Source organism: Vibrio sp. D417a (assembly GCF_030248595.1).
Lineage (GTDB): Bacteria > Pseudomonadota > Gammaproteobacteria > Enterobacterales > Vibrionaceae > Vibrio > Vibrio alginolyticus.
The window spans coordinates 57,672-105,584 of the sequence record NZ_JAHGAM010000006.1; the positions used below are offsets into that span (position 1 = coordinate 57,672).

Consider the following 47,913-nt stretch of genomic DNA (forward strand, 5'->3'; position numbering starts at 1 on the left):
TTGATTCTGAATTGCTAGAAAAGCTTATTCACCCGCCACTTTCATGGTATCCAGTAGGATAGAGCCCGTTTGGATTTGTGAGCGCGTTTCAATATCACTACCAACCGCCACAATCTTGGTGAACATGTCTTTTAGATTACCTGCGATGGTAATTTCTGATACTGGGTATTGGATCTCGCCATTCTCAACCCAGAAGCCTGCGGCACCGCGAGAGTAATCACCCGTTACCACGTTCACACCTTGTCCCATGACTTCTGTCACTAGAAGACCAGTACCGAGCTCTTTAAGCATTTGTTCGAAGTTTTGGCCTGTCGACTTCACGTACCAGTTATGAATCCCACCAGCGTGACCTGTCGGCGTCATCTTCATTTTACGTGCGGCATAACTGGTTAACAGATAAGTTGCTAGCACACCGTCGGTAATGATCTCACGGTCTTGAGTGTACACACCTTCACTATCGAATGGACTTGATGCCAAACCACGCAATACATGCGGACGTTCTGAGATATTGAACCATTCAGGAAGCACTTGTTTGCCTAGATGGTCAAGTAAGAAAGAAGATTTTCGGTACAAGTTACCACCGCTGATCGCCATAACGAGATGGCCAATCAAGCCTGTCGCAACATCAGCCGCAAACATGATTGGGTATTGACCTGTTTTTAGACGCTGCGCATCTAAGCGGTTAACCGTATTCTCTGCCGCCTTACGACCCACCGTTTCTGGGGTCCATAAGTCATCACGATGACGTGCCACGGTGTAGCTGTAATCACGTTCCATCTCGCCGTTTTGACCAACGCCAATTACACAACAGCTAGTACTATGGCGGCTAGACGCATAACTAGCTAATAAGCCATGGCTATTGCCATACACTTTCACGCCGTAATGACTATCATAACTCGCGCCATCACTTTGCTTGATTGCATTGTTATAACTTAGCGCCTCTTTTTCTGCTGCAATCGCCACATTGGCAGCATAGTCTGGATCGGGTGCGTCTGGGTGGAAAAGATCAAGCTCAGGAATCTCTTGCACCATGTATTCTTTTGCTGCAGGGCCTGCAAATGGGTCTTCAGATGTGTAATGTGCAATATCTAGCGCCGCTATAACGGTTTGCTCGATTGCAGCTTCACTTAAATCAGACGTGGAAGCACTGCCTTTGCGTTGACCTCGGTAAACGGTAATGCCCAGCGCACCATCGCTGTTGAACTCGACATTTTCTACTTCACCCATACGAGTTGAAACACTTAAACCAGTGCTTTTAGTAATTGCGACTTCGGCGGCGTCAGATTTTGCCGATGCAAGCTTTAAAGCTCTTGCGACGGCTTGCTCTAGCTCGGTTCGTTGCTCAGCAACCTGCTGTTTAATATCCATTGTCTTTCACATCTTGTCTTTGATGAACAATAGGATAACAAGAATTTCGCTTTCTCCCCATGATTCTTGTTAAAATAGTCATAATATTAATCAAAACACAGGCAACTGAAATGGCACGTAAGAATCAAAAAGCGCCATGGGAACCAGAAGAAGAGATCATCTGGGTAAGTAAATCCGAGATGAAGCGAGACATGGAAGAACTGCAAAAGCTAGGTGAGGAGCTTGTCGGCCTCAAACCTTCAGTTCTAGAAAAGTTTCCATTGAGCGAAGATTTGCGAGAAGCAATTGCTGACGCGCAACGCTTTAAAAATGAAGCGCGTCGTCGCCAATTACAACGTATTGGTAAATTGATGCGTTACGAAGATCCAGAGCCAATCCAAGCCGCACTGGATAAAATTCGTAATAAGCACTCTCAATTAACGGCGGTATTCCACAAACTCGAAGCGTTGCGTGATCGCGTAGTGGAAGAAGGTGACAAAGCCATTGATGACGTAATGGAAATGTACCCAGAAGCGGATCGTCAGCGTCTACGCCAACTTGCTCGCCAAGCAGCGAAAGAGAAAAAAGCTGGGAAACCAGCAAAAGCGTACCGCGAAATCTTTCAGATCCTTAAAGGTCTAAACGAAGAAGAGTTTTAATTCGACGGCTCAAGCAATGAGCATTCGATTTAAACGCAAAAAGCAGACGTCAATGTCTGCTTTTTTATCTTTGGTTTTACAGTCAGCGCTACACTAAGCGATTAACGCGGTCTCCGCGCTCGAAAGCGTTAATGTTCTCAATCAGGATTTCCGCTAAACGTTGGATAGATGAGTCGCTGCCCCATGCAACATGCGGTGTCAGTAACAAATTAGGTAAACTCATATTGGCAATCAGCGGATTGCTCTCATCAGCTGGTTCTTGTGTAAAAACATCAAAACCAGCCGCTGCAATTTCTTGCTGTTTTAAGGCATCCACCAGCGCGCTCTCATCCACCAAACCTCCACGCCCTGTATTAATCAAAATGGCGTTGGACTTCATTTGTTGCAACTCAGCTTGACCAATTAAATTCTGAGTATGATCGTTAAGCGGGCAATGCAAAGTCAGCGCATCGGAGCGTTTTAATACTTCCTCAAACGACACATAACCAGGCCGACATTCTGCCGCCCCTTTACGCTCAGAAAACAAGACGGTCATTCCTAACGCTTTAGCCAGATTCGCCGTCGCTTGCCCTAGCGCCCCACTACCAACAACACCTAACGTGCTACCACCAATATCCCCGATTGGGTGAGTAAAAAAACAAAACTGCTGGTTACGCTGCCACTCACCTGCGGCAATATCTTGGTGGTACCCAAATAAATTCCGTCTTAAAGCGAATAACATTGCCATCACGTGCTCGGGCACCGAACGCGTCGCGTAACCACGTACATTAGCAACCGCAATATCATGATTAGCACAGTAGTTCACATCGACGTTGTTAAATCCAGTTGCGGCAACCGCGATCATCCGTAATTTTGGTAGCTGCTCTAATACATGTTGGTCAAGCAGGACTTTATTGCTAATCACGATATCGGCATCTGCTAACCTTTCTATTACCTGCCCAGGCGCAGTTAGGTCGTACTCACGCCAGTGGTGCGGAAAGCCAGGTCGTGGGATCTCAATATGTTCTGGGATGGTCGCTCGGTCTAAAAATACGATGCTTGGCAAAGACATAACAACTCCTTGTTCACGGCTGAAAGACAGGATACATCAACCACAGTAACGAAATAGCCAAAAATAGAGAACTAGAAAGAACCGCTGTTGAGTGCAATTGGCATTAAGGGTGTGGCAACGTTTTATAATCAGGCAATGTACGCTCTGGCGAAAAATAGTTAAAGATCATCGCCTCGGCTTCAGGATAAAAGTCACAGGGTACAAAAATACTGCTCAACTGTTCTGTGACTGGGTGATAAAAACTTAACTCCGCAGCGTGCAACTCTAAACGCTCTGAAAACTGATACGCCTCTTCAGTTGCATAAAACTCATCACCAATAATCGCATGACCAATCGCCATCAAATGCACGCGTAACTGATGCGATCGACCAGTAATGGGCAGTAGTCGCACAACGGTCGTATGGGTGCCATCAGGGTGAACTTCACGCTTCACTACTTGGAATAAAGTTTGAGATGGTTTGCCGTCGTCAAAACATACTTTTTGTCGTGGACGATTTGGCCAATCACAAATTAATGGAAGATCAATATTCCCTTCTTGCGGCTCAACATGCCCCCAAACACGTGCGTAATACACCTTGTGAGTGAGGCGATATTGGAACTGCTTTTTTAATGCTCGCTCCGCGGGTTTGTTTTTCGCCAGCAACATCAACCCTGATGTCGACATATCCAAGCGATGCACAACTTGAATTTCTGGATGCAACTCTTTGAGGCGGATCCACATGCTGTCGTAATGCTCTGCAAGGCGACCAGGGACAGACAGCAGCCCTGATGGCTTATTCACTGCCAGAATGTCGTCATCCTCAAAAACGATATCAACCCAAGGGTCGGTGGGAGGGGTATATTCAAGCATTGCCATGGGAGATCTCTACAAAATAAAAACGCCGCGATTATATACCCAAATAGCACCCAGATGCAGGATTCTGAAGAAAAGTTCAACCCAATAAAACAAAGTCAATCCTTTAGCATAAAAACTAAAAATAGCACGTTGTAAATTTAGTTTGACAACAAGACGCATAACTGAATAGAGTGCTAGATGCACACAGCATGATATTCGCAAAGAATACTTAAAATAAATACACCAAAACACAGCATTTAAAAGACATTACCGTTGCGCAGTATAGGGCGATCGCTCAGCTTGTCATGTACTGCGGTATGTATCTCTTTAGAAAGATACATAAGATAAAAAGGACAATAAGCAATGGACTCCGCCGTTATAGATAAACCCCAATCCAAACTTTCCTTATTTTTTCGTTCGCTAGGCCCCGGCATATTAATGGCATCTGCTGCGGTCGGTGGTTCTCACCTCGTGGCATCAACCAAGGCTGGTGCGATTTATGGTTGGCAATTGGCTGCACTGATTCTGCTCGTAAACCTGTTTAAATACCCTTTTTTCCGAGCGGGCGTACAGTACACCATGGGGACAGGGCTCACCTTGGTTGAGGGCTACGCGAAATTAGGTCGGCCTTATCTATGGCTATTTCTATTTCTGAGCGTGGTATCGGCCGTCATCAATACCGCCGCTTTGTTGATGTTTAGCGCTAGCTTGCTGGGCTACTTCATTCCGTTTTCACTATCAATGGCATCACTCAGCATCATTGTGATTGTCACCTGCCTGATCATATTATTTGCTGGCCATTACAAAGCGCTCGATACGCTATCTAAAGTGATAATGTCGGTGTTAACCATCGCGACTTTACTCGCTGTTTCTATCGCCGTTGGTAACCCTGTTGAGCAAGTAGCCAACTTCGAGCCGCCATCACCTTGGTCTATTGCGGCTATTGGTTTTATCGTCGTGACAATGGGGTGGATGCCTGCACCGATAGAGATCTCCTGTTTAACCTCAGCGTGGCTAAAACGCCAATCAAGCCAGCAAGAAGTAACATACCGCTCTGCTCTATTTGACTTTAATGTCGGTTATATTGGCACGGCGTTTCTTGCCATTATCTTTGTATCGCTAGGCTCTTTGATGCTTTATGGTTCTGGCGTTGCGCTTGAAAGCTCTGGCGTTGGCTTCTCCCACCAATTGGTTGGCTTATATGCGGCAACGATTGGCGAATGGTCTCGTTACTTGATCGCGGTAATTGCGTTTTTCTGTATCTTTGGCAGCACGATTACCGTTATTGATGGCTATTCGCGCGTTATTTCGGATTCTCAACGCTTACTGCGCTCGCAACCAGACACTAACCCTAAAACCACTTCAGCGATCATGCTGGTAGTCTCCTTACTTGCATTGGGTATTGTGGTTTTCTGGGCTTCTGCGTTATTGCCTATGCTGAACTTTGCGATGATCCTCGCCTTTATGACCACGCCATTCTTTGCTCTGCTAAATTACACATTAGTGAGCAAAACCAAGTTACCTGAGCCTTTGGCTGTTGGACCTAAACTAAAGTGGTTGTCGATTGCAGGCCTGATTTACTTGTTTGGCTTCTTGGCTGTGTTTATTTGGTGGAAGTGGTTGATGTAAATGAGATAGCTATCAGTGATTAATGCATTCCGCATAAAGAAACTAAACCGTAAATAAAGAAAAAGGTCTTCAACTGAAGACCTTTTTTAATGAGCAATAAATACTTACTTAGTTGTGGCTCACCACAATCAAACGCAGCGAGTCGAGCTGAACCTGAGCTTGGTTGATGTAACCAGTGAGCTCTTTAATTTGTGCGTCGATAGCTTCAATTTCTTCGTCACGAATATTTGGGTTCACCGCTTTCAGTGCTTGCAAACGCTCAAGCTCTGCATTCAAACTGTGCTGCATATCTTGATGAGCTTGCTTGCGTACTTCTTCGACCTTCTCTTCAATAAGAACATCACCAGCTTCAATTAAGCGGTGTACGTCTTTCTGTACCGACGTAACCAACTTGCTACCTAAGTGACGGTTTACAGGGCTGAGCTGGCGGTTAAAGCTTTCAAACTCCACTTGAGCAGACAAATCATTACCACGCGAGTCCATCATTAAACGGATTGGCGTTTTCGGTAAGAAGCGCGCGATACCACTGCGTTTTGGAGCTTGCGCATCTACCGCGTAAATCAACTCAAGAAGAATAGTCCCGACTGGTAACGCTTTGTTTTTCAATAGAGATACCGCAGACGTCCCCACCCCTTCACTCATAAGAAGATCGATACCACCCTGGATCATTGGGTGTTCCCAACTGATAAAGTGCATATCTTCACGAGATAACGCTGTATCACGATCAAACGTGATCGTCGCTCCTTCGTATGGCAGACCTGGGTAGCTTGGCACCATCATGTGCTCAGATGGGGTCACAATCAGGGCGTTTTCACCTTTATCGTCTTGATTCAAGCCAATCGTGTCAAAAAGAGAAAGTGCGAAGGTGACCAGATTGGTATCGCCGTCGGTTGATTCAATTTTCTCAACGATTTGTTGTGCTTTTTCCCCGCCATTTGAATGCATTTCTAATAGGCGATCACGGCCTTGCTCCAATTGGGATTTCAGCTCTTTATTCATTTTTGCTGACGCTTCAATGATCTCATCTAGCGTGCTGGTATCACCAGAGGCAAGAATTTCAATCAGATCATCGGAGTACTTATCGTAAACAGCACGGCCTGTTGGGCAGGTTTCCGCAAAAGCGTTCAGGCCTTCATCGAACCAACGTGCTAAGATCGCTTGCGATGTGCCTTTCAGGTAAGGAACATGAATGTCGATATCGCGATTTTGACCGATACGGTCCAAACGACCAATACGTTGCTCAAGCAAGTCTGGGTTGAATGGCAAGTCGAACATGACAAGTTGGTTGGCAAACTGGAAGTTACGACCTTCAGAGCCGATTTCGCTACAGATAAGAACTTGTGCTCCACCTTCTTCTTGCGCAAAGTAAGCCGCCGCTTTGTCACGTTCAAGAATCGACATACCTTCGTGGAAAACGGTGGCGCGGATACCTTCACGCTCACGCAGTGCTTGCTCCAATTGCAGTGCGGTACTCGCACGAGAAGCAATCACGAGGATTTTCTCGCTACGCTTCTCTTTTACTTTTTCAAGCAACCAATTCACACGCGAGTCAAACTGCCACCAGCTCGCGTCATCGCCTTCAAATTCTTGGAAAATTTCTTCCGGGTAAAGGTTCTTCATCGCACGTGCTTCAGAACTCATCTTACCGCCAATCATCCCAGCAACACGCATTGATGTAGTGTATTGCGGTGGAATATCCATTGGCATCAGATGCACGTTACGCGTAGGGAAGCCTTTGATGGCCGCGCGCGTGTTACGGAACAGAACACGCCCTGTACCATGACGATCCATCAAGTTATCGATCAGCTCTTGGCGTGCCGACGCTTTAGCTTCTTCGTCCGCTTCACTTTCGATAATGCGGAAAAGTGGTTCTACGTCTTGTTCAGACAACAACTCAGTGATCTGGTTTTTTGCTTCATTAGGTAGCTTTTCACCGGAAAAGAGTGAAGTAATCGCATCTGCTACGGGCGCGTATTGCTCTTCTTCCTCAACGAATGCTTCGTAATCATAGAAGCGGTCTGGATCCAACAAACGCAGACGAGCAAAGTGACTCTCACGACCAAGCTGCTCTGGCGTTGCAGTCAGTAGCAACACACCTGGAGTACGTTCAGCCAAGCCTTCTACCACTTGGTATTCACGGCTCGGTTTATCTTGGCTCCATTCAAGGTGATGCGCTTCATCGACAACCAGTAGGTCCCATTCACCTTCCAGTGCTTGTTCAAAACGCTTGCGGCTCTTGCGTAGGAAATCCAAAGAACACAGCACATATTGCTGAGTATCAAATGGGTTTTCTGCATCCGCAAAAGCTTCGATACAGCGCTCTTCGTCAAAGATAGAGAAATGCAGATTGAAACGACGCATCATCTCAACCAGCCATTGATGCTGCAGTGTTTCAGGCACCACAATCAAAATGCGTTCGGCACGACCAGACAGAACTTGTTGGTGAATGATCATACCCGCTTCAATGGTTTTACCCAAACCTACCTCATCCGCCAACAAGACGCGTGGCGCGTGACGACGGCCAACTTCGTGCGCGATGTAAAGCTGATGAGGGATCAAACCTGCACGCATACCACATAGGCCACGCATTGGGCTCTTATGCTGCTCAAACTGGTTGGTTAGCGCACGGTAACGCAGAACAAAGTTGTCCATACGGTCGATTTGACCGGCGTACAACTTATCTTGAGGTTTGTTAAAACGAATTTGGTTGCTAAGAAAAATCTCACGCAGAACAACAGCGGTTTCTTGCGTGTCTTCACGAGTACCGAAATAGGTGTAAAGACCTTCATCTTCCAGTACTTCTTCTACTTTTAGAGACCAACCTTCTTGGCAATCGATGACATCCCCAACATTAAAGGTGACTCGGGTAACAGGTGCATCATTACGTGCGTAAACTCGGTTTTCCTCTGACGCTGCAAACATCAATGTCACAGTACGAGCATCCATTGCTACAACGGTACCTAAACCTAAATCGCTTTCCGTATCGCTAATCCAGCGCTGCCCCAAAGCAAATGTCATGAATTGACTACCTCGTTATTAGTTCTTGATTCGTATTTCTTGTTGGTCTACTCATGCCCGTGGGCATGGATAATAGTTTAGATCTGATTCTGGCTTCTGCTATGCCGATAGCATTCGTCATTCCAGTATGAACTGAGTATTTTTTAAGCCAGCTCAACATGATAAATCGGACGTAGCCTATACGCAGAAAAAGGTCGCTAATCTTACTTGAAGCTGTGATTTAGGTCACGCCGAAACCGCACCAAGCAGAAACTTTTTTTCCCAAACTCTAAATGCAATCAAATTGTAAAATACTCATGCCAATTATTAAGTTGTAGAACGTAAATATTACGTATACTTCTAATGAGGGGCGTTTAAAACCATTGCATATGATTTAAGCGCGTTAGTACACGATTAGGATCAACACGGGTTTGCAGTAAGTTGTCTTGCTACTCGGTTGCACACTAGCCGACATCAGCCCGACAACCTCTATTGCAAGCAATCAGAGTTAGGTCACTTCACACCTATTTGGAAACGACCTAACAACTCGCATGCAGAGCCGTACTACGGCAAGGAGACGCTATGGGCGATACCGATCGGAAACTGTTTGTACTCGATACCAACATTCTTCTTCATGAACCCTTTGCCATCTTCTCTTTCCAAGAACACGATGTCGTTATCCCCATGACCGTGTTGGAAGAACTCGACCGAATCAAAGACAGTAAGCGCGACGTTGCAAGAGATGCGCGCGTGGCTATTCGCACCTTGGAAGATTTGTTTAAAGAAGCAACGCCAGATGAAATCTCTGAAGGCATTCCTGTTTCTAAAGACAACCCCGACCAAGGTACTATTTCCATTTTGGCGGATTTTGAACTGCAGGAAACCGTCAAAGCCTTCGCCGACAAAGCCGGTGACAACCGTATTCTCAACGCGGTGCTTTATCTGCAAAATAAACGTGCACCACGTGAAGTGGTACTGATCACGAAAGACATCAACATGCGTCTGCGAGCCAAAGGGGCTGGTGTACGCTTTGTTGAGGACTATAGAACCGACCAACTGATTGACGACATTCAATACCTAACCAAAGGCTTTCAATTGCGTGAAGGTGATTTCTGGAGCGGTATTGAGGAAGTAGAAAGCTATGCACTGGGCGGAAAAACTTACCACAAACTCAGTCGCGAACCCTTCGACCCAACCTTTATCAACCAATACGTTATTGATGAAGACAGTGACTTTGCTGGTCGCGTAGAAACCATCAATGAAGACAAGCTAACGCTTCTCGACCTGAGCCGCGAACGTCTAATGCATCGTAAGGCTTGGGACATCACACCTAAAAATATCTACCAGGGAATGGCGTTAGATGCCTTACTCGATCCAGAAATTGACTTGGTGATTCTAACGGGTGCGGCGGGTAGTGGTAAGACATTACTGGCAATGGCAGCAGCATTGGAGCAAACTATTGAAAAAAGCATGTTCGATAAAATTATCGTAACACGTAACACGCCAGATATCGGTGAATCCATCGGCTTCTTACCCGGCTCCGAAGAGGAGAAAATGATGCCGTGGTTAGCGGCGGTGACCGATACCTTGGAAGCGCTACATAAACACGATCACTGCACTGAAGGCTCATTGAAGTACATCTGCGATAAAGCCAACATTCAATTTAAATCGATCAACTTTATGCGTGGCCGTTCAATTCAAAATGCGTTTGTACTGCTTGATGAGTGTCAAAACCTCACTGCATCACAAATCAAAACCATCATTACCCGCTGTGGTGAAGGAACCAAAATCGTCTGCTCCGGTAACTTGGCGCAGATTGACTCCCATTACCTCACCCCAGTGACCTCTGGTTTGACCTACATGGTTGAACGCTTCAAGAACTTTGAAGGCAGCGCGAATATTCACCTCAACGGCGTGGTTCGTAGCCGCTTGGCGGAATTTGCTGAAGAAAACCTGTAATTGACACCGACTCACAAAGTAAAAGAGCGCTCTAATGAGCGCTCTTTTTATAACGATTCAACTGAGTTACTCAGTGCCACCTACTGTCAGTGAGTCCAGTTTCAAGGTCGGCTGACCAACCCCAACTGGCACACTTTGACCTGCTTTACCACATACGCCAACGCCCTTGTCGATACTTAGGTCGTTACCGACCATAGAGACTTGCTGCATTGCTTCGATACCTGATCCAATCAACGTCGCACCTTTAACAGGGCGCGTAATTTTACCGTTTTCAATCAAGTATGCTTCGGATGCAGAGAACACAAACTTACCCGAAGTAATGTCCACCTGACCGCCACCAAAGTTTGGCGCATACAACCCTTTCTCGACCGTCGAGATTATTTCTTCTGGCGTATGTTCACCTGGTAGCATGTAGGTGTTGGTCATACGCGGCATTGGTAAATGTGCATAAGACTCACGACGACCGTTACCTGTTGGGTTCACACCCATTAACCGCGCGTTTAGCTTGTCTTGCATGTAACCTTTCAGCACACCATTTTCGATAAGCGTGTTGTACTGGCCGTTTACCCCTTCATCATCCACATTCAGTGAACCACGAAGGTCTTTTAACGTGCCATCATCGACGATGGTACACAGCGAAGACGTCACTTGTTGACCCATTTTGCCAGAGAAAACCGAAGATTCCTTCCGGTTAAAATCACCTTCTAGGCCATGACCTACCGCTTCGTGTAGCAACACGCCAGGCCAGCCAGAACCCAATACCACTGGCATCATGCCAGCTGGTGCTGCTTCTGCTTCAAGGTTGATTAACGCCATGCGAATCGCTTCGTCTGCGTAATGAAAAGCTTGTTTCACACCATTGCTTTCCGTTAAAAAGAAATCGTAACCGAAACGGCCGCCGCCACCAGCGCTACCGCGTTCACGTCGTTCACCTTTTTGTGCGAGCACGCTAATAGACAAACGCACCAAAGGACGAATATCGCCTGCATAAGTACCGTCTGTTGCCGCAACAAGCATCTGCTCATGCACACCGCTGATGCTGATCGAGACCTCTTTAATCAATGGTTCTTTAGTGCGGATGTAAGCATCTAGAGATTTGAGCAATTCTGTTTTTTGCTGCTTTTCCCATTCAGCTAGTGGATTCACAGCGGCGTAGTACGCTTGGTTTTCGGTGCGTTTAAACGCTTGGACTTTACCATTCTGCCCTTGCTGAGCAATACCGCGCGCCGCCATTGCACTCTGCTTCAGGCCTTCAGGCTGGATTTGATCAGAGTAGGCAAAGCCGGTTTTCTCGCCAGTTACTGCACGGACACCAACACCACAATCAATGTTAAAAGAGCCATCTTTGATGATGCTGTCTTCTAGAACCAGAGACTCATGCCAGCTGGACTGAAAGTAAATGTCCGCATAATCGATCTGGCGCGTCGCAATGCTGGCAAGCGTGTCAGCAATGTCTTGTTCTGTCAGACCATTTGGGGCAAGGAGTGCCTGTTCTATTTGGTTTGTGCTCATAGTTAGCTCTTTTATTTCCGTCTCAATTCATTTTGAAAGCGACTGTGTTGAGTCAGCGGCATATTCTGCCTTACTTGTTGGCTTTGTGACAAATCTATCTCAGTCACCAATAAACCTACTTCATCCTGAAGCTGTTTATGGATACGTCCCCAAGGGTCAACGACCATTGAGTGTCCCCATGTTTTTCGTCCACATGGATGCGTTCCAGTTTGTCCGCTTGCCAAAATCCAACATTGTGTCTCAATCGCTCTAGCTCGCAATAATACTTCCCAGTGAGCTTGCCCCGTCACAGCGGTAAACGCAGCGGGCACCACAATGATATCCGCCCCTTCTTGACGCAATACTTTATAAAGTTCTGGGAAACGTAAATCATAACAAATACTCAATCCAACACTGCCGATATCAGTTTCCGCAACGACTATTTGATTACCCGCCATAAACGTATCCGACTCACGATAACTACCATAACCATCGGCTACGTCGACATCAAACATATGCAGTTTGTCATAGTGAGCAATGCATTTACCGTGCGGCGGAAATACAAGTGTTGTGGTGGTGACACCTTTTGCGGTTTGAATGGGCATGCTTCCGACAATTAGCGTTAACTGGTTCTTTCTAGCGATTTCACAGAGCCGCTGTTGAATCATGCCACTGCCAAGTGGCTCTGCATGTTGATGATAAGCTTCGCGACTGGAAAATAGCACTGTATTTTCAGGAGTAAGAACAAGTTTGGCACCTTGCTTGCTCGCTAAAGCACACTGTTTTTCAATGAAGTCCAAATTCGCGTTAATATCCGGACCCGAAGTCATTTGAATAATGCCAACACGCTCCATGTGTTTCCTCCCTATTCCATTATATTCGGTGAGTTATTTGGCCTGTTCACGCAGTTTTTCTGGCAGCTTGTATTCACCTTTACTTCGCGAAATTTCTTTCACCGTTGGTGAATCTAGTGGGCCTTTCACTTCATAATTGACTTGAGTGAAGACCTCAACCACCGGAGATATCACCGTAGAGATGGCCAAGACATACAAAGCAGTTTGAGGCGCAACGGCAAACGCGGTCAGCATTGGTAGGCCTGATGTGATGTCTGGTGTGAATTTCACTTCCGCATCAACCATTCTGCTGTTCATATTAGCGATGCCGCGGATTTGCATTTCCCCTGCTAACGCATCCATTACGATATCATTGGTGATAAACACACCGTCTTGGATTTTGCCCGTTCCCGTGATCGAGTTGAATGCCATGCCTTTATCGAATACGTCGGTAAAGTCGAGCTGCATCTTACGGATGATAGAATCCAAGCTAAACAAGCCTAACAAGCGTGCCGCACCACTAACTTCACTGATCACGCCTTTACCAAATTCCGTTGAGACGTTTCCTTGCAAGGTTTGTGTCTTCATTGACCAAGGTGCGCCGTCCCATTCCATATTGGCATTGATCTCAAATGGTGCTTGTTGAATGCCTGATGTAATACCAAAGCGCTCCATAAGATCGGTGTTGTTATCACCTTTCATTTTCATGGTTAAGTTGGAATGACTACTCTCTTTCGTCAGGTCCCACCAACCACTCATATCAATGCGGTTTTTGCCGCTACTAAAGGTGATATTTTTCCACTCCAAGCGGTTCTCGCGACGCTGCAAATCAACATTAACTTTGCCCACTTTGTAACCTTGCAGCCAAAAATCATCGATGTTCAAAGTTAAGTTTGGCATCTCTGCGTGAAACTTGCGGTCAAAATTGGTAATCAAAGGTGCGTTTTGATCTTCACTCGCAAAGATTGAACTGCGCTCTTTGGTCATCTCTTCAAACCCTGGGATGTACAGATGCAAGTGCTCTAGAGAGACCGATAGATCATAGGGTTTCAGATAGTTAGCTTTCCCTTTAACCTCTTGACTGTCCACATCGAGTTGCCAACTCAAATTTTTCTTGCTTGCTGAAAAATCCACATCATGAAACTCAATCCCACCGAGCTGTAAGTTTGGCGTTTCAACTTCAATGCGTGTCGGCAATGGAATGGTCGGCGTTTTCATGCTTGCCAAAACAGACGATGAAGGCTTGCTCTCAGAGACCTGCGCAAGCTCCGCCCATTGGTCTAAATTCAGTTCTTCGACACGCACCGAAGCATCGTGCCCGACAATAGGACTAATCCGGAAGCCACCTTTGCCAACCATTAAATGAGTCGCAGTCAGAACCGGGACATCGCCAGCGATATCTATCTCAGTTTGATACTTCACATTTGGGATCTGTAGTCGTGCTGAAATACTCTCTTGGTTGCCGGATGCTTGCAGTTTCGCTTGCCCAGACTCACCAATTTTTTTCGCTAAAGGATAAGGATATTGACTAGCCAGACGATTTAGCTGCGCCAGCACTTCAAGCTGATAAGTGAAACCAACATCATTGAGTTGCAAGTCAATATCCATTTGCCACGGCGCATGGCCAGAAACAAGGTTTAACCAACGCTCACCGACATAGGGTTTGAGCGGCTCAACATCCCAATCTCCTAGTGTATTAATTGTCACGTTGTAGCCTTGCTCCGCACTCTCTCCATGGAAATCAAGAGAGATAGGCTGTTGTAATAATTCGGCCGACAAACCCGATGTGGTAACCACATCATTGTCGAAGGTGATACGTCCTGTGGCGTTTTCAAGCGTCATTGGCGGCGCTTCAATATCAACACGATTTTCTGTTAAATCGGCATAACCCCAAGCGCGAGAGTCTTTCTCAAAATCAAACGGTATGTTGAGTTGAAACTCAGAGTAAACGGGCCCACTCACTTGCAGCGCTGTCAATGCGGCACCGACTGAATCCACTAATGGCGTCGCCATCATGTAGTCACGGACTTCATTACCCGGCGCGCTTGCTTTCGCTTCAATCTCGATGTGTCCACCTTCTGCCAACTCAGGGATTCGTCCAGTGATACGCTTGGCATGAACGCCATTTAGTGTGGCTGATTTTGAATCCAAATACATGGCATCATTTTCAAACAGCAAGTCTAGCTGCAAATCCGTGATGGTTGGCCATGCCGTATCAAAGCTAAATTTCGCGTCTTTTAATCCAACCCAAGCTTGGAACATGCCATTATGTTCTTTGTAAGGAAAATCACCTAACTCGCCATACCACAACAATTTCGCTGTGTTCACTTTACCGCCCTGAATCGCGGTCGAAAGATAGTCGGTCAAGTCTTGTCCAAGTGCCAGAGTCGGTAGATAGCGCCATGTCTCACCCGCGTTGTAGAGATCCGCTTCGGCATAGAACGATAAAAATGGGCTTTGTTCTTTTGGAAAATCAAGACGGAATGCCCCCAAGACTTGAAGATCAGGCGTTGCTGCCGTCACTTTATCCGCCCACAAACGCCAACCCGCATCATCTTGCTGCCAGATAATATCGACTTCACCTTGTTTGATATTCAGCGGAGCTTGGAATACATCGCCGTACGGAAAGACATCATCAATGACGGTGACTTTTGCTTTAGCTTGATTCACATCCCCCGATACGCTGCCCTGTACGTGATGAAACCCGGGTAGGAGCTCCCATTGTGTCATCGCGAGTTCATCCAGTTCAGCCGAGTAGCGTAAGGTGTCTAAACCACCGTTCATTGACAATCGGACATCTTCGACCCGACCTTTCGGTGCTAGTTTGTTAATAAGGTCACTGGTCGACTCTGACTCTGGAGCCAGCTTAATGAGCGGAATGAGTGCTTCAATGTCGAGTTGAGAGAGATTAAGCATCCAGCCGTTTGGTTGCCAATCAAACGCGACGTCTAGCTCTGGCCAAGGGGTATTATCGGTTCTGATCTGAAGTGAGTGGCCATTTACTTTCCAGCCTTGTTTATCTGGTCGAAGATTGAAAATTCCAGACTCAATAAACAGCTCATGATGTCCATCTTCATTCCACACCAACTCGGAAGGCAGCAATTCAACATAAGCATCATGCGGTTGGCTATGTTTGAGCGTTAGCCAAGTATTTAAGCTGACTTTACCCGACTCTGCTCCTGACTCTTCTTGCATGTAAGTGGTCAGCCAAGGTGTGACCGAGACATCTTGAGCACTCACGTAAAACTCACCAGATACATCGCGCAACGAGCCATGATCTTTAAAGTTAGCGCTTACTAACAATGAGTTCAGGCGAACATCGGCAATGCTAACCGTGCCTTCGGCTACGTGACGTTTCCCTTGATTGCTCCAACGAAGCTGCTCAATATCTAAACGGCGAGTTTCACCAGACACCGACTTATACCAAATCCGTGAATCGCTAATAGTGAAGTCTTCGAACTGACGTAAAAGAAGTGAGTCGAGTTGGTCAATGAGTTTCACTTCGCTCTTATCCACTTCAGGCTTCGGATCTTGACGATGAGAAGTCGGCAGAATGTCTACCGTGTGAATGTCTAAAGCGAGGTTATGAATGGTAAGGTCTGCAACTACAGGTTTAAGTTGAAAAAGAGATTGAATAAGGTCGAACTCAATTTGGACTTCTTCAACAGCGAAGCGTGCATCTTGCACGTTTGGTAGATTTGCCTCTAAACCCAGTAACGCAATTGAGGGATGATTATTGCGCCACGTCCCTGCGACATTAGCAATAGAAACGTCAAAACCTGTGCCTTGTTTGACCCAGGTTTTGATCTCATCTTGGAAATGGTTAAGTTGCGGCAGTGTGACGCGAAGCGTGGTTACTAATATGGCTAATAACACCAATACAGTAACTAAACTCCACGCACAAAAACGCCCAAAACGGTTAACACCAGAATTCACAAATGTTCCAAATTACATCATTACGACGTCAAACTGTTCCTGAATGTACAGGGGTTCAGCCTGAACTCGCACTTGCTTGCCAATAAATACTTCGAGCTCTGCCAACGCATGAGACTCATCGCCCAATAGCGCTTCAGCAACAAACGGCGATGCGTACACGACAAAATTATCGGCGTCGTAAGCACGGTTCACACGAGTAATCTCGCGTAATATCTCAAAGCATACGGTTTCGACCGTTTTCACGCTGCCACGGCCTTCACAAGTAGGACAGCCAGAACACAAGATATGTTCAATACTTTCTCGTGTGCGCTTGCGCGTCATTTCAACTAAGCCAAGCTGGGTAAAGCCGTTGATGTTGGTTTTTACTCGGTCTTTCGCCAGCGCCGTTTCCAGTGAGGTAAGTACTCGCTGACGATGCTCTTCGGATGCCATATCGATAAAATCAATAATGATGATACCGCCGAGGTTACGTAAACGTAGCTGACGCGCAATAGCTTGCGTTGCCTCTATATTGGTATTGAAGATAGTCTCTTCGAGATTACGACGACCAACAAATGCACCCGTGTTGATGTCGATGGTGGTCATGGCTTCGGTTTGATCGATGATCAAATAGCCGCCCGATTTTAGCTCGACCTTGCGCTCTAAAGAACGCTGAATTTCGTTTTCGGTGTCGTACATGTCAAAGATTGGCTTGTCACCTTCGTAAAGCTCAAGCTTATCTGTTAACTCCGGTACATACTCAGAAGTGAATTCTTTCAGGTTCTCGTATTCAAGGCGGGAGTCGACCATGATCTTATCGAGCTCTGTGCCAACAAAGTCACGCAGAATGCGTTGAGCTAAGCCGAGTTCACCGTAAAGTGTTGAACGCGTTTTGTATTTTGAGCGACGCTCCATGACTTTTAACCACAAACGCTTTAAAAATGCCGCATCTTGAGAGAGCTCTTTTTCATCAGCGCCTTCTGCCGCGGTACGAATGATAAAACCACCGTGCTCATCGCAGTAATGGTTCACCACCTTTTTCAAACGCTCGCGCTCTTTTTCACTTTCAATACGCTGCGAAACACCGACATGGCTGGCCCCCGGCATAAAAACAAGATAACGCGAAGGTAAGGTGATATCCGTCGTTAAACGCGCACCTTTCGTGCCGAGCGGATCTTTGACCACTTGCACAACAATGTCTTGTCCCTGGCGTACCAGTTCAGAGATATCACGGACTTGAAACTGCTGTTTTTCGTTTTCTGCCACACATTCGGTATGAGGAACAATATCTGACGCATGTAAAAACGCCGCTTTATCTAAACCAATGTCGACGAAAGCCGCCTGCATACCTGGTAACACTCGGCTTACTTTGCCTTTGTATATATTGCCCACAATACCGCGACGCGATTCGCGCTCGATATGTATTTCTTGTAGTACTCCACCTTCAATCATGGCCACACGAGTTTCACTCGGGGTCACGTTAAGCAGCAATTCTGCACTCATGTGCACACCTCAAAACAATTATAAAAATTCTTGAATTAGCTGATCGGTTTCGAACAAAGGTAAGCCTACTACAGCGTGATAACTGCCTTCGATTCGGGTGACAAATCGCCCTCCGAGTCCCTGAATACCATAACTTCCAGCTTTATCGCATGGCTCTCCTGACTGCCAATATTGTTCGATTTCTTCGTGAGTCAGTGGTTTGAACCACACGTCAGTGGTAACGACCACTGAATGTTGTTGTTCCGATGATACAACGCTCACCGCAGTCATCACTTGATGACGACGACCGGATAAGTCAGTAAGCATACGCTTTGAATCTTCAAAACTTTTTGGTTTTTCTAGCACACGGTCATCGCATACTACGACCGTATCAGAGCCCAATACAACGGAATCAGGCTTAGCCAACGCTAAGCCTGCCTGAGCTTTTTCCAAAGAAAGACGCAACACGTAATCTCGTGCTTGCTCATGAGCCTGTTTGGCTTCCTCAATATCAGGCAATACGATCTCAAAATCATAACCCAGTTGAGCAAGCAGCTCTTTTCTTCTCGGAGAACCCGATGCGAGAACGAGAGATAAGCTTTTCTTCACCGCTTTACCTTACGTGCCATGCACGACGAACTCGTCGCATTAATAAAAACATCCATGGCCAAAGTATACAGTTTATTGCCGCCGTCCACAGAGATAATGGATTAAATACTACGTCCTGGTTCAAATATTCCCCACAGAATATCAAAACTTCCAATAACGCAGTAAAAAAGGCAATTAAAATCGACTGTTGCCACAATGCCATGTTGCGAATCAACAGGAAATTCAGCGCCACAAGGTAGATAACGATCGACATCATCATGCCACGAATTCCAAGCGTTGAGCCGATCAAGATATCCCACAATAAGCCCAACACTAGCGCAGTTCCGACGTTCACTCGGTGCGGTAGTGCCAACACCCAATAACACGTGACAAGGAACAACCATGACGGACGTAACACATCTAACACACCTGGCCATGGAATGGTTTGCAGTACCAGCGCAACGAAGAAACTGACGCCAATCACCATTCGGCTACTCAATACATTATTGGCCATCGGTTACCTCTTGTTCTTGCTCTAACCCTTCATCTACATTGGACCGCAGTACTTTGTGTTGACGGTCTTCATTCGGCCAAATCAGCAGTAGGTAGCGTAAGCGATCAAATTCCACAACCGGCTCAGCCTTGATTGAGGCGAACTCTTGACGCGTATCGTGATCCACATTGGTAACCGTCGCGACTGGATATCCTTCAGGGTAAATACCACCTAAACCGGATGTCACCAATAAATCACCAACCTGAATATCTGTGCTGGTTGGAATGTGCTCCAGTTGGATTTCATCCATTTCACCATTGCCCGATGCGATCACTCGGATATCATTGCGGATCACCTGGACAGGAATTGCATTTTTCGCGTCCGTTAGCAGCAGAACACGTGCGTTGTGCGCTGCGACAAACGTGACCTGACCAACGATGCCTTTCTCATTGATAACAGGCTGACCAACGTAAACACCATCAATACGGCCTTTATCGATCACCACTTGATGACGATAAGGTGAAGTATCAACCGCCATTACTTCTGTCACGACTTTCTTTTCATCACGGACAAATGAAGATCCTAACAACTTACGTAAGCGTTGGTTTTCTTCTTTATACTGGTCGAGCAAGATAAGCTCGCTTTTCAGGCGTAGCACTTCTCGCTTTAAGCTGCGATTGCCTTCAACCAATGCCTGATGAGAATTAAAACGTTCAAATACGCCATCGAACATACTACGAGGTAAATTCGCTGCGTACTGAATCGGTGCAACCATACTGTTTAGTAGGTATCGAACGTTGGAAAACGTATCTAGACGACTATCGGCCAGCATTAAGCTCGCCGACACGATGACAGCAAAAAACAGACGTAATTGCAGAGACGGACCTCTGCCGAAAATCGGTTTCATCTTGTTTTTGACCTGATTGCTTCCATGATTATTGAGCCTTACTTGGCAACCTAAAAATACTTAACTAAATACTTTTAGGTATGGAGCATGTTTGAATTACAGAGAGAGCAGAAATGAAGGTGAAGCCCGACATGAGCTTCACCTAAACCTTTATTCTTCAGAGAACAGATCGCCACCGTGCATGTCGATCATTTCTAGTGCTTTACCGCCACCACGCGCAACACACGTTAGTGGATCTTCCGCGATAACCACAGGAATACCAGTTTCTTCCATTAGTAGACGGTCTAGGTCTTTAAGTAGTGCACCACCACCGGTTAGTACCATACCGTTTTCAGAAATGTCTGAAGCAAGCTCTGGTGGACACTGTTCTAGTGCAACCATGACTGCTGATACGATGCCAGATAGCGGCTCTTGAAGCGCTTCTAGGATCTCGTTTGAGTTCAAGCTAAAGCTGCGTGGCACACCCTCTGCAAGGTTACGACCGCGAACTTCAATCTCTTGAACTTCATCACCAGGGTAAGCAGAACCGATTTCGTGTTTGATCTTTTCAGCCGTTGCTTCACCAATCAAGCTGCCGTAGTTACGACGTACGTAGTTGATCACAGCTTCATCAAAGCGGTCACCACCGATACGTACAGACGATGAGTAAACCACACCGTTTAGAGAGATAACGGCAACTTCAGTTGTACCACCACCGATATCGACCACCATTGAACCTGTCGGCTCAGATACGCGTAAACCAGCACCAATTGCCGCCGCCATTGGCTCGTCGATTAGGTAAACTTCACGCGCACCAGCACCAAGTGCTGATTCACGAATTGCGCGACGCTCAACTTGGGTAGAACCACAAGGAACACAAACAAGAACACGTGGGCTTGGCTTTAGGATGCTGTTATCGTGCACTTGCTTGATAAAGTGCTGAAGCATTTTTTCGGTTACGTAGAAGTCAGCGATTACGCCGTCTTTCATTGGGCGAATAGCGGAAATGTTGCCAGGTGTACGACCAAGCATCTGTTTTGCTGCGTGACCGACTGCAGCAACGCTTTTTGCAGAACCTACACGATCTTGACGAATAGCAACTACAGAAGGTTCATCAAGGACAATTCCTTGCCCTTTTACGTAAATTAGAGTGTTGGCTGTACCTAAATCGATAGATAGATCGTTAGAAAACATGCCACGAAGTTTCTTAAACATACTCTTCGCTCATCCTGCAAAAATATAGAAGACAAAAATTGCTCTAAATGTACCAATGCCTCGCTGTCACAGCAAGGTATTGGTACACAAACATGAGCAGAAAGCCTCAATTTCTTGCAGTTTCCTAACTTAAGGGCAAAAACCTAAGTTGTTACTGTCCGGTTAACCCTGGCTCACCACGGTAAATCACGCGATCGTTACCTCGATGAATACCAAAGGTGACGACGGAGGATGGGTTTTCTTCGGAGCCATCATTGTCCCAATCATATTTGAGCCATGGTAAGCCATTTTTTGAATCATCAAGATCTAACCAAACGCGCGTTTGCTGACGGTATGGTTCAGCTTGAGTTGCAGTAACAGATCGAGAAGAACCAGAAGACACTTCACCACCAGCTCCTAGTGTAACCGCTTTAGGATCAGCATCAGTACCTGTTGGCCAAATATGCCTTTCAGCGGCAGTGACACCTTTCACATCGGTTTGATTGTCATTAGGGTTGGCGATAAAGCGGCTACCATTCCAGTATTCGATTCTTAGAGGAATATGTAAGGTCGCACCCTGATTTCCACCAACATCTTCTAGGCCTACACGACCAAAGCGGATATCAGGTTGAATAGAAAGAACTGGATTACCATACACCGATATAGGATCTGGCTCTGTTGCCACGCCAACCTTTATATCTGTCGCTTTTATGGTGTTGCCATTAAGATTAAAAGGTCCATCTTCGTAACCTGCGGCAGGAGTCTTTTTCATCCAACACAATCCTTCTGCCGAATCGCACTCTCCACTTGATGGGGGAGTCAGTGTGAAGCGTTGAATACTTCCCAATGCGTCTACCCAAGAAGGTGTTAAATTCCCCTGAGCATTAAACCGATTCAATGAATCACTCAACTCAAAAGATGCTACATGTTCTTTGTTGAAGTATTTGTAATTTTCTACTGATTTTGGAACATCCCCACCAGTCAATACCTCTACTTCATACCACATAGAATCGAAGTTTTGATTCATATAGTTAAAGCTTTGACTTCCAGCATAGTCCCAATTTTGCCCGCGCAACGTGTAGAACTTAGGATAGAAACGACCAAGTGTAATGGTCGCGGGCTGAATCAAGAATGAACTCTTACCAAGGTAGAGAGACGTATTTTCAACATCGCCTTTGGGCGCACTTATTGAAAATTCAAACGCACCTACCTCTGACACAGTTTGAGGAAATGACGTTTTAGCATCATCAGAAGCAATATGTTTATATGTGTCTGTGAGAAGCTCTGCTTTTTTTCCGCCAGCACTTATAGCGGGATACACAACTTCATTTGACACAACCATTTGTTCTTCTTCGTAGTTTTTAGCTGGTATATGATCTTTACCATCTTCACTATACTGCAAAGCAGTGATGCTCATAGTAAATTCCTCACCAGCTGAAACAAACCGACTATCACACCCAGAGTTGATACTGCTACACCGCCCACCTGCAGTTACTTGGAGGCGATGTGGATAACTCACAAATTTGCCAACACCCTCGGAATCTTGAATCCCCTCAACAGAAGCAATAAACGAAACTTGACCTACTTCAGGATAAGTAAACTTAAACTTAGCTTGCCCATTATCATTAAAGTATACATCCTTAAGGTAAGTACTCCCTTTCTCTGAAATAGTTTTGTCCGAGCTCCAAACCGGCGCAGTATCCCCATCTCTCTTCATATAGTTTAACGTAACATCTGGCTGCACTATCGGAGCTACGGTATGCTTCATGCTCATATTAATATTACGTGTAATATCGGTTGTTGAACTAGATGAGCAAAATTCAAAAAAGTTGCTATCTGAAGACTCCTTGTTAGCGATGACATCTTCAGCAACGATAGATAACGTATTGCGACGGAATTTAATCTTACAGTATTTGGCCGAAAGCTCACCACCATTAATTCGACAACGTGTATCCTCAAAACCGAACTGTGGAACCGAGCTGTGTGCAATGCCGATAGTAACTTCACCCGCTCTAGAGCCTCGAATCTGAAGATTAGTAGACCCCTTAAAGCTAATTGGTGAACTTTGTACCCAATTAGCAACATGATGCCCCGCACTGGGGGAAAGAGTTACGTGCAAATCTTCGGCATCGGTTATTGAGCCAGGATAAAGCGTATTACAGTCTTTATCCATACATGCCCTCAGAGTGACATCAGACGGCTGACATGTACTGCCAGAGCCGGAGTAATCAAACTCAAAATGATGGATACCTTCTGTAAGTGGCTGGAATTCGTCGGCACATATTTGGAAGTTATCAATTTCATGCACATTTTTTACCAAGCCAGTAGAACCCGCTACAGACACTCGAAATTCACTTGGAGCAGTCGATTGAGCAAAACCTTGCATGATATTGAAAGAATCAATAATGTCCTCCCAATCTAGGTTATCGCTTTTTAGTTTCCCTCTATCATCAACATCAACTTTGAGGTTACCTTGGTAGCTGGCTCTTTTGATAGAGACATAAACCCCGGCGTCTCGACCATCGATAGCCCGTGAATCAATAGTCATCCGATAACGGTGAATCTCGTCCTTTGACTCATCATCAAGCTTGCCAACGTTACTGTTCTTTTTAATAAAGCGATATCCACCGAACCATCCTTCAGGGAACGTACCTATACGATGGTTGTTCATATCAATATATTCACCAGGGCCTTTTTTCTCACCCGAGCCTCGTATTGTTATTGAATGATCATTCTGTCCAGGGCTACTATCAAGCGGATTTTTATCTTGATAATAACTGCCTTCATTAGAGAAGTTACCATACTCATCAATACCAAAAGCGATCCAACCTCCAGCAAACCCTTCGATGCCTCCGCCGTCAGGTTTCACGCCATAACCTAACGGCCCACCAAATGCACCTGTAGATGGTGGAACACTTGCATCCGAAAAAACAATCGCAACCCCGTCAGCACCTGTATTGTAACGGTTTCCATCGTACGCAAAATGGTCAAATTCAACTTCAACGATGTTATTGCTTGATGGAAATGTATAGTTATATGCGCCAACCGCCGCTTGTCCCTGTATATTATTGGTTATTCTCAATCGGTTCTTATGAATAAATGGTTTAGGCTCTGCACCATTCTGTCCATTATAATCACCGCTAAAGTAACCCATAGTTGCCCACTTTTTCTCAAGGTCAGATTCTTGATCAAAGGCCTCAACATCAATACATTGTTTTGGTTCGGGAAGAGGTTCCGGATCCCAACCACAAATCGATTTAACATATAAAACCGGACACCTATCAGGAGCATAATCGCAATCAGGCTCATTCACTCCACAATAAATGTCACTCTGCTTATCAGAACTTGGGATTGGGTCAATCGAACCGCAAACATCCGCCTGTTTTAGTGTTACTTGACCATGTGATTTAATGGCATTATGCAAGGCAAAAACGCCATTGTGGTTGCCTCCACCGTCGCCTTGACCGTTAGTTTTAGAGTTTTCAACTGTAACCGTGAGCCCTTTAGATTCCAGCGTGCCACAGACTAAGGCTTGCTTGATGGCAACCGCATGTAAAGCCGTGACGTTACCAAAGATCTTATTCCCGGAAGCTTCAGTGATTACACCACCACCATCAGAGGTGATATTGCCCCGGATAACACTGTTTTTGATCGTCACATCGTTGTGAGCATATATGTCACCCCAGACTGTGCTGCCATTTTTAATTACTATGTCTCTATAGCCATTTGAGTCTTTCTTCTTATTCTTTTTATTTTCAGATGGCTTCATCACTTGCAAACTCGAAGATGCGCTTGAAGTTTTCAGGTTGATTCTCTGCTGCTGGCTCCCTACGCTATTATTACCTTCAAGCGTAATATCACCATGCATAACTTCTAGTGTGATCGGTTTACCACCAGAGTTACCACTATAGATGACGGAGTCACCATTCCTCAGCGTGAGACTGCCGGTGCTGCAGCGGTAAACCGTACCATCGAGTTGACCAGCACCACTATCATCACAAATATTGCTCCCCGAGTCGGCCAAATCATGTGTCACTGCCTTAGCATACGAAAAGGCAGACAATGATAGCGAAATTAAAAATAGTATGGTCTTTTTCATTATTCTAATCCTTTACCCAAACCTCTTGCTGACGCTGTACCTGTGTAGCCCCAGAACCACACGTTGCCGTGGCCTGCACCTTAAAAAGAGATTCAGCATCAGGGGTACCCTCATTGAAAGTACCTATATTTGTACATGCCATCGCATTAACCTTGCACCCACTTCCCACAGCTACCAGCGGAACGGCACCGCTGACCTCCCCACTACATACGGTCGCGATATCTGTTGTACTGGCATTTAACGGATACATCTTGGTCAATGCCCACTCATTTGCAGACTGAGCAACAAACCAAGCTTTTGTTCCCAAAAACTCTCTTGTTAATCCGCTTTGATTCGACCATGTCACTTTCATTAAAGAGGAAGCCAAATATCCCATTACAATAATGACGAACAACACGATGATTAGTACATTTCCGCTGGAGTTTCTTCTATGGGACATTGAGCACCTGCACATCTTGTTGATACACACTACGTTCACCATCCTGCTCAAACTCTAAATTGATATGAACTAAACCACCTCGTTGCAGAGTTGGCTCTAGATAACGCATACCACTTACGGACGTATCGACACTATCCGCAACCGTAATACCATTTCGCGTAACTCGCTTGGTATCAAAACAGTAGCGAACCTCCGACTTCTCTTGATAAATATAAAGACGGCTAGAAACAGAGGATCCCGTAATCGTACTTGCCCCCCCACTAACAACAAAAACCTTACCTGTTTTAGCTAAACCACCAATGGCTATATTTCGCGAAGAAGTTGATTGTAAATCTTCATATCGGCTCGGATTTATCACCATCCTGCGATTCGCAGGAATAGGATTAAGCGTTGAGTCATTACCTAGCAAAAACTCTAAGTCGTTATTCTTAAACGTGTAAAAACCAGAATATTCAATCGGCACAAACTCTAGACAATTAGTTGTTCCTTTTGGCACATGAAAACTATTAGGTACAGCATGGCGGATTTCACGCGTCATCTTTTCTAAAACAAACTGAGCCTGTGTTTGTATTCGTTGGCGATCGATAGTATCAGCGTAACCTTTCATTCCTAACTGGACATACCCAGCTATCCCCAACATGATGAAGCTGCCGACCACAATCGTAACTATCATTTCCATTAAGGTGAAACCACGATCTTTCATCAGTAGTTCCCCTTAATAGCTGTTAAAGTAAGGGGCTGCGTGTTCCCCGCAAAAATCCTTAATGTTACTTTTTTGTATTCGGTTATTTCATCGGGAGCTTTATCCGTCAGATCATCATAGGCAACGCTAATTTCTAATCTAAAGTTTTTGTACTGCTCAGTACTGTCCGCACCAAGTACATCACTAATATTCCCTCTAGGGATACCATCACACTGAGAAGCCGTTGTAGATGTGCTCCAACACCCGATATAGTCATCGACATCATTGAAATCACTAGGCGTTGTTTCCAAGGAACCGTCTAGTTTTTTATCCGCACCTAATTTATTTACGTCAGTGCAGCTCACTCCATTCTCACCACACCGAACGGTGCCACCATCAAAGTCGCTGTTTTCATCGAAGCCTCGCGCCAATATCTGAGACATGAAACCTTGGCCTAATGCGGCCGCGCGGGTTTGATAATGAGGGATGGCGGAATCTCGAATTTGAGGGACAAGAAAAGAAGTAAACGCCACCATCGCAATGCCCATCAAAACAATCGCGATGATCATTTCTATTAAAGTCATGCCACTAGATTTCTTCATGAGCATGTACCTTTTGAAACATAACCTTGAGTATTAATTTCAACTTGGCAGCGGCTTCGACCATGTTTATCTTCTATTAAGATGTTTACAGCACCACTTACAGGATTGCCGAGAAGGTTAAAATTAATTGTATTTGCGGCACCGCTGATAACGGAAAACCTTGCGGACTTATCGATAACCACGTCACTACGGGCATCTTGTGCACTGCCTGTTAGAGCACAGGCAGTAACCGAACCAACACATGAGCTAGAAACTTGTAAACGAAAGTTGTTATCAGGACTTGTAGCATTCGACTGCATACGATTCACCTGCACTTGGCGAATCACAGAAATCACGCGTTCTTGTAATGCATATGCAGAAAAACTGCCAGATCCCATAAAACGGCTGGCTGCAAAAAGTGAAAGGATAGAGAGGAGAACAATCACGAGGATTAACTCCATTAACGTGAACCCTAATGCAGAGCTGCGAATTTTCATAACCCAACCTTAGGCTTAGAACAAGCGAGATAAGTATACGATGAAATTATGAGATTAATGATAGGTTTATAATTTTTCGATTCGAAGTGTGAACAGACGAACAAATAACCAATGTCTAGTTATTTTGCCCTTTTGAACGACCAATTTCTTCTTCAATTCGATCGTAGGTTTCTTTGTTGCTTAGCGTCTCAGAAACGTGCTCAGCGGTTTGCTTGGTTTGCTCCCACTTGGCTTCATAAGTTTCTGGTTCAAAGCTGATAAATCTTGGTAATACCACATAACCGATCACACCTAAGATAACCAGCACAACTACAAACTCTATTGCACTAAGACCCGATGATTTACGCATATGAACTATTCCGAAATTAATCAAAATAAAGAGATAAAGGCCAGACTAGCTGGCCTTTTGAGTAATATTTATTACTTACACTCATTCGCAGTTTTAGTAACAGCGACTGTTGCTGGAGTATCTTTGTCTTTAGCTTGAGTGTATTTAACACATTTCGTGTCGTAGTTATCGAAACCGTATGAAATGTATTTAGGGTCAGCATTAGTATCTACTTTCTTAACAACCCAATCTTCCGATAGACCATCAACAACTAGAGATAGCGCTGCCGAAGTTGCTTCTGGGTAACCAAACTCTAGGTTTAAAGTTGAAGTACCGATACTGATTGCACCGTCAGCTGTTGCCTCTTGACCTTCAATTGCAGCTTTACCGTAAGTAATGCCAGCAGCACCAGTCATAGCACCTTTCAAACCATCAAGAGCTGAATCACGAGCATCATCTTGCAGGTTAAGGAAACGTGGTGCTGCAGTTACCGCTAGAATACCTAGGATTACAATTACCACTACCAATTCGATAAGGGTGAAACCACCTTGTCTTTTCATTGTTTACTCTCTCTATGTAAGCATGCAGTACAACTGCAAAGTTTCGTTTAGGTCACGCGACCATTTTGGATATTGTCAAAACGGTTTGGGGCAGCAACGTTCACTAAAACTGACCGTGAAGTGGATACTGTATCTACCGCTTGAGCAGAATGACGATTCGCCATTATTCAGTTCATGCTGCAATGAGAAAAACACATTATTGTTTACCCTCTATTACAGCGTCTTACTTATGGTAATGATTGCATTATACCGACTTTGATTACCAATTATAGTGATTAGGTGTCAAAAAATTCACTCCGCCGACATTTCGACGTCTATTTTCAGTTGATTAGCTGTTGAAATAACTACAATCGACTGACCATTTTCATAAGTATAGTGACAGACATAACGATCAGTTTTAATGGCTCCACTGATATCTATTAACTTGTTGGTCATTATTTTACGTTGGGGGTAATGCACCGCTAGCCAATAACCACAATCTAATACACCTTGCTGAGTAAAGGGAGACACTAACCCGCCCTCAGTCATAGTAAGGTTTAAGCCATCCATCAGCATATGTTCTGGCTCGCCTTGTACTAGCCAAGCTTGACGATAACGCTGAACACTATCTTGCATCCAAACTCTCGCTAACTTCGCTCCAGTTACTTGTGCTTGCTCGGTCACAGGACGTAATTTGACCGCCAAACCCACCGCCATAATCGTAGCAATAACCCCAAACACAATAAGCGTTGCTCGGCTTTGATTTTCAACCACCTATTAGCCGCCTTTGATGATGTCGAGCATTCCCCACATTGGTAAGAAGATACCCAATGCCAGCACCATGACCATGCCTGCGACAATCACCAAAAGTAATGGTTCTATTCTTGCGGTCAGTGTTTTTAGATCGTAATCGACTTCTCGATCGTAAAAGTCCGACACTTCCAGCAGCAACTCATCAATACGACCAGTTTCTTCACCTACTGCAATCATCTGAATCACCAATGGGGTGAATATTTTGCTGTTGATGGCCGTCACTGAAATGGTGCTACCCGCTTCAATCGCGGACTTCATCTCAAGAATTCGGTTTTCTAAAAAACGGTTCCCTAAGGCTTCCCCGGCCAAAGCCAAAGACTGGTTAAGTGGCACCCCTGATTTCAGCATCAACGAGAAGGTTCTGGCAAAACGAGAAAGCTGCGCACGATTAACGATATCGCCTACAATTGGCAGCCGAAGCCGAAACTTATCGAACTTCTCCCGACCATCAGCCGTCGCCACCCACGCTCTGAATACAGTAAACGCGCCAATCATTGCCACAACCAGCAACACCCAATAATTAACAAAGAAATTAGAAGTCGCGATCAAAATACGCGTCGGCAATGGTAGCTCAACCCCAAAGCGCGTGAACATCGATGCAAACTCAGGGATCACCAAGATATTCAATACAAACATGGCGATGGTGATAAAGATAATGACAAACGTCGGATAACGCATCGCCGCTTTGATGCGTTTGCGAGTCTCAAGTTCCTGTTCGTAGTAATTCGCCAGTTGCAATAGCGCTTGGTCAAGCCGACCCGTATTCTCACCGACGTTGATCATAGAAACGAACAGTGGGCTGAATACTTTGCTGTGTTGCTGCATCGCAGAAGACAAACCTCGGCCATTACTCAGTTCAGAAACGACATCTTCTAGCGCCTCTTTGAGCTGTTTGTTTTCGCAATTTTGCAACAAGCCACGCATAGAGCGCAGCAAAGGTACGCCAGCTTTAGTCAAACTAAACAACTGGCGAGAGAAAAGAATAATTACTTCCAACGGAATAGCAGGCACAAACAGCTTAGACAAGCTCACTTGGCTTTTTGCCGACTCTTTCTCTAACCGTACATTGAGCGGGATGACCCCTTTGTTCATCAATGCTTCCGCCGCAGCTTCTGAGTTCACTGCTTCGATTTTGCCGTTAGTGGATGAGCCGTCTAGCGTGCGGCCTTGATAACGAAAAGTTGGCATTCACTTACCTATATGAAAATGGGATCAGTCTTACCAGAAGCATCGCCCTCACCTAGGGTCATCACTTCGTCCAAACTGACGGTGCCTTGTAGCGCCAGTTCCATTGCAGAAGCAAGCAGTGGCTTATAGTTTTCTGAGCGGCGCGCGGCTTGCGCAAAGCCAACCGCATCATTGGCGCGCAATTTATCCATCATCTCTTGCTCAAGTTCGAGCATTTCAAACACACCGATTCGGCCTCGATAACCAGTCAAATTACAGTTTTGGCAACCTGCGCCTTTATAAAAAATGGTGCTAACTTGATTTGGGAAACGCCCAGCTAACCACTGCTGGCGAGACTCATCTAAGTGGTCTTCTGTTTTACAATCTGGGCAAACTCGGCGCACAAGACGCTGCGCCACCACGGCTCTGACTGCACTAGCAACCAAGTAACCCGGCGCTCCCATATCGATCATACGTAACGCACTGTCGACAGCATCGTTGGTGTGGAGAGTACTCAATACTAAGTGACCCGTTAGTGCAGCTCGCAGACCAATTTCTACCGTCTCTTGGTCACGCATCTCACCAACAAGAATTATGTCTGGGTCTTGACGTAAAAAGGTTCTAAGAACACGCGAGAAAGTTAGATCGATCTTACTGTTAACCTGTACCTGAGTGATGCGAGGCAGACGATATTCAACCGGGTCCTCTGCTGTAATGATCTTTTTCCCAGGTTCGTTGAGCTCACTCAATGCGCCGTAAAGCGTGGTGGTTTTACCGGAACCTGTCGGCCCGGTAACCAAAATCATGCCATGCGGACGCGCCAACTGTCGACGTAAGCGAGCAAGCAAGTCTGGCGGCAAGCCCGACTCTTCTAACGGACGCAAACCAGCGGACTGGTTAAGCAGACGCATTACTACGGATTCTCCGTACTGCGTTGGTAACGTCGACATACGAATATCAATTGATTGGCCACGAACTTTGATATTGAATCGGCCATCTTGCGGCAAGCGCTTTTCAGAAATATCTAGGTGTGCCATCAACTTCAGTCGAAGAACCAAAGCCGATGCAATATTCACTTCATTTAAGAGCGTTTCATGCAATACGCCATCAATACGCTGGCGTAAACGCAATACTTGATCGTCTGGCTCAATATGAATATCCGAAGCTCCAACCTGTACCGCATCTTCAAACATGGAATTAACCAGCTTTACAACGGTAACCTCTTCACTGTCGGCCTCATCAATACCGTAATCAAAGCTTTGTACATCTTTATGCTCTTCATGCAGCTGTTCAGCAAAGGAGGCTATCTCTTTAGTACGGCGGTAATAACGGTCAAAGCTTGAAATAAGCTGACGCTCTGAAGCAACAATGAACTCAAGGTTGTATTGACCTAACAAGTTCATCAATGATTCTTGGATGAACAAGTCCGCAGGGTCACTCATAGCAACGCGCAGTGTGTCCCCATTTCGAGCAACGACCATCGCACGTAAGCGACGTGCGTGTACCTCAGGTAAAATCTGCACGGCTTCGGCATCCACAGGTGCACGACCAAGATCGATCAGTGGCAAACCAAGCTGCTGAGACAAGAAGTCCAACATTTGCTTTTCGGTAATAAAGCCAAGGTCAATTAACGCATCCCCTAGCTTCTGCCCGGTACTGCGTTGTGCGTTTAGTGCTTGCTGGATTTGTTCTTCAGAGACGATACCTTCCTCAACCAGAAGATCGCCCAAGCGTTTTCTCAACTGAATTTTCATTGTGCGCTCTCCAACTCTTTCAAGATGCTCAAACGGTCACGGATAAATGCTTGCGATTGATTCGAAATGCCAACTTTACCCAGAGCTTGGTTGTAAGAGTTGATCGCGGCAGTAAAAGCCAGGGCGCGCTCTTGTTGAATAGCCAAGCCTAACCACCAGCGCGCGTTTTCCGGCTCACGCTGAGTTAGGAGTTGATAGCTCTCAAGCGCAATGTCATTTTGCTTGTGTTTTTGTGCCAATGCCGCACGCATCGCCAAGTAATCTCGACTTGGTACTGGAGGCAAATGAACAAGCGGGCTCAGCGCCGCTTCAGGTTGTTTAGCTTTCACTAACAACTTAGACAAGGCCAAGCGGAGTACTTGGTTGTTCGTATCTAGGTTGATGCCTTCTTGAATAATCTCATATGCTTTACGCGTGTCACCTTTACCAAAGTACAACGCTGATAACTTTTGACGCGTGTCTGCATTCATTGGCTCATAACGCAACGCCTCGGCATAAGCCGATAACGCCGTTTGCATATCGTTAGCATCGAGTGCCTTTTCCGCTCGACTAACTGCCTTAAGAGAAAGCTGACGATGTGTAAGCTCAACCTGCTCAATACGCATTGAACTGTTTTCTGATGTTGTGTGGGTTACGTGATCGTATTGCTCCTCGCTCGGCATCGTTGCTAACTGCGCGAGTAAAACTGCCTCTTCAGAGGCGGTATTTATCTCAGATCTTGGCGTGAACCTATCAGTCTCTTGCATGTGAGGCTGTTGCGCTACTGGCTGTGCGGCTGGTTTAGTGTAAACCACTTGAGTTGTATCGGGCGTCATTTTACTCGTTGGCGAGTGAGTGCGCTCCGATGAAACAATTGGTGAGACATTCACAGACGACAATGGCATAGCGTCGGTTTGAAATTGTGATAGCTCGCCTGAAGGGACAGGACCGCGAGAAACCGCCCAGCTTCCGACCGCAAGGCTTAACGAAAAACCGGCCACAAGCCAAAGCCAAGGTTTACTGCGTGAGACACTTGGAATCTCCGCACGAGTAAGCTCTGACGGCGATGTTTTTTCAGCAAGTTCTGATAATGCTTTATTGATGGCACTCAAGGTTGACTCCATCCCCAAAATACGGGTGTTTTAAACTTAGGTTTACGGGCATCAAACGTATCGTGCATAGCGGCGTAAACGTGATGATTTTTTAATAGTGTGCAACGATCATTAAATGCAGCAAGCAACGACTTGTGACTAATTTGGTTTATCAAGCGCGGAATCCCCATGGATGAACGCCAAATCGCTTTTTTCTGTTCAATAGAAAAAATGTGCGCCCCATTGCCTGCTTTATCTAAACGATTATTGATGTAAGCCACGCCTTCATCGATAGAGAGAGGACGTAACTGGCAACTAAACGTAATGCGTTGACGAAATTGCCTTAGCTCATGGTTAGCCAATCTTTCATCCAACTCAGGTTGCCCGAATAACACCAATTGAATGAGCTTATCTTGTTCCGTTTCTAAGTTGCCAAATAGACGTAATGTTTCTAAAGCTTGTGGGGAAAGAGCTTGCGCTTCATCAACGATCAAGACGGTTTTCTTTCCCAAGGCATGTACTTGAATCAAGTGCTCTTGAATGAGGGAAACGATACGCAGCGGATCATCGTTCTCGATACCCAACTCTCTGGCGACAGCAAACTGCAACTGTTCCCCATTCAACACTGGATTGGGTAAGTAAATAAGCTCAACTTCAGATTCAATCTGCTCGATCAGCTTACGGCATACCATGGTTTTTCCAGTGCCGACTTCTCCCGTCACCTTAATCACCCCTTCTCCCATTTGCACGGCAGCTAGGATGGTTTGGATCGCCTCATAGTGAGGGACTAACCCCAAGAACATTTCTGTATTTGGGGTTAACGAAAAAGGCTGAACTCGGAATCCAAAGTGTGACAAGTACATACTCGAATCACAAACCTATTAAAAAACAGAACCTTTCCCAGCGCTTATTGCGCATCTGGGAACCACTCTTGCAGCAGATCACGAGAGCGCTCTAGCTCTTTCTGCCAAGAGTTCACGCCAACTACGGTCGGTTTTAGCAAGATGACCAATTCTGTTTTCTCAGTTACGTTATTCACGTTGCGGAACAAGTGCCCCAGTGCTGGTACATCGCCCAAAAATGGGACTTTAGAAACAAGCTCACGATTTTGCTGTTTCATCAACCCGCCGATAACCACAACATCGCCATCTTTAGCACGAATAACCGAGTCTGATTCACGAATAGAGCTTTTCGCTAATGGCAGTTGGATGTTTTGGAAATCTCCGCCCAAGTTCAATTGCTTCACTTCTTCCGTGACTTCAATAACTGCGGGGTGAACATGCAGGAACACATTGCCTTTGTTATCAATTTGCGGAGTCACATCAAGGGAAATACCCGAGAAGAATGGCGTCAGTTCCACTTCAGGAACCGCATTTGAGTTTTCACCGTTGCCTGCATTGCTCGATAGCTCGGTAACAAAGTACTCATCGGTACCCACTTTGATAACAGATTTTTGGTTGTTGGCAGCGGTAATACGAGGGCTCGAAAGGACGTTCAAGTCACCTTGCGTAGACATGAAGCTCAATACAGCATTGAAGTTACCATCCGAAATAGTCACGTTAGTTTGACCGCCCAATAGCGTGCCAATCGCATCCAATGGTGGTAATGTCGACGCAGGGCGGTTGACTACGATACTACCCGAGTTACCAATTGATGCCGATAAGTTTGACCAGTTGATGCCTTGTTGGTAGCCATCATTCAACGTCACTTCTAGGATTTTAGCTTCAAGAATGACCTGGCGCTGCATGCGCTCCTGCGATACACCTAAGAACTCGCGTACTTCGCGAATATCATCTGGAAATGCTCGAACCGTAATAACTCCCGCTTGTGGCGTTACAACCACACTTTGCCCTTTGCCTGAACCAATTAGATTCGCAACGGCTTGCTGCAGCATAGGCCAGAAGTCACTTTCAGTGATGGTTTCGATGCGTGTACCACCCGTAGATGTGGTTGAGCTATCGTTGTTGTTTCCATTGTTAGAGTCTGACGAGTCAGAACTGTCTGAGCTACCACCAGAATTAGACGTACCAGCCGAGGTTACAGAGCCCGTAACAATGCTGGTTAATGAGCGACCAGAACGCTTGAACTGCAGGTAATCGACTGGAATGGTCACAGTACGCATACCTGCTGGGTAGATTTGAATAACTTTGCCAGACCTCACCACGTCATAGCCATACATATTCTGTACGACATTCAGAACTTCATCCAATGTCACATCTGACAAGTTGACAGTGATATTACCTTGTACCGATGGGTGAATCGCCACACTGTACTCTGTGCCTTTCACCAACGAAGCGAAAAAGCTTCTTGCATCGACCGCATTCGCTTGAATACGAAAACGCTTCGAGGTGCCTTGCTCTGATGCAACGTTCGAGTCTAAATTTGGCATCAAGTCTGCCTCAACAGAAGAAGGGATTTCTTCCAATGTGCGGCTGTTCGCTTGATTGATAGATTCATTGAGCGCTTCTTTAACTTCCACTGGATTCCGATGACCCATTGAACATCCCATTAAAGAAGCAATCGCTATTCCTACAACTAATTTGCGCATATCTGATCGGACTCTGGTTATTATTGTTTTACGTTTAAATCAAAAAGCTCTAGGTCCCACTGACGGTTACCACGCTTTAAAGTTACAAATTCACTATTAATGCTCGCGACGCGATAACCCTTAAATAGCTCGCCTTTTTCGACAAGTTTGTTATCCATAATCGCGATACAATCAGTACTTGGCTTACACACAATACTGTTGAGCTTAGGCAGTCGGTACCGTTTAACTTTTGGTTTCGCTGACGTTTCAACCGCTGGCTTTTCCCAACCAAGTGGGGCCGTTGGGTCTTGGTTTGCCCAAGCGGTTCCTGCCGCTGCCATAACAAGCAATGAGATGATGAGTTTGTTAACCACCAATAAACTCCTCTCTAGATCCTAGTGTGTAGACTTCTAACACAAGCTTCGCTTTCGGGTACTCTTCGACTTTATAACTAAAGCTGCGCCAGTAATAACTCGCAGGAAGGCTCTCCAATTTATTCAGATAATTAGCAATAGAAAAATAGTCACCAGTCAGTTCCATACGAACAGGATGCACGTAGTAACCAGAGTATTGCGATGCTTCTTTATCTTCCGTTATTGGCTCAGATGGCAAGGTTTGCAGAGACAAAAGGTGAATGCCACTTTGCTGCTCCAACACATTTTCAAGCAGCTCAGCCATTTGCGAAGGTGTAATAAGATGCTCGATGATCTCCGCTAATTGCATCGAAAGATGCTGACTCTCAGCTAACAGATTAGATATCGCGCGATCAATCTCAGCATTTGGATCTTTCTTAAGTTGCGCCTGAATACGTAGCGTATCGATTTCAATCTTTTGATTGGCTTGCTTTAAATTACTTAGTTGCCTCTCATTACTGATGATCTCGTTAAGCTTTGGCTCCAATACCAGCGTAAAGAGCAACATGATCACGACAACTAAACCGCACAATGCGGTGAGCACTTTTTCACGCGTACTCATTTCGCCAAAGCGCCCTTCTAATGAGAGCCAGAATTCGTTCATTTCTCTTTATCCTCGCGCGTTTTTAGTTCAAACGTCACAATATCCTTATCATTTCGACCTATTTTGACGTCGTCAAACGTTCGACCAACCAAGCTAATTTCGTTTTTAAATTGGCTAACCCAATTTGGCACTGAGCTCGGTTTTTTCGCTAGCCCCTTCAGGTCTAAGGTATGGGTATTGATTCGAATTTCGGACAAAGAAATTTCTTGGTTTCCTAGCTTCGCTAATGATTGCATCACGCCAGAGTAACCCGTGCGCTGCGAGTCATCGTATTTCCCGACAGCTTTAAGCGAGTCTCGCTTCGCCTTGACTTCACGCTCTAAGCGGGCTTTAGCTGCCAGCTTATTATTGTCAGGTTGATGTTTACGTAGCTTGACTTGATAACGTTCAAGCTCTGACTTCATGATATCGCCTTTACTTTTTACAATAGCAATCTCATCTTCCAAACCGCTGCTCTGCCAAGTGACATAACCGTAAGAAAATAGAATTGCAGCCGCCGCAACGCCCCAAGATAACGCGATATTTTTTAGCGTCAGGAGCTCTTTTTTCGGTTTTAAGTAATCGGGATATAAGTTGACGCGTCGAGTATTTGAAGTAGCCGCAGTGTCAGCCAAAACATGCCCTGATAGCTCATGTTCTGGTGGTAATAACGGTGAAACCTTAGTACTTAAACGGTAGTTCAGAGCCTGAACAAGCTCGCTCTCATCCTCTTCATCACAGCACACTTTCAATTGATGTAATTGCACGTGGCGTAACTGAGATGAAAGATAGTCAATCGAACGTTGCAGTTCTAACGACAGACTGTCCATCTGTAAATCGCTAGACGGAACCCCCGTTAACGGTGGCGTCACACTGCGAATAGAGCGGTGGAACGCAATAGTATTTTCGACAAAAGCGCTTATACGGAAATGACCACGCACACTGCGTTGTAATAATAGGAAGTTTCCTAGTTCACCAGCAGTCTCTCCCCAAATATCGTCTTCAGGAAGAATGGCTTCTAATGGTAACTGGGCTCGACTGGCCAGTAACACAATCTTATCCAATATTTTTCGCGATAAGACGTATGCTTGCACTTTGGTTGAATTCGGTAACTCGACCGCATCGGCAATAATGTCGATGGCACGCTCAGAGATCAGTTCTTTCAACAAAAACGGTAATGCGGCTGGCCATTCTTGACGCGGCATGACCGGTTTGTCGATTTGGTACATCTGGTAATAGTTATGAGAAAGAATAACCGTTAATGAATCATACGCACTCGCTGCAACGCTCAATGCTTGCTCAACGGCTTTTTCCCAATTGGACTCAGAAATATCAAATTGGTATGGACGACTACTTTTGATTGAAGATGATAAATAAACGGCGTCTGGCTGAATAACCAAAAAGCAGGAGCGATCACCACTAGATGATCGCTTAAGCTTGTCGAATAGTGCTTTGAAATCCATGATTATTATCTTTATTTTTTCCGCCAGCGATTTCGTCTTCCCAATTTAACTTGGGATTCTGATTGAGAATTCGGCAACGCTTGGGGACGAGGAAGAAACTGCTGCTCCGCAGAAAAGTAACGCCCTTGCCCACCATAAACCCCGAGCTCAATTAATGTGTTGAGCTCGTTCTGATTCTCAATTCCCACTGCTATAATTTTAGTTTTACTGTTTGCCGCCGCACCTAGCATACTGCGGACAAATAGCTGGTTTTCATGTCGTTGGTCGATTTTTGCTACTAAACTGCGATGAAGTTTAAGGTAACGAATGTCCACTTCTTTTAAATAGTGAGTGCTAACGATGGTACGCCCAGCCTGCCCAACCATTAAGTGGCACCCTAAACCGGCCAGCATTTTAGCGACTGGTCGCATAAAGTCTAAGTGTCTTACAAATTGTGCTTCAACAAACTCAAAACTGAGACACTTTCTCTGCTCACGTGACAACTGTAAGAGTTCATCACGAAACCATTTAAAGTACTCTCGGTTAGAAAATGGCGTTACATTCAAATTGAGCGCATACGATCTTGAGTTATCAAAATTATCCTTAAACTCTCTTAAGAATTTATTAATAACCGACTTATCCATTTGCGCTTCATAACCAACCTGTCTGATCGCAGAAATGAACCGAGACGCTTTAACAATCCCATTCTCAGGATCGCGAATCCGACATGTTAACTCTTCATATAATGATTTTTTATGCGTCGCGTCACTTATTGGATGCACAGATTGTGCGTAGAGTATCACACTTTCTGGTGTAAGTGCTGTGTCAAATAACGTTCTCCATCTCACACTTCCGCGAGCTTCTTCATCGTGGTTCCATTTTTTGAAGCGACTCCAATTATTGTTATTTTGTAGTTGCGCACTACGCAAAGCAGTCTCGGCTTCATCAATGATTTGGCTGTGTCGCTCACCTTCTTTATAAGTGGTGATGCCAATATGGCACCAGTTGTCTGGATCAAGTGGCTCTGGCGGCATTAACTTTTCTAACTGGCGAATGCATTGCGAGGCAAGGTTAGCCACATCTTTCGCACTTTGGTGCGGTAGAAAAAGCGCAAAATCAGCATCGTAATAACGGGAAAATACAACATCTGGGTATCGTTGAACTAAATTGGACAATAAACTCCCAACTTCAACAATAAACTCATCCGTAATTTGCTTATCTTGCTCTTCTTCAACCAGTTTCCAGTCTTGAATACGCACTAGCAACACGGCGCCGCGAGCCCCACTTTCTAGTAACGCCGATTCCAACTTGCTATCAAATAACACTCGGTTAGCGGTACCGGTTAGCTTATCAAGGAAGGTTTGAGTTCGAATAAAGGTATCAAATCGGCTTCGCTCTTGACGCGCATCTTGTAACTCTTCGATTAATACATCGAGCGCTTCACTAGCGGTGTAAGGCCATTCTTTTTTGTCACCTTTGGCATACTGCTCCACCCTACCAGCCAGGATCATTCTGCCTCGCTCTTCGAGCATTTCAGAGCCTTCTAATTGCTCTTTAAGCCATGCCACGCCGCGCATTAAGCAGAAGATGATCAATATAACGGCAAGCGTGATCGACCAAAGCGCCTGCATTGAGTAGCTGTAACCTAAGTAAGGGGGAATTGCTTTAAAGTGAATCGTGTAATCTTGATTGTGAGTCAACTGGTACTCAGCCTCAAACAAGACTGACGCTTCCATTTGATGAGAAGTATCTTTGAAGCGATAAACAACGGCGTTGTTGGTCGACAACGTCATTTCGACAATATTGGAAGCCTGCAGCATTTTCGGCATCCAGCGCTGCATAGAATAAGCGGCGTCAGGATCTTCCATCTCCTTGTCGACCACCTCTACGATCCCTTCTAAATAATGGGTGAGATATTCCTGCCCAAGACGTTTAAAAGAGAGGGTGCCACCGACAAACAAGATAAACATGGCGCAGATAACGATCATGGTGACAAAGGCCACCAGCCGTGTGCTTAACTTAAGAGTTGGGGTATACCTCATGAATACCAAATTCCTTTTTTATTCATCATATACCTTATTGAAATATTTATACTTGATAAGAGTTCATCAAACAATCGGATTAGTCTGATAGTGAGAGGCTGGAGCATAAAGAAAATCACACTCATTGATAAGTTTTATTGTTACGCCTAACCTTGCCAAGATAAGCCTGTGAGCTCATTAGATTGCGACAATAAAAAAGGCCGCGATATTCGCGGCCTTTTCGATTCAAGCATAAGCAGAATTTAGAACGGGATATCGTCGTCAAAATCCATTGGTGGCTCATTGTACTGCTGCTGTGATTGCTGCGGAGCCTGTTGTTGTGGTTGCTGTTGCTGAGGCGCATTGTACTGCTGCTGAGCTGGCTGTTGAGGCTGACCCCATCCACCTTGTTGCTGCTGTTGACCGCCCATTGGTGCGCCGCCACCTTGAGCACGACCGCCAAGCATTTGCATCACACCATTGAAGCCTTGAACAACTACCTCAGTTGAGTAGCGATCTTGGCCACTTTGATCTTGCCATTTTCGAGTTTGCAGTTGCCCTTCAATGTAGACTTGAGAGCCTTTACGCAAGTACTCACCTGCTACTTCCGCAAGTTTGCCGAACAACACAACACGGTGCCATTCCGTTTTTTCGCGCTGTTCGCCAGTCGCTTTATCACGCCATGAATCAGAAGTCGCAATAGTAATGTTTGCTACTGCACCGCCATTCGGCATGTAACGAATTTCAGGGTCGTTACCTAGATTCCCCACCAAAATAACTTTGTTAATTCCACGGCTGGCCATGATGTGCTCCGTTTCACTCTGGATATATAAAATTTTAGCGCATTAGAATAGCACGCTTTAATGTTTTGATTAAAGTCTAATACCATTGTGATCTATTGAGTCACCCTCTAGAACCCAAATCGTATTTCAACTTACGTGTGTAGCATTTTTGATTCGCGTTGCAGACATCGTTTCGTGAAGCTTTGAATTCGAACGCATTTATTCAGTAAAGCGATGGTTATGGCCTCTCTTTAATGCCAGTTTATGGCTTCTATTGAACCCAGGGAGATTGGAACACGTGAGAAAGTCGGCTTACGCAAGAAAGCTATTTCTGATCAGTATGGAAGATAATGCGCAAAAAAAAGTGGCGGCACTCGAAAAGTACGTTGATATGAGCATCCCGGTGATTTCAACCGCAGCACTCATGGAAGCCAAGCCACAACACCGTAATAAAATTCTACTGATCGACTTCAGTGAACATAAATCACTTGTTCAATCGATCAAAAACTTGCCTCTTGTATGGAAAAACTTTGAAACCGTTGTCTTCAACGTGCCTAAAAGACTAACCACGGATGAACTTCTTTCATTTGGTCAATTAAAAGGTGTGTTTTATTCCGAAGATACGCTAGAGCAAATTGGAGAAGGGTTAAAAGGCATTGTTAACGGTCAAAACTGGCTGCCGCGTAATGTAACCAGTCAACTTTTACACTATTACCGCAATGTCATTAATACTCATACTGCACCAGCTACGGTAGACCTAACCATTCGTGAGCTACAAGTACTGCGTTGCCTACAAGCTGGCGCCTCGAACAGTCAGATGGCCGAGGAGTTATTCGTCAGTGAATTCACCATCAAATCGCACTTATATCAGATATTCAAAAAGCTATCCGTAAAGAACCGAGTACAGGCAATCGCCTGGGCAGACCAAAACTTAATGTCATGATGCAATGTGAGCGGCTCTGATAACTGAAATGACAAGTCGCTCATCTTTTTTCCGCACCGAGTCTCACATTTTTTCCTACTTTATTCATGATTCATTGATACCTCTCGTGTTAAAGTTATACGTAGATTCTTGATAAAAACGAGATAGGATATTCCCCCAATGATAAAAAAATGTCTGTTCCCTGCTGCAGGCTATGGCACACGCTTCCTACCGGCAACGAAATCTATGCCAAAAGAGATGATGCCAGTCGTGAACAAACCGCTTATTGAATACGGTGTCGAAGAAGCAATCCAAGCTGGTATGAACGGCATGTGTATTGTGACAGGTCGTGGCAAGCACTCGATCATGGACCACTTTGATAAAAACTACGAACTGGAACATCAGATTAGCGGTACCAACAAAGAAGAGCTGTTGGTAGATATCCGTGAAATCATTGAATCTGCAAACTTCACTTATATACGTCAACGCGAAATGAAAGGCTTGGGCCACGCGATTCTAACTGGACGAGAATTGGTAGGCGATGAGCCATTTGCTGTTGTTCTTGCTGATGACCTTTGTGTGAACGAGCAAGAGGGCGTACTGGCTCAGATGGTGGCACTATTTAAGCAGTTCCGCTGTTCTATCGTTGCAGTGCAAGAAGTACCAGCCGAAGAAACACACAAATACGGCGTTATCTCTGGTGAAATGATCAAAGACGACATCTACCGCGTAGACGACATGGTAGAAAAACCAGAGAAAGGCACGGCACCTAGCAACCTTGCTATCATTGGCCGCTACATCCTGACTCCCGATATTTTTGAACTGATTGAAAACACCGAACCAGGTAAAGGTGGTGAAATTCAAATCACGGACGCGCTGCTTAAACAAGCAAAAGCGGGCTGTGTATTGGCTTACAAATTCAAGGGCAAACGCTTTGACTGTGGTAGCGTTGAAGGTTACATCGAAGCAACTAACTATTGTTTTGAAAACCTGTATCTAAAAGATGAAAAAACCTCTGAGCTAGGTAAGCACGCAACACAAAAAGCTGTATAAAGCATCGTCGTAGTACGAAATTGCTGTATCGAAAGCCCAGCACAACGCTGGGCTTTTTACTTTACTGTTTTTTTATCCAGTAATTTTCTTTGCACATTTCTCACACTATGTAATACTTGCCCCACTTGGTTATACATAGAGCAAAAACGATGGATAAAATAGAAGTTCGCGGTGCCCGAACCCATAACCTTAAAGACATTAATCTTACAATCCCTCGCGATAAACTGATTGTCATTACTGGACTAAGTGGCTCCGGTAAATCCTCTCTCGCTTTCGATACATTGTATGCAGAAGGCCAACGACGCTACGTAGAGTCTCTCTCTGCCTACGCTCGTCAGTTTTTGTCTCTGATGGAAAAACCCGATGTCGACCACATTGAAGGGTTATCACCCGCGATTTCTATTGAACAGAAGTCTACTTCTCATAACCCGCGTTCAACCGTCGGTACAATTACCGAAGTCTACGACTACTTACGTCTATTGTATGCTCGTGTGGGCGAACCCCGCTGTCCAACGCATCATGCTCCTCTTGCTGCGCAAACCATCAGCCAAATGGTGGACAAAGTCCTAGAGATGCCGGAAGGCAGCAAAATGATGCTATTGGCACCTATTGTCAAAGAACGTAAAGGTGAGCATGTTAAAACGCTTGAGAACTTAGCGGCTCAAGGCTTTATTCGTGCGCGTATTGATGGAGAAACTTGCGATCTTTCCGATCCTCCAACCCTTGAACTACATAAAAAGCACACCATTGAAGTTGTGGTAGACCGCTTTAAAGTTCGTCCAGACTTACAACAGCGCTTGGCCGAATCTTTCGAGACAACACTCGAATTATCAGGCGGAATTGCAGTTGTCGCGCCAATGGATGGCGACGGTGAAGAGATTATTTTCTCCGCCAACTTCGCTTGTCCACAATGTGGTTACAGCATGCAAGAGTTAGAGCCGCGACTTTTCTCATTCAACAACCCTGCTGGAGCATGTGGCACTTGTGATGGCTTGGGTGTTCAACAATACTTCGATCCAAGCCGAGTCATTCAAGATGATTCATTAAGCTTGGCACAAGGTGCGATTCGCGGTTGGGATCAAAAGAACTACTACTACTTCCAAATGCTCACCTCATTGGCCGATCATTATGGTTTTGACCTCCATGCCCCTTTTAATTCTCTGCCAAAGAAAACGCAAGATGTCATTCTAAAGGGCTCTGGTCGTACTGAGATTGAGTTTAAATACATCAACGATCGTGGCGATATTCGCGTTAAGCGCCATCCATTCGAAGGTATTCTGAATACCCTAGAACGTCGCTATCGTGATACAGAATCCAACTCTGTCCGTGAAGAGCTCGCGAAATACATCTCCACTAAATCTTGTTCAAGCTGTGGCGGTACTCGTCTACGCCTTGAAGCACGTAACGTGTTTATTGCTGATACGACACTACCTGAGATTGTTGAACTCAGCATTGCTGATGCATTGGAATTCTTCCATTCCTTGAAACTGGAAGGTCAACGCGCCCAAATCGCTGAAAAAGTGATGAAGGAAATCAACGACCGCCTGCAATTCTTAGTTAACGTCGGTTTGAACTACCTAAACTTATCACGCAGTGCGGAAACCTTATCAGGCGGTGAAGCTCAACGTATTCGTTTAGCAAGCCAAATTGGTGCAGGTCTTGTTGGTGTGATGTATGTTCTGGACGAACCGTCGATTGGTCTCCACCAGCGTGATAATGAACGCTTATTAAAAACGCTCACTCACTTGCGCGATTTAGGTAATACCGTACTTGTGGTAGAACACGATGAAGATGCGATTCGCTGTGCAGATCATGTCATAGATATTGGTCCTGGTGCTGGCGTACATGGTGGTAATGTTGTTGCGGAAGGCACCATGGAAGAGATAGTCGCGAATCCGAATTCTCTGACAGGTCAGTACTTAAGTGGTGTTAAAGAAATCGCAGTACCGAAAGATCGCACGCCGCGAGATCCGAAAAAAACGGTTGAGCTATTAGGCGCAACAGGTAATAACCTTAAAAACGTTAACCTTTCAATTCCTGTTGGGTTATTCAGCTGTATTACAGGGGTATCTGGCTCAGGTAAATCAACGCTGATTAATGATACTTTCTTTAAAATTGCGCATACCCAACTTAACGGAGCGACAACGGCTCAGCCTTCACCTTATAAATCGATTAAAGGTCTAGAGCACTTCGATAAAGTCATCGATATCGATCAAAGCCCAATAGGCCGTACACCTCGCTCTAACCCTGCAACCTATACGGGGATCTTTACACCAATCCGTGAACTGTTTGCAGGCACACAGGAGTCGCGTTCTCGCGGTTACAAGCCGGGCCGTTTTAGTTTTAACGTACGCGGTGGTCGTTGTGAGGCCTGTCAGGGTGACGGTGTTATCAAAGTAGAAATGCATTTCCTACCAGATGTTTATGTGCCATGTGATGTGTGTAAAGGTAAACGCTACAACCGTGAAACGCTCGAAGTACGTTACAAAGGTAAAACTATTGATGAAGTGCTAGAAATGACGGTCGAAGATGCACGCACCTTCTTCGATCCAGTTCCTGCCATCGCTCGCAAACTACAAACACTGATGGATGTGGGTTTGTCGTACATACGATTGGGTCAAGCGGCAACAACACTCTCCGGTGGTGAAGCACAGCGTGTGAAACTGGCGCGAGAGCTATCCAAACGTGATACAGGAAAAACCTTGTACATTTTGGATGAACCAACAACCGGCCTTCACTTCCATGATATCCAGCAGTTGCTCACTGTACTGCACAGACTTCGCGACCACGGAAATACTGTCGTGGTGATCGAGCATAACCTGGACGTCATTAAGACTGCGGACTGGATTATCGATCTTGGTCCTGAAGGGGGTCAGGGTGGCGGCGAGATAATCGCTCAAGGCACTCCGGAAGATGTGTCGCAAATCGAGGGTTCGCACACAGCTCACTTCCTCAAGCCTATGTTGAAGTAGAAAAAACAGGTAAAGTATCGAGACCAGCAAGTGCTGGTCTTTTTTCATTCAAAACAACGCAATAACTATGGCTACTATACATGTAAGTGGAACAAAGCTTTCTCCCGAAAAAGTACAGGTTCCCCTCAATCGCAAGTTTCTCATTGCCTTGGCAACACTATTTGTGTTGGCAATGCACTTTTTCATGCCCAACCCCGGCGGTTCGGGGCTTTCGCTTTCGTTCAATGCGACAACTTGGATTGCTTTTAGCTTTGCATTAGGCATTGGGTGTTACCAACTTGCGAATAATCGAGTACTACGTTACTCAAAACTAACCATCGGCTTGTTCATTAGTGCTCTTATCATGACGGTGCCCATTCTGTACCCAAATGCGAATAGCAGTTTGGCAGCCAATAAGCTCATTGGCCTGTGGTGTGGTGTCCTGTTCTTTATTGTCTTACAACAATTTCATTTCAGTAATAAACATCGCCAACGCCTATTATGGTTCATTGTCCTTGCGGTTGTTATCGAAGCCATTTTTGGTTTGACACAATATCTGTATCTCAAACCAGGCAATCCGTTTGGTTACGACACGGTGGCCAATCGTCCTTATGGTATTTTCCAACAGCCCAATGTAATGGCCAGCTTTCTTGCGACAGGGTTGGTGATTGCCAGCTATTTACTTGCACGTCAGCCCTACAAATACGATCGTAAGTTAAGCGATGTTTACCTTCTCTATGCCGTACCAGTTTTAACTTTACCACTAATTGTGGCGTTGGCTTCACGCACTGGTTGGTTAGCCTCGGTCATCGCCGTGTTGTTGGTCATTCCATACATGTACCGCTTTGCAACCAAAGGGCGCTTTATCCGCTGGGTTGTGTCACTTGTAAGTGGGCTCTTACTCTCAGTCGTTGTCATGCATCTTGCCTTTCCTGATGGAGGTGGGTTAGCCGCAGAAAAAGTAAATATGGAGTCTCCTCGAGCGTATACTTTTCCGCAAACATTAGACATGGTGATTGAAAAGCCTTTTACTGGTTATGGATATGGCAAGTTTGAATCTGAGTACATGCTGTATACGGCTCGTCAACATGCCCTAAATGAGAATTACCCAGCTGGTTTGCCAGCCATGGATCATCCGCATAACGAGCTGCTTTACTGGGGAGTAGAAGGTGGCTTATTGCCAATACTCGGCATCTTCTTAGCGATGGCACTGGTACTGTATCGAATCTATCAAGCCAAACGCGGAACTCGTCTTGCGTTGCTGGCCTTGTTTATACCTATCGTATTGCACTCGCAACTGGAATACCCTTTCTACCACTCTCTCGTGCATTGGTTGATCTTCGTTATCCTGCTGTACTGGGTCGATCAGCGCGTCTCTCGTTATCGACAAGTCGGCTTTAGTAATGTAACCAAAAGCTTGCTGCGTGTTTTTAGTTTGGTACTTCCCGTTGCGTTTACGTTTTACATGGTAAGCGCATTGCATACGAACTATGTATTGACGAAGTTTGAGACCACTAGGCCAACTAATCCTGATATTCTGAATCAAGTCAGTAACCCTGTGGTTTGGAAAGACAGATTTGATTGGGATGTTTATAGCACGTTTTTAAACATTGGGCTGTACCAACAAGACGCAACCTTGATTCAGCCTTATATCGATTGGTCGCTAAAAATCATCAAAGATAAGCCTCGCCCTGCATTTTATAATAATTTGATTTTGGCCTACCAAGGCTTAGATGACTCAAGTAAAGCGGAGCAAATTAGAGCTGAAGCGCAGTTTTTGTTCCCGAAGATTGATTTCAGTGAAATCAATTACCAACCACCTTCTCAAGCAATCTCTGCCTCACCAGCCCCCACTTCAGGTGAAGAGTAATTGACCCGTCCTGATATGGGT

General features: G+C 45.4%; 37 protein-coding genes. 7 read left to right on the top strand and 30 right to left on the bottom strand.

Annotation, left to right across the window (positions count from 1 at the left end):
- Positions 1–24 precede the first annotated feature (24 nt).
- On the bottom strand, positions 25–1,368 hold the full coding sequence (gene pmbA, locus KI742_RS07760; protein ID WP_054577139.1) for a metalloprotease PmbA: 1,344 nt from the start codon (positions 1,366–1,368) through the stop codon (positions 25–27).
- A 110-nt stretch (positions 1,369–1,478) separates the two neighbouring features.
- On the opposite strand from pmbA, the gene yjgA reads away from it, so the two are divergent.
- Positions 1,479–2,006: a ribosome biogenesis factor YjgA gene (yjgA, locus tag KI742_RS07765; protein WP_005381124.1), complete on the top strand. Its 528-nt coding sequence runs from the start codon at positions 1,479–1,481 to the stop codon at positions 2,004–2,006.
- A gap of 88 nt (positions 2,007–2,094) precedes the next feature.
- On the opposite strand, the gene KI742_RS07770 is transcribed toward yjgA, so the two are convergent.
- Both KI742_RS07770 and KI742_RS07775 read right to left on the bottom strand, forming a co-directional pair.
- On the bottom strand, positions 2,095–3,057 hold the full coding sequence (locus KI742_RS07770; protein ID WP_138939828.1) for a D-2-hydroxyacid dehydrogenase: 963 nt from the start codon (positions 3,055–3,057) through the stop codon (positions 2,095–2,097).
- A gap of 103 nt (positions 3,058–3,160) precedes the next feature.
- Entirely contained in the window at positions 3,161–3,913 is a 753-nt protein-coding gene (locus KI742_RS07775) for a pseudouridine synthase (protein ID WP_138939827.1), read from the bottom strand.
- A 342-nt stretch (positions 3,914–4,255) separates the two neighbouring features.
- Between KI742_RS07775 and KI742_RS07780 the strand changes: the two genes are divergently transcribed.
- On the top strand, positions 4,256–5,521 hold the full coding sequence (locus tag KI742_RS07780; protein ID WP_138939826.1) for an NRAMP family divalent metal transporter: 1,266 nt from the start codon (positions 4,256–4,258) through the stop codon (positions 5,519–5,521).
- 108 nt (positions 5,522–5,629) lie between these two features.
- Here the strand turns inward: KI742_RS07780 and rapA are convergent, their stop codons facing one another.
- Positions 5,630–8,539, bottom strand: a complete 2,910-nt coding sequence (rapA, locus tag KI742_RS07785; RefSeq protein ID WP_005388434.1) for an RNA polymerase-associated protein RapA — start codon at positions 8,537–8,539, stop codon at positions 5,630–5,632.
- Between the two features lie 561 nt (positions 8,540–9,100).
- Between rapA and KI742_RS07790 the strand changes: the two genes are divergently transcribed.
- Positions 9,101–10,477: a PhoH family protein gene (locus KI742_RS07790; protein WP_005381133.1), complete on the top strand. Its 1,377-nt coding sequence runs from the start codon at positions 9,101–9,103 to the stop codon at positions 10,475–10,477.
- A 66-nt stretch (positions 10,478–10,543) separates the two neighbouring features.
- On the opposite strand, the gene tldD is transcribed toward KI742_RS07790, so the two are convergent.
- From tldD to KI742_RS07920, 26 genes are all read right to left on the bottom strand, one after another.
- Positions 10,544–11,989: a metalloprotease TldD gene (tldD, locus tag KI742_RS07795; RefSeq protein ID WP_005381134.1), complete on the bottom strand. Its 1,446-nt coding sequence runs from the start codon at positions 11,987–11,989 to the stop codon at positions 10,544–10,546.
- An 11-nt stretch (positions 11,990–12,000) separates the two neighbouring features.
- Positions 12,001–12,822, bottom strand: coding sequence for a carbon-nitrogen hydrolase family protein (locus KI742_RS07800; RefSeq protein ID WP_005381136.1), 822 nt, complete (start codon positions 12,820–12,822; stop codon positions 12,001–12,003).
- 33 nt (positions 12,823–12,855) lie between these two features.
- Positions 12,856–16,737 carry a YhdP family protein gene (locus KI742_RS07805; protein ID WP_104975638.1) on the bottom strand — a complete coding sequence of 1,294 codons (3,882 nt, stop codon included), beginning with the start codon at positions 16,735–16,737 and terminating at the stop codon, positions 12,856–12,858.
- Positions 16,738–16,749: 12 nt separating this feature from the next.
- Positions 16,750–18,219, bottom strand: coding sequence for a ribonuclease G (gene rng, locus KI742_RS07810; protein ID WP_005381138.1), 1,470 nt, complete (start codon positions 18,217–18,219; stop codon positions 16,750–16,752).
- An 18-nt stretch (positions 18,220–18,237) separates the two neighbouring features.
- Positions 18,238–18,807, bottom strand: a complete 570-nt coding sequence (locus KI742_RS07815; RefSeq protein WP_005381139.1) for a nucleoside triphosphate pyrophosphatase — start codon at positions 18,805–18,807, stop codon at positions 18,238–18,240.
- 4 nt (positions 18,808–18,811) lie between these two features.
- Positions 18,812–19,300, bottom strand: a complete 489-nt coding sequence (gene mreD / locus KI742_RS07820) for a rod shape-determining protein MreD (RefSeq protein WP_005381141.1) — start codon at positions 19,298–19,300, stop codon at positions 18,812–18,814.
- Positions 19,290–20,186 (bottom strand): rod shape-determining protein MreC, encoded by an 897-nt coding sequence (gene mreC / locus KI742_RS07825; protein WP_005381142.1) that lies wholly within the window; start codon positions 20,184–20,186, stop codon positions 19,290–19,292. The genes mreD and mreC overlap by 11 nt, the downstream gene beginning before the upstream one ends.
- 150 nt (positions 20,187–20,336) lie before the next feature.
- Positions 20,337–21,380, bottom strand: coding sequence for a rod shape-determining protein (locus KI742_RS07830; protein ID WP_005381144.1), 1,044 nt, complete (start codon positions 21,378–21,380; stop codon positions 20,337–20,339).
- Between the two features lie 151 nt (positions 21,381–21,531).
- A complete protein-coding gene (locus KI742_RS07835; RefSeq protein ID WP_285386116.1) occupies positions 21,532–25,458 on the bottom strand; it encodes a DUF6701 domain-containing protein in 3,927 nt (1,308 codons plus the stop codon).
- A 4-nt stretch (positions 25,459–25,462) separates the two neighbouring features.
- The gene (locus KI742_RS07840) at positions 25,463–25,897 is read right to left on the bottom strand and encodes a hypothetical protein (RefSeq protein WP_064368795.1); all 435 of its coding nucleotides are present in this window, start codon (positions 25,895–25,897) and stop codon (positions 25,463–25,465) included.
- Entirely contained in the window at positions 25,887–26,600 is a 714-nt protein-coding gene (locus KI742_RS07845; protein ID WP_080525247.1) for a PilW family protein, read from the bottom strand. The genes KI742_RS07840 and KI742_RS07845 overlap by 11 nt, the downstream gene beginning before the upstream one ends.
- Positions 26,600–27,181 (bottom strand): type II secretion system protein, encoded by a 582-nt coding sequence (locus KI742_RS07850; protein WP_025767603.1) that lies wholly within the window; start codon positions 27,179–27,181, stop codon positions 26,600–26,602. Before KI742_RS07850 ends, KI742_RS07845 begins: the two co-directional genes overlap by 1 nt.
- Entirely contained in the window at positions 27,178–27,657 is a 480-nt protein-coding gene (locus tag KI742_RS07855; protein WP_017636197.1) for a type II secretion system protein, read from the bottom strand. The genes KI742_RS07850 and KI742_RS07855 overlap by 4 nt, the downstream gene beginning before the upstream one ends.
- Positions 27,658–27,772: 115 nt before the next feature.
- Positions 27,773–28,006, bottom strand: coding sequence for a hypothetical protein (locus tag KI742_RS07860; RefSeq protein WP_017821316.1), 234 nt, complete (start codon positions 28,004–28,006; stop codon positions 27,773–27,775).
- A 71-nt stretch (positions 28,007–28,077) separates the two neighbouring features.
- Positions 28,078–28,545: a type II secretion system protein gene (locus KI742_RS07865; protein ID WP_005381181.1), complete on the bottom strand. Its 468-nt coding sequence runs from the start codon at positions 28,543–28,545 to the stop codon at positions 28,078–28,080.
- Positions 28,546–28,836: 291 nt separating this feature from the next.
- The gene (locus KI742_RS07870; RefSeq protein WP_154205001.1) at positions 28,837–29,298 is read right to left on the bottom strand and encodes an MSHA biogenesis protein MshF; all 462 of its coding nucleotides are present in this window, start codon (positions 29,296–29,298) and stop codon (positions 28,837–28,839) included.
- Between the two features lie 3 nt (positions 29,299–29,301).
- Entirely contained in the window at positions 29,302–30,525 is a 1,224-nt protein-coding gene (locus KI742_RS07875) for a type II secretion system F family protein (RefSeq protein ID WP_005381186.1), read from the bottom strand.
- An 8-nt stretch (positions 30,526–30,533) separates the two neighbouring features.
- Positions 30,534–32,258, bottom strand: a complete 1,725-nt coding sequence (locus tag KI742_RS07880; RefSeq protein WP_005381188.1) for a GspE/PulE family protein — start codon at positions 32,256–32,258, stop codon at positions 30,534–30,536.
- A complete protein-coding gene (locus tag KI742_RS07885; protein ID WP_017636202.1) occupies positions 32,255–33,349 on the bottom strand; it encodes a lipopolysaccharide assembly protein LapB in 1,095 nt (364 codons plus the stop codon). The genes KI742_RS07880 and KI742_RS07885 overlap by 4 nt, the downstream gene beginning before the upstream one ends.
- Positions 33,346–34,191: an ExeA family protein gene (locus tag KI742_RS07890; RefSeq protein ID WP_005381192.1), complete on the bottom strand. Its 846-nt coding sequence runs from the start codon at positions 34,189–34,191 to the stop codon at positions 33,346–33,348. Before KI742_RS07890 ends, KI742_RS07885 begins: the two co-directional genes overlap by 4 nt.
- Positions 34,192–34,235: 44 nt before the next feature.
- The gene (gene mshL, locus KI742_RS07895) at positions 34,236–35,876 is read right to left on the bottom strand and encodes a pilus (MSHA type) biogenesis protein MshL (RefSeq protein WP_064368802.1); all 1,641 of its coding nucleotides are present in this window, start codon (positions 35,874–35,876) and stop codon (positions 34,236–34,238) included.
- Between the two features lie 20 nt (positions 35,877–35,896).
- The gene (locus tag KI742_RS07900; RefSeq protein ID WP_005381196.1) at positions 35,897–36,229 is read right to left on the bottom strand and encodes a hypothetical protein; all 333 of its coding nucleotides are present in this window, start codon (positions 36,227–36,229) and stop codon (positions 35,897–35,899) included.
- A complete protein-coding gene (gspM, locus tag KI742_RS07905; protein ID WP_005381197.1) occupies positions 36,222–36,872 on the bottom strand; it encodes a type II secretion system protein GspM in 651 nt (216 codons plus the stop codon). Before gspM ends, KI742_RS07900 begins: the two co-directional genes overlap by 8 nt.
- Entirely contained in the window at positions 36,869–38,314 is a 1,446-nt protein-coding gene (locus KI742_RS07910; protein ID WP_005387799.1) for a hypothetical protein, read from the bottom strand. Before KI742_RS07910 ends, gspM begins: the two co-directional genes overlap by 4 nt.
- A gap of 11 nt (positions 38,315–38,325) precedes the next feature.
- Entirely contained in the window at positions 38,326–40,335 is a 2,010-nt protein-coding gene (gene csrD / locus KI742_RS07915) for an RNase E specificity factor CsrD (protein ID WP_005381201.1), read from the bottom strand.
- A 242-nt stretch (positions 40,336–40,577) separates the two neighbouring features.
- Positions 40,578–41,117 (bottom strand): single-stranded DNA-binding protein, encoded by a 540-nt coding sequence (locus KI742_RS07920; RefSeq protein WP_005381235.1) that lies wholly within the window; start codon positions 41,115–41,117, stop codon positions 40,578–40,580.
- 277 nt (positions 41,118–41,394) lie between these two features.
- Here KI742_RS07920 and KI742_RS07925 point away from each other — a divergent pair, with 277 nt between their 5' ends.
- The 4 genes from KI742_RS07925 to KI742_RS07940 all read left to right on the top strand — a co-directional run bounded on the left by KI742_RS07925 (position 41,395) and on the right by KI742_RS07940 (position 47,892).
- Positions 41,395–42,039, top strand: coding sequence for a LuxR C-terminal-related transcriptional regulator (locus KI742_RS07925; protein WP_005381237.1), 645 nt, complete (start codon positions 41,395–41,397; stop codon positions 42,037–42,039).
- A gap of 159 nt (positions 42,040–42,198) precedes the next feature.
- Entirely contained in the window at positions 42,199–43,071 is an 873-nt protein-coding gene (galU, locus tag KI742_RS07930; RefSeq protein WP_005381239.1) for a UTP--glucose-1-phosphate uridylyltransferase GalU, read from the top strand.
- A gap of 149 nt (positions 43,072–43,220) precedes the next feature.
- The gene (gene uvrA, locus KI742_RS07935; RefSeq protein WP_005381241.1) at positions 43,221–46,043 is read left to right on the top strand and encodes an excinuclease ABC subunit UvrA; all 2,823 of its coding nucleotides are present in this window, start codon (positions 43,221–43,223) and stop codon (positions 46,041–46,043) included.
- A 67-nt stretch (positions 46,044–46,110) separates the two neighbouring features.
- Positions 46,111–47,892 (top strand): PglL family O-oligosaccharyltransferase, encoded by a 1,782-nt coding sequence (locus KI742_RS07940; protein WP_285386114.1) that lies wholly within the window; start codon positions 46,111–46,113, stop codon positions 47,890–47,892.
- Positions 47,893–47,913 lie beyond the last annotated feature (21 nt).

What these genes read in the sequence shown, in the direction of transcription:
- KI742_RS07855 (WP_017636197.1), bottom strand. Translation starts at nt 27,657, where the DNA reads ATGAAAATTCGCAGCTCTGCATTAGGGTTCACGTTAATGGAGTTAATC.
- galU (WP_005381239.1), top strand. Translation starts at nt 42,199, where the DNA reads ATGATAAAAAAATGTCTGTTCCCTGCTGCAGGCTATGGCACACGCTTC.
- KI742_RS07780 (WP_138939826.1), top strand. Translation starts at nt 4,256, where the DNA reads ATGGACTCCGCCGTTATAGATAAACCCCAATCCAAACTTTCCTTATTT.
- pmbA (WP_054577139.1), bottom strand. Translation starts at nt 1,368, where the DNA reads ATGGATATTAAACAGCAGGTTGCTGAGCAACGAACCGAGCTAGAGCAA.
- mreD (WP_005381141.1), bottom strand. Translation starts at nt 19,300, where the DNA reads ATGGCCAATAATGTATTGAGTAGCCGAATGGTGATTGGCGTCAGTTTC.
- tldD (WP_005381134.1), bottom strand. Translation starts at nt 11,989, where the DNA reads ATGAGCACAAACCAAATAGAACAGGCACTCCTTGCCCCAAATGGTCTG.
- csrD (WP_005381201.1), bottom strand. Translation starts at nt 40,335, where the DNA reads ATGAGGTATACCCCAACTCTTAAGTTAAGCACACGGCTGGTGGCCTTT.
- KI742_RS07880 (WP_005381188.1), bottom strand. Translation starts at nt 32,258, where the DNA reads ATGAAAATTCAGTTGAGAAAACGCTTGGGCGATCTTCTGGTTGAGGAA.
- yjgA (WP_005381124.1), top strand. Translation starts at nt 1,479, where the DNA reads ATGGCACGTAAGAATCAAAAAGCGCCATGGGAACCAGAAGAAGAGATC.
- KI742_RS07910 (WP_005387799.1), bottom strand. Translation starts at nt 38,314, where the DNA reads ATGGATTTCAAAGCACTATTCGACAAGCTTAAGCGATCATCTAGTGGT.
- mreC (WP_005381142.1), bottom strand. Translation starts at nt 20,186, where the DNA reads ATGAAACCGATTTTCGGCAGAGGTCCGTCTCTGCAATTACGTCTGTTT.
- KI742_RS07835 (WP_285386116.1), bottom strand. Translation starts at nt 25,458, where the DNA reads ATGAAAAAGACCATACTATTTTTAATTTCGCTATCATTGTCTGCCTTT.
- rapA (WP_005388434.1), bottom strand. Translation starts at nt 8,539, where the DNA reads ATGACATTTGCTTTGGGGCAGCGCTGGATTAGCGATACGGAAAGCGAT.
- mshL (WP_064368802.1), bottom strand. Translation starts at nt 35,876, where the DNA reads ATGCGCAAATTAGTTGTAGGAATAGCGATTGCTTCTTTAATGGGATGT.
- KI742_RS07850 (WP_025767603.1), bottom strand. Translation starts at nt 27,181, where the DNA reads ATGAAGAAATCTAGTGGCATGACTTTAATAGAAATGATCATCGCGATT.
- KI742_RS07800 (WP_005381136.1), bottom strand. Translation starts at nt 12,822, where the DNA reads ATGGAGCGTGTTGGCATTATTCAAATGACTTCGGGTCCGGATATTAAC.
- KI742_RS07860 (WP_017821316.1), bottom strand. Translation starts at nt 28,006, where the DNA reads ATGCGTAAATCATCGGGTCTTAGTGCAATAGAGTTTGTAGTTGTGCTG.
- KI742_RS07790 (WP_005381133.1), top strand. Translation starts at nt 9,101, where the DNA reads ATGGGCGATACCGATCGGAAACTGTTTGTACTCGATACCAACATTCTT.
- KI742_RS07840 (WP_064368795.1), bottom strand. Translation starts at nt 25,897, where the DNA reads ATGTCCCATAGAAGAAACTCCAGCGGAAATGTACTAATCATCGTGTTG.
- rng (WP_005381138.1), bottom strand. Translation starts at nt 18,219, where the DNA reads ATGAGTGCAGAATTGCTGCTTAACGTGACCCCGAGTGAAACTCGTGTG.
- KI742_RS07770 (WP_138939828.1), bottom strand. Translation starts at nt 3,057, where the DNA reads ATGTCTTTGCCAAGCATCGTATTTTTAGACCGAGCGACCATCCCAGAA.
- KI742_RS07775 (WP_138939827.1), bottom strand. Translation starts at nt 3,913, where the DNA reads ATGGCAATGCTTGAATATACCCCTCCCACCGACCCTTGGGTTGATATC.
- KI742_RS07830 (WP_005381144.1), bottom strand. Translation starts at nt 21,380, where the DNA reads ATGTTTAAGAAACTTCGTGGCATGTTTTCTAACGATCTATCTATCGAT.
- KI742_RS07845 (WP_080525247.1), bottom strand. Translation starts at nt 26,600, where the DNA reads ATGAAAGATCGTGGTTTCACCTTAATGGAAATGATAGTTACGATTGTG.
- KI742_RS07940 (WP_285386114.1), top strand. Translation starts at nt 46,111, where the DNA reads ATGGCTACTATACATGTAAGTGGAACAAAGCTTTCTCCCGAAAAAGTA.
- KI742_RS07875 (WP_005381186.1), bottom strand. Translation starts at nt 30,525, where the DNA reads ATGCCAACTTTTCGTTATCAAGGCCGCACGCTAGACGGCTCATCCACT.
- gspM (WP_005381197.1), bottom strand. Translation starts at nt 36,872, where the DNA reads ATGAACGAATTCTGGCTCTCATTAGAAGGGCGCTTTGGCGAAATGAGT.
- KI742_RS07890 (WP_005381192.1), bottom strand. Translation starts at nt 34,191, where the DNA reads ATGTACTTGTCACACTTTGGATTCCGAGTTCAGCCTTTTTCGTTAACC.
- KI742_RS07920 (WP_005381235.1), bottom strand. Translation starts at nt 41,117, where the DNA reads ATGGCCAGCCGTGGAATTAACAAAGTTATTTTGGTGGGGAATCTAGGT.
- KI742_RS07865 (WP_005381181.1), bottom strand. Translation starts at nt 28,545, where the DNA reads ATGAAAAGACAAGGTGGTTTCACCCTTATCGAATTGGTAGTGGTAATT.
- uvrA (WP_005381241.1), top strand. Translation starts at nt 43,221, where the DNA reads ATGGATAAAATAGAAGTTCGCGGTGCCCGAACCCATAACCTTAAAGAC.